This window comes from Kitasatospora sp. NPDC015121 (genome assembly GCF_055562955.1).
On sequence record NZ_JBVHEH010000034.1, the window covers coordinates 1 to 56,976 of the forward strand.

The following is a 56,976-nucleotide window of genomic DNA, read 5'->3' on the forward strand; positions in this document are numbered from 1 at the left end:
CCGATGGTACTGCAGGGGGGACCCTGTGGGAGAGTAGGACGCCGCCGAACAATCTTTCAGAGAAAGCCCCCTGACGGGATGTCAGGGGGCTTTCTCGCGTTTACGGGGAAGTGAGGGCCGGCGGCGGCGGGGGTGGAGCTAGGTCCACCCCAAAGACGGGTGGCACGGCCAATGTGCCGGCCAGGGGGCCGAGGGGAGACTGGGGGCGTTGCTGGGACGGCGTTCGACTTCTCGGGGAGTGGACTTTGACGACGACGGTGTGGTTCGGCGGTGGGGGTGCCGGGTCCGCGGTGGGTGAGCGGGCGCGGGCGGCGGTGCGCGCGGGCGGGCAGGGGGTGGTGATGGCGGTGGCGGCGGCCGCCGGGGTGCTGGTGCCGGTGGTGGCCGCGGTGTGTGCGGCGTTCATGGCGATGGCGTTCTTCGACGGCGGGCCGTTGGCGCCGTACGCGGCGGCGCCGTGTGCGGTGGTGGTGGGGGTGTCGGCGCTGTACTGGTTCGTGCGGCGGGGGGCGGGGTGGACGCGGCAGCGGGTGGAGCGGGGGGCCGGCGAGCGGTGGGGGGTGGTGTATTCGGCGCGCGAGCCGTTGGAGCAGGACGAGCGGGGGTTCTGGTGGACGGGGGTGTCGTACCACCGGCGGCGGGAGGTGGCGCGGTTGGTGCAGTTCGTGCGGTGGGCGGTGCGGGACCGCCAGGTGCAGCGGGAGGGGGCGTGGTTGCTGGCCAACCCGGTGGCGGTGGTCGTGCTGCTGGGGGTGCCGATGGCGATGGTGTGGGGCGGGCTGGTGTTCGCGCTCACGGCGACGGTGGATTCGCGGACCTTCTTCGGGGTGAACAGCGAGCCGGTGAGCCTGCTGTTCTCCGGGCTGATCGGTGCGGTGCTGGTGGCGGCGGGGCTGGCGGTGATGCCGTGGGCGGTGCGGGCGCACGGGGCGTTCGCGTGCCGGGTGCTGGGCGGCGGGCCGCAGCCGAGCCGGGCGCAGTTGACCGAGCGGGTGGCGCACCTGACGGAGACGCGGGCCGACGCGGTGGACGCGCAGGCGGCGGAGTTGCGGCGGATCGAGCGGGACCTGCACGACGGGGCGCAGGCGCGGCTGGTGTCGATCGGGCTGACGCTGGGGACGATCGAGCACCTGATGGCCGTCGACCAGGCCGCTGCCCGCGCGTTGCTGGCGGAGGCCCGGGAGGCTTCGGCGAAGGCCTTGCAGGAGCTGCGTGACCTGGTGCGGGGCATTCACCCGCCGGTGCTGGCGGAGCGCGGGTTGCCGGACGCGGTGCGCGAGTTGGCGCTGACGACGGTCGTGCCGACGGAGGTGACGGTGAGTCTGCCGGGGCGCCCGGAGGCGGCGTTGGAGACGGCGGTGTACTTCAGCGTGAGCGAGCTGCTGACGAACGCGGCGAAGCACGCGGGGGCCCGGCAGGTGTGGGTGGACGTGCTGCACCGGGCGGGCCGGCTGCGGGTGGTGGTGACGGACGACGGGCGCGGGGGTGCGCGGATGGAGGTGGACGGCGGGCTGCGGGGGATCGAGAAGCGATTGGGTACGTTCGACGGGACGATCTCGCTCGACAGTCCGGTGGGCGGGCCGACCACGATCACGATGGAGTTGCCGTGCGCGTTGTCCTCGCCGAGGACCTCTACCTCCTCCGCCAAGGTCTGACGAGGCTGTTGGAGGTCCACGGGTTCACCATCGCGGCGGCGGTGGAGACCGGGCCCGACCTGCTGGCGGCGCTGCTGTCGGAGCGGCCGGACGTCGCGGTGGTGGACGTCCGGCTGCCGCCGACGCTGACGGACGAGGGGCTGCAGGCGGCGCTGGCGGCGCGGCGGGAGATCCCTGGCCTGCCGGTGCTGGTGCTGTCGCAGCACGTCCAGCAGCTGTACGCGCGGGAGCTGCTGGCGGACGGGACGGGCGGCGTCGGGTACCTGTTGAAGGACCGGGTGTTCAACGCCGACCAGTTCGTGGACGCGGTGCGGCGGGTGGCGGCGGGCGGGACGGCGATGGATCCGGACGTGATCGGCCGGCTGCTGCAGCACAACGCGGGGTCGGAGCCGCTGCGGCGGCTGTCGCCGCGGGAGCGGGAGGTGCTGGGGCTGATGGCGGAGGGCTGTTCGAACTCGGCGATCGCGGCGCGGTTGACGGTCAGTGACGGGGCGGTGGCCAAGCACATCGCCAACATCTTCGGGAAGCTGGAGCTCGCGCCGACGGAGGACGGCAACCGGCGGGTGCTGGCGGTGCTGGCGTACCTGAACGGCGCGGTGGAGCACCCGGCGGGCGGGTGAAGGGCCGACGGGGGCCGCGGCGGCGGGGAAGCGGTGTGCGCGGTGGTGTGGACCAGTGGAGGTGCGGTGGCGGTACGGCCTGGCGACGGGTGGGAACGCCCGTACGAGTAGTATCCGGTGGGCCGAGTCTGTCGAACGGCGCACCGACCGGCACCGCGTCCTGACGCGGTGGCGTGGCGGGCGCGCCCCGGGGCGGGGACGTGTACTCGGCGGCTACAGGTCGTATACGGCAGCTGCCGAGTCCCAGGGGTTGATCAACGAATGGCACGTCCTTCCCTTACCCGCGCGCACCGGGCACTGCTGGGTGTGGTGGCCGTCGGCGCGTGCGTGATCTCGGGAATCGGTTTCGCGGGGTCGTACAACTCGGTGCGGGACCTGGCGCTGGAGAAGGGCTTCGGCGCCTTCGCCTACGCCTTCCCGATAGGCGTCGACGCGGGCATCGTGGTGCTGCTCTCGCTGGACCTGGTGCTGACCTGGCTGCGGATCCCGTTCCCGCTGCTGCGGCAGACGGCGTGGCTGCTGACCGCGGCGACGATCGCGTTCAACGCGGCGGCGTCCTGGGGCGACGCGCTGGGCATGGCGATGCACGCGGTGATCCCGGTGCTGTTCGTGGTGGTGGTCGAGGCCTCCCGGCACGCGGTGGGGCGGATCGCGGCGATCACCGCGGACCGGCACATGGAGTCGGTGCGGTTGATGCGCTGGGTGCTGTCGCCGGTGCCGACGTTCCGGCTGTGGCGGCGGATGAAGCTGTGGGAGCTACGCTCGTACGACGAGACGGTGCGCCTGGAGCAGAACCGGCTGGTGTACCGGGCGCAGCTGCGGTTCCGGTACGGGCGGGGCTGGCGGCGGTCGGCGCCGTTCCAGGCGCTGCTGCCGCTGAAGCTGGCGAAGTACGGCGTCCCGCTGGACCCGTCGGTGCTGGACCGGATCGACGGCCCGCTGGTGGTGTCGGGCGGCGCGCTGCCGGACGGTGAGGAGCAGGCGGCTCCGGTGGCGCGGGGCGGCCAGGTGACGCAGGTTCAGGCGGCCGCGCTGGACGCGGCCGGGCCGCAGGCGCAGCAGGTCCAGCCGCCGCAGGCGCAGCAGCAGCCGCAGCCGGCGGTGCCGCAGGTGTCGGCGGCGGTCGCGGTGCCGACGCTGGCGAAGCTGGCCGCGGTGCGGTTGCGCGACCAGCAGGACCCGGAGGCGGCGCAGGCCGCGCCGGTGATCGACCCGGCCGCGGAGGTGAACGTGTGGACGGCCCGCCCGGTGCGCTCGCACGTGGCGGCGGAGCAGGTGCACACGGCGCGGGTGCCGGGGCAGGCGTCGCCGTGGTTCAAGGCGCCGCGCCCGGAGGAGGCGCCCCGGCCGCAGTCGGGCTACCAGCCGCCGCAGGGCGAGGGGTACGAGGGTTACGAGGGGTACGAGGACTACCCGGAGCAGGCGGGCCGACCGGAGGAGTACCGTCCGGCGGCGAACGGGCGCGGTCCGGCCGGGCCGCAGCAGGACCAGGCGGTGCGGCGGCCTCAGGCGCGGCAGCAGGCGCCGGCCCGGGCGGTGGCGGAGCCGATCCTGGTATCCGGCCGACCGGTGCGGCTGGACGCGATGATGGACGCCGGGTTCGAGCCGGAGTCCGAGCCGCAGCCGTTCGAGGAGGACCTCCCGGCGCGCCGTGCGGCGGTGGGCGGGGCCGAGCGGCTGGACGCGAACGAGTGCTTCGACGCGCTGGTCAGCTACATGGAGGAGAACCAGCGGCAGCCCGACGAGCGCCGGTTCGCGGAGTACCTGAGCCAGCGCGGCGTCCCGGGTTCGCGCCCGGACGGCGGGGTCACGGTGAAGGACGTCGAGCGGGTCTGGCAGGACCTGCAGGAGCGCTACATGGAGTCCGGCCGGGGCGAGTGACCGGCGGGTCCGTTCGGAGACCCCTACGGAAAAGCGATGGCCGTCCGCCGGTTCCTCCGGCCGGACGGCCATTGACGGTCGTGCGGGGCCGCCACTACCTTCGCCTCAACAAATTGTTGAAGTCGTGCGGTGAGTGGAGGAGCCCCGGATGTCGCAGCCTGCCCAGGCCGATGCCGCCCAGCCCGTCTCGGTGCCCGTCTCGTTCTCGGACGCCGCACTGGCGGACGTCGAGGCGCTGCTGGCGCCGGTGGACGCCGAACTGACGCGCCGTTACCCGGGCGAGAGCGGCGCACGGCAGCCGGTGCACACCGTGTACGTGCCGGCCGACGCGTTCGGGGCGGACACCGTCCGGCAGTGGGGCGCGCAGGCGCTCGCCGCGTTCGACGAGCACGCCGGCACGCCCGGGCGGCTCGCCCAGGCGCTCGGGGTCGCGGACGACGCGCTGCTGGCCGACGTGCACGCCCGGGTGCGGGCCAAGCTGGAACGCGAACCGGTCGAGGACCTGCGGATCGACTTCGAGGACGGCTACGGACCGCGCCCCGACGCCGAGGAGGACGCCGAGGCGGTCCGGGCCGCCCGCCTGGTGGCCGCCGCGGTCGCCGACGGCAGCGCCCCGCCGTACGTCGGGATCCGGATCAAGTGCCTGGAGGCCCCCGTCCGGGCCCGCGGCATCCGCACCCTGCACCTGTTCCTCGCCACCCTGCTGGCCGAGGGCGGCCTGCCGGACGGCCTGGTGCTCACCCTGCCCAAGGTCACCCACCCCGCCCAGGTCACCGCGCTGGTGCGGCTGCTGGCGGACTTCGAGCGGCGGGCCGGGCTGCCCGCCGGGCGGATCGGGTTCGAGATCCAGATCGAGACCACCCAGGCGATCCTCGGCCCGGACGGCCGGGCCACCGTCGCGCTGCTGATCGGGGCCGCCGAGGGCCGCGCCACCGGCCTGCACTACGGCACCTTCGACTACAGCGCCGCCTGCGGGGTCTCCGCCGCCCACCAGAGCATGGACCACCCGGCGGCCGACCACGCCAAGGCCGTCATGCAGGCCGCCGCGGCCGGCACCGGCGTCCGGCTCTCCGACGGCTCTACCAACGTGGTCCCGACCGGCACCGCCGAGCAGGTGCACGCCGCCTGGCGGCTGCACCACGGCCTGGTCCGCCGCTCGCTGGCCCGCGCCTACTACCAGGGCTGGGACATGCACCCCGCCCACCTGCCCACCCGGTACGCCGCCGTGTACGCCTTCTACCGCGAGGGCCTGGCCGCCGCCTGCGCCCGGCTCGCCGCGTACGTCGCCAAGGCCGGTGGCGAGGTGATGGACGAGCCCGCCACCGCCCGCGCGCTCAGCGGCTACGTGCTGCGCGGCCTGGACTGCGGCGCCGTCGACCTCGCCGAGGTCACCGAGCGCACCGGCCTCGACCGCGCCCGGCTGGACGCCCTGGCCGGCCGCTGAGCGGGCGGTCCGGCCGCCGGGCATAGGCTGGGCGGCGAGGGCCGGCGCAGGACCGGCACAGGGCCGGGCCCCGGACCGGGACCGACGACCGACGACCGACAGCGGAGAGCACCAGCGCCATGGCGGAGCCGAGCCCCAAGCCGTACCTGACCGTCCGGGGCCCCGGCAGCCACGAGCTGGAGATCAAGAAGTCCCGGTTCATCTGCCACCTGGAACGGGCGGCCGACGAGGACGCGGCGCAGGCCTTCATCGCGGGCGTGCGCAAGCGCCACTGGGACGCCCGGCACAACTGCACCGCCTTCGTGGTCGGCGGCGAGCAGCCGCGCGAGCGCTCCAGCGACGACGGCGAGCCCGCCGGGACGGCCGGTGTGCCGATGCTGGAGGTGCTGCGCCGGCGCGGGGTGACCGACACCGTCGCCGTGGTGACCCGGTACTTCGGCGGGATCAAGCTGGGCGCGGGCGGCCTGGTCCGGGCGTACGGCGCGGCGGTGTCCGAGGCGCTGGACGAGGTCGGGCTGCTGGAGCGGCGGCCGGTCGCGCTGCTGTCGGTGGCCGTCGACCACACCCGGGCCGGGCGGCTGGAGAACGACCTGCGGGCGGCCGGGTACGCGGTGGCCGGGCTGGAGTACCTGGCCGACGGGGTGCGGATCGAGGTGGGCGTCCCCGAGCCGGCCACCGCGGAGTTCCACACCTGGCTGGCCGAGGCCACCGGCGGCTCGGCGCGGGCCCGGCCGGCCGGGCGGACGTTCGTCGAGGTCGACGTCTGAGGGGCGGGGCTCCGGGGAGGGGTCCGGGGGAGGGGCCCAGGAGGCGGAGGGGCCGGGATCTGACGTCCGCTCAACCGACCTCCGTCCGGCGTGCATCGAACGCGGAAGGGCGGGTAGCAGAGGCGGCGCCGGTGGTGTTCCGGTTGCCGCCGGATGACACCCGATCGAAGGAAGCGAGCCCGGATGCGGAACTTCCGCTCCTGATCGCTTCGTCTCCTAGTACAGGAACGACGATTCGCCAACGACTCCGGGAGGAGGACTCGCAGACCCCAGCACCGCACCACGGGAGGTTCCGCGCATGCCCACCGACCACGCCCAACCGCCGTACCGGCTGACGGCCGCGACACCCCGCCCGCACCACGAGACCACCGCCCTGGTCGACCAACTGCTCGCCGAGCGGCTCAAGGCCGAGGGCCACGAAGAGCCGGCGCCCCGCGAGCGGCACGCGCCGCCGGAGCGGCTGCGGCTCGGCGACCGGGTCCTGCTGGACCGCGACGACGGCCCACTGCCCGGCCCCGGCGCCCGCTACAGCCGCCGCAGACTGCGCACGCCCGCCGTGCACGGCACCGACCAACTGACCGTCGTCCTGGCCGCCGAGAGCGCCGAGGGGCCGACCCGGCTGCGGATCGAGGCCGAACACCTCCCCGCCGGCCCCACCGCCGTCCCGCCCGGCCGGGTACCCGTCCCCGAACTGGTCCGTTCGCTGCTGCCACTGCTCGACGCCGCCGACGGCCCGGTACCGCTCGCCGCCGCGCCTCGGCTGGTGACGCCCGCCGACCTGGACGGCCTGATCGACGAACTCTGCGACCCCGAGCGCAGGCTGCCCACCGTGGTGGCCAGCGTGCCGCCCGCCGTGCCGGTGGAGCAGTGGCAGCGCCGGGTGCTCGACCCGCTGCTGCGCCAACTGCCCGGCCTGGCCTCGCTGTACGTGCTCGGGCACGCCGCGCTGCCCCGGTTCAACCTGGCGCTGGAGTACCACAAGGTGTACGGGGGCGCGGTGCGCACCTTCCTGCCCGAGGCCGACCCGGCCTCGCGCGCCGACGCCGCCCGCCACCCCGTCCTGCCGCGCGGCCGGATCGACGAGAACCCGCGCCGGGCCGCCGCCCTGCTGGCCCGCGAACCGCGCCGGATCGCCGCCGACCTGTCGCTGCCCGCACCGCTGGCCGCCGTCCCCGAGCTGTGGCTGCCGCCCGAGGCCCGCAAGGCCCCCGCCGCGCCCCGGGCCGTCGTCGAACGCCCGCCCGCCCGGCTGGAACGCTGCCGGCTGCGGATCGAGCCCCCGCGGGAGGCCCGCCGCGCCCGGTGCGGCACCGGGCCGGGCAGCTTCGGCGAACTCGTCGACCGTTTCGGCGAGTTCACCCTGCTGGAGTTCACCGGCGACAGCAAGGAGACGCTCGCCCTGGACGGCCAGAGCGAGGCCGACGGCTGGGCCCGGCTGACCTGGGACGGCCTGACCGCGCTCCAGGAGTACGCGGCCGCGGCCGTCCGCGGCGAGGCCGGCGGCGACTTCAAGCAGTGGTGCGAGCACACCCCGCCCGGCTGCCGCCGCTTCCCGCCGCGCAAGGCCGTCCGCGGCGAGTCCCGCACCGTCGCCAGCCACGGCAAGTGGAAGCGCCAGCGGATGCTGCCCGTCCCGCCCGTCGTCGACTCCTCCTGCCGCGCGTTCATGGGAGCCCACCTGCGGATCGGCGGCGGCGGCACCGCCCCCCGGGTGCACTACCTGGACGACTGCTCCGGCAGCGGCCGGATCTACGTCGGCTACATCGGCCTCCACCTCACCAACACCCGCACCAACTGACCGCCCCGCGGGGGCCGGTGGCGCACCGGCCCCCGCCCGTCCCGGCCGACCCGACGTCAAGGGTCGGCCAAACCACCGAGGTTGGCTGACCCCGGAGCCCGCACGGGGGACAATGCTGCTCGGGCCCCGCCGAGGCGGCCCTCCGACGTGCGCCGGACGAGCAGGACGAGCAGGGGGAAGCACCGCCGATGCAGCAGCCAGCCGAGGGCAGCGCCGACGGCACCACCACGGTGCTCCAGCCCGGATTCCTCGCCACGCTCTTCCACGAACTGGGCGCCGACGAGGACGAGGAGGCGCACGCCGGGGAACCCGCCCCGGCCGCGCCCGTGATCCCGCCGCAGCCCGGACCGGCCGCCGACGAGGACGACGACCCGGTCACCGTGCACGGCCGGGCCGCCGCGCTCACCCACCACCGCACCCTCGCCGTCCGGGCCGACCACCAGCGCCTCGCCGACCTGCTGCGCCGGGCCGCCCAGCCGGTCTCCGCGATGGACTTCGAGAGCCAGCTGCGCAGCTACCAGCCCAGGCCCTTCCCGGACGACGCCGGGCCCGCCGCCGAACCCGAGCCCGCCTGGGCCGACTTCGCGCCGCCCGAGCCCGCCGACACCGACCCCGACCAGCCGCGCTCGCGCCGCCTGCTCGACTCCGCCTACCAGCGCGAACTCGCCCAGGCCCGACTGCGCCACCAGCGCGCGCTGCGCGAGTGGCGCACCCGGCAGGCCGAACGCGCCGACAGCGGCGCCGTCGCCGCCCGGCAGGCCCACGAGGAGGCCGAACGGGCCCGGGCCCGGGCCGTCCAGGAGTACAACGACAGCCTGGAGGAGTGCCGCCGCGCCTACCGGCTGGCCGAGCCCGCCGCCGTCGAGTCGCTGCTGGAACGCGCCCTGGCCGCCGCCGAGGGCGCCACCCGGGACCTGCCCGCCCCCTGCCGCGCCGTGTTCCGCGCCCTGACCCGCACCGCCGTCCTCGACCTCGACCTGCCGCCGCTGGACACCGTCCCCGCCCTCGACGGCTACCGGCTCACCGCCACCGGCGAGGTCGAACCCGTGCCCCGCCCCGCCGCCGACGTCCGCGCCGACTACCTGCGCCTCGCCGCCCGGCTCGCGCTGCGCGCCCTGCAGGCCGCCGACGCCGTCGACACCGACGAGGTACTGGCCGGCGTCGTCCTGAACGGCTGGCTGCGCGAACCCGGACAGCCCCCGCGCTGCCTGCTCAGCGTCGACGCCGACCGGGACGCGCTGGCCCGCACCCGACTCGTCCCCGACACCGACCACCTCGGCGACGAGGGCGCCGACGGCGGCGTCTACGCGGAGGCCGAACACGACGAGTCGCTGCTGCGGCTGCGCGCGCTGGCCGCCGCGATCACCCCCGACCCGTACGCGGGCGAGACCGTGCAGCCCTGGGGCAGCGCCTCCTCCGCGGTGCCCGCGCTGGGCGAGCTGGCGCCCGGCGAGTTCGCCCACCTGGTGCGCGCCGTCCTCACCGCCGGCGGCCTGCGCGACTGGAGCGTGCGGCTGCGCGGCCCGGCCGGCCTGGTCGCCACCGCCGAGGGCGACCCCGGCAGCGGACTGCCCGGCCGCTGGGTGGTCTGGGCCTCCCGCGCCACCGCCCCCGTCACCGCCGAGGAGATCGCCACCCTTGCCGAGGCCGTCCGCGAGGAGGGCGCCGACCGCGGCCTGCGGATGACCTGCGGCCGGTTCACCGACGAGGCGCTCGACCTCAGCGGCGAGGACCGCTACCAGCGCATCCACCTGATGGACGGCCCCGGCCTGCGCGAACTCGCCGCCACCCACCTGGCCCTGCCGCTGACCCTGTGAGACCCGGACGGCCCGTCCCCGGCAAGAGCGGCGTTCACCCGGCGGCGGACCGGACGGGCTGTCAGGCTGGGGGAGTGGAGAATCGATCACCCGGCCCCCGGGCCGACCGGCACGCGGCCGCGCAGACGACCCGGCGGACGGCTCGGCAGGCGACCCGGCAGGAGGTCGAACGCGAGCGCGAGCTGGCGATGGCCGAGATGTACGGCGAGTGCGGGCTGCTGCGCGAACTCGCCGAGGCCAGCGGCGTCCGCCTCGACGACACCGTCGACTCGCTGACCGCCCTCGACCAGCTCCTGCCGCGCTGGCGTGACGACCCGCAGGTCTCGCAGTGGCTGGGCACCGACGCCGGCCTGTACCTCGGCACCGTGATCCGCCGCCGGGTGCCCGGCTCCCGCTGGCGGCTCGCCGCCGACGGCCGCCCGCTGATGGTGCTCGACACCGGCTTCGAACTCGACGCCACCGCCATCGGCCGCGACTGGGCCGTGCAGGGCGCGCCGCAGCTCGCCGCCGTCTACCGGGCCGCCGGCGACGGCTGACCCGACCGGACCGGGCACCCCGGCCGTCACCCCGACGGGCCGCCCGGGCGGCGCGCCGCCGCCGCCCCCCGCAGGCTGGACGCAGGGCCCGGCACCGTCCGGCCCGGGCCGGACGGACTGGGTGTCCGTGGGCAGCGGTCAACGCAGCCGTCCGGCCCCTGCACCGCGCCGGGGAGGCCGACACTGACCGCCGTCCTGGTCGCCGCGGGCGCGTTCCTCATGACGCTGCTCGGCGGCTTCGTCGCCCAGCGCATCGGGGACCGCCGCCACCTCGTCCTCGGCCTCGCCGCCGGACTGATGCTCGGCGTGGTCGCCTTCGACCTGCTCCCCGAAGCGATCGAACAGGCCCCGCGGGACGTGCACGGCGTCCCCGCCGCGCTGCTCATGTTCGCCGCCGGGTTCCTCGCCATCCACGTCGTGGAGCGCGCCGTCGCCATCCACCGCGGCCACGAGGGCGAGTACGCCGCCCACAGCCACAGTCACGGCCACGCGCACGGCCCGGGCGAACGCACCCGCGAGCAGGGCGTCGGACTCGCGGCCGCCTCCGCGCTGGTCCTGCACAGCATGATGGACGGCTTCGCGATCGGCGCCGCCTTCCAGGCCGGGACGACCGTCGGCACCGTCGTCGCCATCGCCGTCGTCGCGCACGACTTCGCCGACGGCTTCAACACGTACACCCTCACCCGGCTGTACGGGAACAACCGGCGGCGGGCCGTCACCCTGCTGTTCGCCGACGCGCTCGCGCCCGTCACCGGAGCCGCTATCACGCTGCTGTTCACCATCCCGGAACAGCTGCTCGGGCTCTACCTCGGCTTCTTCGGCGGGTTCCTGATGTACCTGGCGACCGCCGACATCCTGCCCGAGGCGCACAGCCCGCACCCGTCGAAGGGCACGCTCGCCTGCACGCTGCTGGGGGTGGCGTTCATGTGGCTGGTGGTGGGGCTGGCGTGAGGCGGGGGTGCCTACGGCGGGGTGGGGGCGGACTGCGGGCTCGGGGGGTTCAGGGCGTTCCAGTGGTGGCGCAGGGCGGTGAGGGTGGCGGTGACGGCGGGGCGGCGGGAGGTCTGGGTGCGCCAGAGGGCGTGGATGCGGCGGGCGGGTTCGGGGGTGACGGGGCGGGCGGTGACGCCGGGCGGGAGGGGGCCCCGGCCGAGACGGGGGATCAGGCCCAGGCCCAGGCCGGCGCCGATCAGGGCGAGCTGGGTCTGGAACTCGCCGACCCAGTGGGCGACGTCCGGTTCCTCGCCGGTCTCCCGCATGGTGCGCAGCAGCCAGTCGTGGCAGATGTTGCCGGGCGGCACGCTGATCCAGCGCCGGCCGCGCAGCCGCTCCACCGGGACGGCGGCCAGCGCGGTCAACGGGTGGTCGACGGGCAGCAGCAGGTCGACCGGGTCGTCGCCGAGGTCGAGCCGGTCCAGCCCGTCCTGCACCGGCAGCGGGACGGTCGCCCAGTCCTGCACGACCGCCAGGTCGACCTCGCCCCGGGCCACCAGCTCGGCCGCCGGGTACGGGTCGCTCTCCAGCAGGCGGACGTCCAACTCCGGGCAACTCTGCCGCAGTTCGGCCAGGACGGCGGGCAGCAGGCCGCGTGCCGCGGTGGGGAAGGCGGCCACCAGCAGCCGTCCGACCGCCCGGCCGCGCTGCTCCTCCAGCGTCACCTCGGCCTGCTCGACCAGGGCCAGCACGCGCTGCGCGGTGTCCGCCAGCCGGTGCGCGGCGTCGGTCAGCTGGACGCCCCGGCCCTGCCGTTCGAGCAGGACGGTGCGGGTCTCGCGTTCGAGCTTGGCGATCTGCTGGGAGATCGCGGACGGGGTGAAGCCGAGGGCCGCGGCGGCCCCGCCGACCGAGCCGTGCACGGCGACCGCGTGCAGGGCGCGCAGGCGTCCCAGATCCATCATGCAGCAATGCTAAACCGTGGGGTTGAGGAATCATCGCTGGTGCTGAACGGTCGGCCCGGTGGATGCTCGGAGCATGCCCACTCCTCCGCGCCCGGGTGTCACCATGACACCGCGTCACGTCGCCCTCGCCGTACTGATCGCCGCCGTCTGGGGCCTGAACTTCGTCCTGATCGAGGTCGGGCTGCACGACTTCCCGCCGCTGCTGTTCTGCGCGCTGCGGTTCACCGTGGTCGCGCTGCCCGCCGTGTTCCTGGTCGGTCCGCCGCGGGTGGCGTGGCGGTGGGTGCTCGGGGTCGGGCTGACGCTCGGGGTGGTGAAGTTCGGACTGCTGTTCCTCGGCATGCACGCCGGGATGCCGGCCGGACTGTCCTCGCTGGTGCTCCAGGGCCAGGCCGGGTTCACCGCGCTGTTCGCCGCCGGGATGCTGCGCGAGCGGCCCGCCCCGCTGCGGGTCGCCGGGCTGGCGGTGGCCTTCGCGGGCATCGCGCTGGCCGCCGTCGACCGCGGCGCCGGCGGACCGGTCGGCGCGTTCGTGCTGGTGGTCTGCGCGGCGGCGGCCTGGGGCCTGTCCAACGTGCTGACCCGCAGGGCCGCCCCGCCGGACGCGCTGCGCTGGATGGTGTGGGTCTCCGCGGTGCCGCCGCTCCCGCTGCTCGCGCTGTCCCTGCTGGTCGAGGGCCCGGCCGCGGACTGGGCGGCGCTGCGCGGGATCAGCGCGGCGGGCGTCGGCGCGGTGCTGTACGTCGGCCTGGTCTCCACGCTGTTCGCGTTCGTCGCCTGGAGCCACCTGCTGCGCCGCTACGACGCCTCGGTGGTCGCCCCGTACTCGCTGCTGGTGCCGGTGTTCGGGATGTCCTCGGCGGCGCTGCTGCTCGGCGAGCGGTTCAGCCCGCTGGCGGGGGCGGCCACGGCGCTGGTGATCGCCGGGATCGGGCTCGGGGCGGTGCCCGCTACGGCGTGGGGCCGGCTCCGTAGGCTTCCTCGGCATGCCGCAGCGCCCGCAGCAGGGCGTCCTGCTCGGCAGGGCTGATCGGGCCGAAGTACTCCTGGGCGACCTCGTGCCGGACCCGGGAGATCCGCTCCAGCGCGCCGTGCCCGTCCTCGGTGAGCACCAGGCGCACCGCCCGGCGGTCGGCCGGGTCGGGGGTGCGGGCGACCAGGCCGGCCTCCTCCAGGGCGTCGACCACGGTGGTGGCCGAGCGCGGGGCGATGTGCAGCCGCTCGGCGAGCTCGCTCAGCCGCATGGTCTCGGCGCTCTCGCAGCCGGGCGCGTGCGCCAGCGTGCGCAGGGCCCGGCCCTGGGCGGGTGTGAGGCCGTAGGGCTCCAGCCGCTGCATGGTCCGCCGGCGGATCCGCTTCATCGCCCGGGTGAGCGCGTCGGCGAGTTCCGCTGCGGTGTCGGCGGGGCCGGGGGAGGTCATGGGCACAGGGTAGCGGGCGGCTCGCGGTCGGTACGGAGGGTGACCGATCTCGCCTCGATAACATGTTGAGCTTGGCTCAGCAATCCAGTAGCTTAGGGCCGCCTAAGTCGTCCGCGCCCCCGTTCCGAGGAGTCCGCCGTGGCCCGCTCCACCGCCCGCGTCAGCACCGACCGCCCCGCCCGCTACGCCAAGCAGCTCGCCGCCCACATGGGCCGCAAGGTCCCCGCCGAGTGGTCGGAGGAGACCGGCCGCGGCTCGCTCGTCTTCGGCGCCGGCCGGGCCGAGCTCGCCGCCGAGGAGGGCGCGCTGCTGCTCTCCGTCGAGGGCGCCGAGGAGAGCCTGGACCAGCTGGAGGACGTGGTCGGCCGCCACCTCGTCCGCTTCGGCACCCGGGACGAACTGGTCGTCGCCTGGCAGCGCGAGGGCGGGGCGGCCGGCACCGTCCAGCGCCTCGCCGGCGAGGAGGGCGGGGAGGGCTGAGGCGGGGAGGGCCGCCCGGACGGACGGCCCTCCCCGCGTCCGCTCAGTTCTGGCGCAGCGGGGGCATCGGCACCGGTACCGAGAAGGCCGTCGCGCCCGCGCCGACCCCGCCCTCGCAGCTGTTCGGCGGCGCGGTGGTGACCCCCCGGGTGGACGGCTTCTCGGCCGCCCAGAACATGAAGCCGAGCAGCCCGGCCGTGCTGCCCGCCCCCTTCGGCGCCGCGCCCTGCACCCAGCTCCCGGTGGCCTTCTGCACCGAGTTCGCGAAGTCGGTGCACTCCGGGCGGACCTGCGAGCCCTCCGCGATGTACAGGCCGCCGGTGAACTTCGCCGGCGCCAGCGGCGGGATCGCCGGGCTGTAGTTGGGCTTGCCGTCCAGGTGCTCCTGCCAGTTGGAGACCGCGGTGGAGGCGCTCGGCTGCTTGCTCGGCACCATCGCGTTGGCGTAGTCCAGCACCGGGTTCGTCGTGCTCAGCCAGTTCGCGGTGGCGTACTGGTCGATGCCGATCAGCCAGCGGTCGCCGGCCGCCACGTCGATGGTCAGCCGGGCGGTCGGGTCCGCGCCCGAGGCGTCGTACGGGTGGGCGGCCCGGTAGGCGGTCACGAAGGCCTGCAGGCCGGTCAGGTTCGGGCTGTTGCTGTTCTCGTAGTCGATCTCGATGCCGACGCCCAGCTTGCTCGCCAGCGCCGCCGCCTTCTGGCCCAGCAGCGTCCCGTTCCGGGCCAGCGCGGTGTCCCAGTCGCCGGTGTACGTGATGCCGCCGATGGAGAGCATCACCCGGATGCCGCGCGCGGTGAAGTAGTCCACCACCTGCTGGTTCATGCCCACCGGCACCCCGGCCGCGTTCCCCGCGTCGGTGGTGCCGTCCAGCAGCCGCAGCGGGTTGACGAAGCTCAGCACCACCACGTTCACCGAGGGGCGGCCGTCGCCCCGGTCCACCAGCCAGTGGTTGGCGGCGTCGAAGGCCGCCATGTCGCGGACCTTCGCCCAGGTGCAGGCGTCGTCGCTGCAGTGCCAGGCGCCGTACACCTGCATCGGGGAGGCGGCGGCCGAGGTGGCGGGGGTGGGCGCGGCCGCGGCCGTGGCCGGCAGCGCGGTCGCCGCCAGGGGCAGCAGCGCGGCCGCCACCGCCAAACGCGTCATGGGCATGACCATGGGCATGACTGGGGAACGCACATCCGCCTCCCGGCGATCGCGTGCTGATGGGTGGGGAACAGGGTGCGCGCGGGCCGCAGGGGCGTCAATGGTCTGGACCGAACTGCGGGCTGGTGCTCCGTCAGTTCCCGGGCGGGTCAGCCCGGTCGGCCTGGTCGGCCCGGCCGGGCAGCAGGTGCGGCAGCAGCCGGTGCAGCCCGAGCAGCAGCAGGCCCGCCAGGCACCAGCTCGCCACCACGTCCAGCAGCCAGTGGAAGTCGCTCCACACCAGGCCCGCCCCCACCCCCAGGCACACCAGCGCGGCCACCGCGCCCAGCCGCCGTCCGGCCGCCGCCGGCAGCACCCGGGCCAGCAGCAGCGCCGCCGTCCCGTACGCGATCGACGCGGTCGCCGTGTGCCCCGACGGGTACCAGCCCCACTGGTCGGCGGCCAGCGGCGCCCCGTACGGGCCGGGCCGGGCGAATCGGACCTTCGCGGGCACCACCAGCAGCGGCACCAGCACCGAGGCCGCCACCGCCACCGGCACCGGCACCCACCAGCGCGGTCGGCCGCCGCGCCGGGCCAGCCAGGCCGCCAGGCCCGCGCACCCCAGCAGCACCGGGACCGCGACCAGCCCGCCGCCCAGGTCGGACAGCGCCACGCCCAGGTGGTTCAGCAGCGGCGAGCCGATCGCGTGCCGGGCCCGCCACACCCCGTCCCGCACCGCCGTGTCGAGTCCCAGCAGCGGCCCGTCCACCGCCACCTGCCAGGAGACGACGGCCAGCACCACCGCCAGTGTCAGGGACAGGACAGCAAAAACCGGCCGCCCCGGAGCAGGGGGGAGAGCTCCGGGGCGGCCAAGGCGATCGCCGCGCCGTGCGGCCCGGGGGGTGTGGGCGGGACGGCCGGTCGATCGGTCAAGTGGGTCCGCCGGGGAGGCGGACGCGGTGGTGGGCAGTGCGCGCTGTTCTTCGCTGTCCATCTGTGATGACAGTACGTCAAAGCCGGGGGGCCACAGCGGAGGACCGGCCATCGTGCACAGCATCTTCACCACCGGCGGAACGAACTCCACCCGGACGGCGGACGGCCCGACGCGCGGGGGCCGGAGGGGATCCGCTCCGTCCGGCCCCCGCGCCGTTCACAGGGATCCGCGCTGGTCGGTGCCGGGCTCAGACGGCCGCGAAGGCCGACTCCAGGATGTCCAGGCCCTCGGTCAGCAGGTGCTCCGGGATCACCAGCGGCGGCAGGAAGCGCAGCACGTTGCCGTAGGTGCCGGCGGTCAGCACTACCAGGCCCTCGGCGTGGCAGGCCTTCGCGATCGCCGCGGTCGCCTCCGGGGCCGGCTCCTTGCCGCCCGGCTTCACCAGCTCGACCGCGATCATCGCGCCGCGGCCGCGGACCTCGCCGATGCGCACCCGGTCGGAGTCGGCGAACTTCTCCTGGAGCTCGCGCAGCCGGCCGAGCATGACCTCGCCGATCCGCCGCGCCTTGCCGTTCAGGTCTTCCGACCTCATGGTCTCGATCGCGCCCAGCGCGGCCGCGCAGGCCACCGGGTTGCCGCCGTAGGTGCCGCCCAGGCCGCCCGAGTGCGCGGCGTCCATGATCTCGGCCCGGCCGGTCACGGCCGCCAGCGGCAGACCGCCGGCGATGCCCTTCGCGGTGGTGATCAGGTCCGGGACGACGCCCTCGTCCTCGCACGCGAACCACTGGCCGGTGCGGCAGAAACCGGTCTGGATCTCGTCCGCCACGAACACGATCCCGTTCGCCTTCGCGAACTCCACGATCGCCGGCAGGAAGCCCTTGGCCGGCTCGATGAAGCCGCCCTCGCCCTGGATCGGCTCGATGATGATCGCCGCGACGTTCTCCGCGCCGATTTGCTTGGTGATGACCTCGATCGCCTGCGCGGCGGCCTCGGCGGCGCAGTTCTCCGCACCCGTCAGCCAGCGGTACGGGTACGCCACCGGGACGCGGTAGATCTCCGGCGCGAACGGGCCGAAGCCCTGCTTGTACGGCATGTTCTTCGCCGTCAGGCCCATGGTCAGGTTGGTGCGGCCGTGGTAGCCGTGGTCGAACACCACCACGGCGGTCCGCTTGGTGTAGGCGCGGGCGATCTTCACCGCGTTCTCCACCGCCTCGGCGCCCGAGTTGAACAGCGCGGTGCGCTTGTCGTGGTCGCCCGGGGTCAGCTCGTTCAGCTGCTCCGCCACCGCCACGTAGCCCTCGTACGGGGTCACCATGAAGCAGGTGTGGGTGAACGCGGCCAGCTGCTCGGTCGCCCTCGCCACCACGGCGGCCGCGCTGTTGCCCACGTTCGTCACGGCGATGCCCGAGCCGAAGTCGATCAGGCTGTTGCCGTCCACGTCCTCCAGCACGCCGCCGCCGGCGCGCGACACGTACACCGGCAGCGTGGTGCCCACGCCGGCCGGGACCGCGCCGAGCTTGCGAGACTGCAGCTCCTGCGACTTCGGGCCGGGGATCGCGGTGACCAGTCGGCGCTCCTGCGGGAGCGGCGTTGCAGCGCTCATCTGTCTTCTCCAAGTTCTTGACGCGGTACCCGCAGGCTACGACCGGCCGAGCGGCCCCGGCATGCGCCACTCGGTAGTGCCGGGACGACCCAATTGTCCGACGCGGCCAGTGGCCGAAGATCGGCTGCGCGCCCGCGCACTCCACTACATTGGCCCCCGGGTGTGTCGGTGGGACGGCGATGCGGGTATGGCACCGCCGGCAACGTAGGAGGGGCCCGAAGTGGAACTGAACGACGCGAGAACCCAGCACACCCACCCCCACCTCCCCCCACCGCGCGCGCCCTTCCACCTCCCCACCTGGGCCACCGCCCCGCGCCCCGAGGCCGCCCCCGGCATCTACCGGCAGCACCACACCCCGCACGACCCGAAGGCCGCCGAACAGGCCAGGACCCCGGCGGGGCCGCTGCTGCTGCGGGCGGCGCTGAACCTGCTGGTGGCGCTCTTCCTGTACCCGTACCTGGTCGAGGCCGAGGTGTTCCTGATCCAGGCCGTCGGCCTGGGGACCCAGCTCACCAGCGCGCTCGCCAACCCGATCGCCCTGCTGCTGGGGGTGATCGCCGCAGTCCTGGAGATCTGGGTCTTCGGTCGAATGGGCCGCTGGCGCGAGGTCGGCCGGCGGTTCCTGCTGCCGCTGGTCTCCCACACCGTCACCGACGTCGCCCCCACCACCCCCGAGGAGGCCCCCGTCGTCGACGTGTGGGCCGAGCTGCGGCCGGTCGGGGACGCGGTGCGGCGGCTGGAGGGGGAGCAGGTCGGGGACGTGGACTACGTGCGGCTGCACCAGGCGTGGCGGACGGTGGGGGGCGATCCGGTGGCGTGGCGGGAGTTCGCCGGGCAGTTGGCGGCGCGGGGGGCGGCGGCCTGCGCGCACCCGTCCGAGCAGCGGGACCTGCCGGGCGGGCGGGCGGCGCGGCACGACCTGCTGGTGCGCCAGGTGCGGCTGGGGACGGCGCAGGACGTGCCGAAGAACCCGGTCGAGCACCGCAACGCCGGTTTCGCGCTGGACCCGCGGGTGCTCGGCACCTCGCTGCTGGCGGTCGGCCCGGCCGGGACGGGCAAGACCTCGGCGCTGGCCCGCCCGGTCGCCGAGGCGCTGTGCCTGCAGGCGCTGGCGGGTGCGGCCTGCGCGGTGGTGGTCGGCGCGGCCGACGCCGACCTCGGGCCGGACGACTGGTACGACGTGGTGATCGCCCCCGGCGACCCGGACGCCCCGTACGGCCTGGACCTGTACGGTGCGGCGCCGCACTCGGACGAGGCGGCGGCCCGGCTGGCCGACGCGCTGCTGCCGGACGAGCTGGCGCCGCGGGCGGAGAGCGCCCGGGCCGCGATGCAGCAGGTGGTCGGGCCGTACCGGGCGGCGTACGGGCGGTACCCGGGGGTGCGGGCGCTGCGGGCGCTGCTGGCGGGTGACGCGGAGGGCTGGGCGGAGCTCGGCGAGCAGCTGCGGAAGTCGGGGCGGTGGACGGAGTTCGAGCCGGACCTGCGGCAGCGCGAGCGGACGCACGGCCGGGCCGACGACCCGGGCGCGCTGCTCGCCGACCGGCTGGCGCTGCTGGACCGGCCCGCGCTGGCGGCCGGGTTCTCCGGCGGGCCGGACGCCAAGCCGGCGTTCGCGATGCGCGCCCTGGAGCACCCGCTGCGGGTGCGGGTGAAGCTGCCCGAGCGCAGCCACCCGGAGGCCGCCCGGATCCTGTCGCGGCTGCTGCTGGGCCAGTTCACCCAGGCCGCCGCCGACCGCAAGGACCGCGAGCTGTTCGCCGGGATGGTGCTGGACGACGCCACCGCCGCCGTCGACGCGCAGGCGATCCGCGGCGTGCAGCGGCTGCGCGGCGCCAACGCGGGCGTGGTGCTGCTGCTGCGCACGCTGTCCGACTTGCCGGAGGGGCTGCGCGCGCCGCTGTTCGGCGCGGTCGGCAACCGGATGGCGTTCCCGGGCATCGCGCCCTGGGACGGCCGGCTGTTCTCCGAGGCCTGGGGCACCCACCTGGTCCGGGAGACCGCGGTGACGCACGTCCCGGACACCTCGGGCGGAGCGGTCCGCCGGGCCGGGCGGCTGCTGCGCAAGGCGCTGTCCGGGACGACCGCGCAGACCGAGTCGGTCACCACCCGGGACGTCGAGCGGCACCGCTGGTCGCCGTCCGACCTGGCGCACGCGCTGCCGTCCGGGCACGCGGTGGTCTCCCTGACCTCGGTGACGGGGGAGCAGGTGCCGCCGCTCCTGGTCGACCTGCGGCACTGAGCGGACCGGGCGGCGCGGCGGTCGGGGCCGGTCGGGGCGCGGCGGTCGGTCGCGGGGCGGTCAGCGTTGGGTCACGGAAGTTACGGACCGGCGGATTTCGGCGCTCCGGCTTGTCCGGAGCGTCCATAATGGGGGGAGAACCCTCACTCGCCCGGCCGCAACGGCGCGTCCAGGTCGAACCACCGAAGGTGCCATGCCCCCCACTCTCGCCTCCGTCGTCCGCACCAGCGCGCTGCACCTGACGGTGCTGGCCGGCGCGGACCACCTGGAACGCCCCGTCCGCTGGGTGCACACCAGTGAGCTGGACGACCCCACCCCGTTCCTCGAGGGCGGCGAGCTGCTCCTCACCACCGGCATCAAGCTGGGCCGGGGCGCGGCCGAACTGCAGGCCTACGTGCACCGGTTGGCCGACGCGGGCGTGGTGGGCCTGGGGCTCGGCGTCGGGCTCTCGCACAGCGAGGTGCCGCAGGCGCTGGTGGAGGCCGCCGCGCAGCGCGGGCTGCCGCTGCTGCGGGTGCCCGAGGCGACGCCGTTCATCGCGATCTCCAAGACCGTCTCGGCCGCGCTGGCCGCCGAGCAGTACGAGGCCGTCACCACCAGCTTCGAGGCGCAGGAGGAGCTGACCCGGGCCGCGCTCGGCAAGGACGGCACCACCGCGATCGTCCGCCGGCTGGCCGCCCGGCTGGGCGGCTGGGCCGCGCTGTACGACGGCTCCGGCGCGCTGTCCGCGGTCGCCCCCGACTGGGCCGCCCGCCGAGCCGGCCGGCTGGCCGCCGAGGTCGACCGGCTGCGCCGCCGCCCCGCCCCGTCCAGCGCCGCGCTGCAGGGCCGGGCCGGGACGATCGACACCGCCGACGAGGACTACGTGGTCGTCCAGTCGCTGGGCGCCGACCGCCGCCCGCGCGGCTTCCTGGCGGTCGGCACCGAGGACCGGATCACCCCGACCGAGCGGTACGTGCTGAACGCCGCCGTCGCCCTGCTCACCCTCACCCTGGAGCGCTCCCGCGAGCTGCGGCAGGCCGAGGAGCGGATGGGCGCGGCGCTGCTGCGGATGGTGCTGGCCGGCCAGGTCGGCACCGCCCGGCAGGTCGCCGCGGGGCTGTTCGGCGGCCTGCCCGAGGGCACCGTCCGGGTGCTGGTGGCCGCCGCAGGGCCGGGGCCGGAGGCCGCCGAGGCGCTGGGCGAGCTGGCCGACCGGGCGGAGAACGCCGGCGGCAAGGTCGGCGAGAAGCTGCTGGTGGCCCGCGAGGACGGCGCGCACGGGCCGCGGCTGACGGTGCTCGCGCTGGACAACGGCTCGGTGCACCGGGCCTGCCTGGGCGCCGTCGAGGAGCACGAGGGCCTGGCGCTGGGCGTCTCGGCCCCCACCGCGCTGGAGGACGCCGGCACCGCGCAGGCCCAGGCCGAGCGGGCCCTCGCGGTCGCCCAGCGCGGCGGCCGGCGCACCGTCGACCACGAGGAGGTCGGGGCCGGCTCGCTGCTGCCGCTGCTCGGCGAGGAGGCCGTCACCGCCTTCGCCGAGGGCCTGCTGCGCCCGCTGCGCGAGCACGACCGGACCGCCCGCGGCGACCTGGTCGCCTCGCTGCGCGCCTGGCTCTCCCGGCACGGCCAGTGGGACGCCGCCGCGGCCGACCTGGGCGTGCACCGGCACACGCTGCGCTACCGGATGCGGCGGGTCGAGGAGCTGCTGGGGCGCTCGCTGGACGACACCGACGTCCGGATGGAGCTGTGGCTGGCACTCAGGTCGGGCGAGGAGTGACCCGGCTGTCCTCCGCCGCGTACTAATCGGGCCTTGCGTTTCGTCCCGTCCGTCCAATCGGAAACCCGGACCGGGCCCCCTACCGTGAAGGCGACAAGTCTTCGAGGGAAGGGGCCGGTGCGACCGTGACCACCACTCATGAGTTCTGGCTGGCCGGGCGGCGGGCGAGCGGCGAGACGTCGTTCGAGGTGCGCCACCCGCACGACGGCGGCCTGGTGGCGAAGGTCAGCGTGCCGACCGACGCGCAGGTCGAGGAGGCGGTGGCGGCCGCCGCCGCCGCGGTGCCGGTGTTCGCCGCGACCCCGGCGCACCAGCGGGCCACCGCGCTGGACCACGTCGCCAAGCGGCTGGCCGAGCGCACCGAGGAGATCGCCCGGCTGATCACCGCCGAGAACGGCAAGCCGATCAAGTGGGCGCGCGGCGAGGTCGGCCGGGCCGTGTCGGTGTTCCGCTGGGCGGCCGAGGAGGCCCGCCGCACCAACGGCGAGACCATGCGGCTGGACACCGACCCGGGCGGCACCGGCCGGTACGCGATCGTGCGGCGCTTCCCGCGCGGCGCGGTGCTGGGCATCGCCCCGTTCAACTTCCCGCTGAACCTGGTGGCGCACAAGGTCGCCCCGGCGATCGCGGTGGGCGCGCCGATCATCCTCAAGCCCGCCCCGGCCACCCCGGTCTCCGCCCTGGTGCTGGGCGAGATCCTGGCCGAGACCGACCTGCCGGCCGGCTCCTGGAGCGTGCTGCCGGTGGAGAACGCCAAGATGCCGGCCCTGGTGCAGGACAAGCGCCTGCCGGTGATCTCGTTCACCGGTTCGGACAAGGTCGGCTACCAGATCATGGACTCGGTGCCGCGCAAGCACGTCACCCTGGAGCTCGGCGGCAACGCCGCGGCCGTGGTGCTGGCCGACTGGGACTCCGAGGCCGACCTCGACTGGGCGGCGAGCCGGATCGCGCTGTTCGCCAACTACCAGGGCGGCCAGTCCTGCATCTCGGTGCAGCGGGTGATCGCCGACGCCGCCGTCTACGACCGCCTGGTGGAGAAGGTCGTCGAGAAGGTCCGGGCGCAGGTCACCGGCGACCCGTCCGACGAGGCCACCGACGTCGGCCCGCTGGTGGACGAGAACGCCGCCAGGCGCGTCGAGTCCTGGGTCGAGGACGCGGTCGCCAAGGGCGCCAAGGTGCTCACCGGCGGCAGCCGGGACGGCGCCGCGTACGCCCCGACCGTGCTCGCCGAGCTGCCCGCGGACGCCATCCTGGCCACCGCCGAGGTGTTCGGCCCGGTGCTGTCGCTGCACCGGGTGGAGGGCACCGAGGAGGCGTTCGCCGCGGTCAACGACTCGGCGTTCGGCCTGCAGGCGGGCGTGTTCACGCACGACGTGCAGACCGCGTTCCGGGCCCACCGCGAGCTGGAGGTCGGCGGCGTGGTGATCGGCGACGCGCCGTCCTACCGGGCCGACCAGATGCCGTACGGCGGCGTGAAGGACTCCGGGGTGGGCCGCGAGGGCGTGCGCTACGCGATGGACGACTTCACCTTCGAGAAGGTGCTGGTCCTCACCGGTCTGGACCTCTGAGGACACCGCGCGGTGCCTCCGGACGCCCCGTCCGCCCGCCGCCCCGGCGGGTGGGCGGGGCGTCCGCGTCGGGGGCCGGGGCAGGGTCCGCGGCAGGACACAATGGGGGGCATGAACTCGCTCGCCCATCCGCAGTCGCGCTTCACTCCGGTCGTCCGGGACCAGGACGGCCCCCGGGAGCTGGTCGTCCTGGGTTCGACCGGTTCGATCGGGACCCAGGCCATCGACGTGGTGCTCCGCAACCCCGACCGGTTCCGGGTGGTCGCCCTGTCCGCGGCCGGCGGCCGGGTGGAGCTGCTCGCCGAGCAGGCGCTCGCGCTGGGCGTGCGCACCGTCGCGGTGGCCGACCCGGCCGCCGAGGCGCCGCTGCGCGCCGCGCTGGCCGCGAGGGCCGGCGGCGCCCCGCTGCCCGAGGTGCTGTCCGGCCCGGACGCGGCGACCGAACTGGCCGCCACCGAGTGCCACTCGGTGCTGAACGGCATCACCGGCTCGATCGGCCTGGCGCCGACGCTGGCCGCGCTGCGGGCCGGCCGGGTGCTGGTGCTGGCCAACAAGGAGTCGCTGATCGTCGGCGGCCCGCTGGTGAGGGCGGCGGCCCGGCCGGGCCAGATCGTGCCGGTGGACTCCGAGCACGCCGCGCTGTTCCAGGCGCTGGCCGGCGGCACCCGGGCCGAGGTCCGCAGGCTGGTGGTGACGGCCAGCGGCGGCCCGTTCCGCACCCGCACCCGCGAGCAGCTGGCCGGGGTCACCCCGGCCGAGGCGCTGGCCCACCCGACCTGGGCGATGGGCCCGGTGGTGACGATCAACTCGGCGACCCTGGTCAACAAGGGCCTGGAGGTGATCGAGGCGCACCTGCTGTACGACGTGCCCTTCGACCGGATCGAGGTCGTGGTCCATCCGCAGTCGGTCGTTCATTCGATGGTGGAGTTCACGGACGGCTCAACGCTCGCCCAGGCCAGCCCGCCGGACATGCGGATGCCGATCGCGCTCGGCCTCGGCTGGCCCGACCGGGTGCCCGACGCCGCCCCCGGCTGCGACTGGACCAAGGCCGCGACCTGGGAGTTCTTCCCGCTGGACGACGAGGCCTTCCCGGCCGTCGAGCTGGCCCGCGAGGTGGGTACGCTCGGCGGGACGGCCCCCGCGGTCTTCAACGCCGCGAACGAGGAATGTGTGGACGCTTTCCTGAAGGGCGCACTGCCCTTCACCGGAATCGTGGACACTGTGGCGAAGGTGGTCGCCGAACACGGCACCCCGGCGGCGGGAACCTCGCTCACGGTGGAGGACGTACTCCACGCGGAGCACTGGGCCCGCGCCCGGGCCCGGGAACTGGCGGCAGGTTAGGTACGACGGAGGCGACGCGGTGGACAAGCTGATGTGGGTGCTGGGCGTCCTGATCTTCGTGGTCGGGCTGCTCTTCTCGATCGCCTGGCACGAGCTCGGCCACCTGTCCACCGCCAAGCTGTTCGGTATCCGGGTGCCGCAGTACATGGTCGGCTTCGGCCGGACGATCTGGTCGACCAAGCGCGGCGAGACCGAGTACGGCCTCAAGGCGATCCCGTTCGGCGGCTACATCCGGATGATCGGCATGTTCCCGCCCGGCGCGGACGGCCGGATAACGCAGCGCTCCTCCTCGCCCTGGCGCAGCATGATCGAGGACGCCCGGGCCGCCTCCTACGAGGAGCTGCGGCCCGGCGACGAGACCCGGCTGTTCTACACCCGCAAGCCGTGGAAGCGCGTCATCGTGATGTTCGCCGGCCCGGGCATGAACCTGGTCCTGGCGATCGGCATGTTCCTCGCGCTGTTCATGGGCATCGGCGTCACCCGGTCCACCCCGACCGTCAACTCGGTCAGCGAGTGCGTCGTCCCGGTCGGCGAGAAGACCGACAGCTGCGCGCCCGGCGCCGAGAAGTCCCCGGCCAACGCGGCCGGGCTGCGGGCCGGCGACACCATCCTGGCCTTCGACGGGGTGCGGATCCACGACTACACCCAGCTGCAGGCCCTGATCCGGGACTCGGCCGGCAAGCACGTGGCGATCGAGGTCCGGCACAAGGACGGCACCCCCGGCACGCTGGCCGCCGACATCAAGACCAACACCCTCGCCGCGGTCGACGGGGACGGCGTCCCGATCAAGGACAAGACCGTCACCGCGGGCTTCCTCGGCTTCACCCCCGCCACCGGCGTCCACCACATGACGGTCGGCGAGAGCGTCGACGAGATGGGCCGGATGGCCGGCCACGGCGTGGAGTCGCTGACCCAGCTGCCCGGCAAGGTGCCCGGCCTGTGGCACGCCGTGGTGGACGGCACCCCGCGCGAGCAGGACTCCCCGGTCGGCATGGTCGGCGCGGCCCGGCTCGGCGGCGACGTGTTCGCGATGGACCTGCCGGCCACCCAGCAGCTGGCGTTCTTCGTCCAGATGCTCGCGTACATGAACTTCATGCTGTTCCTGTTCAACATGCTGCCGCTGCTGCCGCTCGACGGCGGCCACATCGCCGGCGCGCTCTGGGAGTCGGTGCGCCGCACCGCCGCCCGGGTGCTGCGCCGGCCCGACCCCGGCCCGTTCGACGTGGCCCGGCTGATGCCGCTGGCCTACGTGGTCGCCGGGATCTTCGTCTGCTTCACCGGCCTCGTGATGGCCGCCGACATCGTCAACCCGGTGCGGATCAACTAGCCGCGCCACCCCGCGGCCGGGTGTGCCCCGCCACCCGGCCGTGCCGTACCGTTGGACGCCGGGCCGCCCCCGCCACGCGGCGCGCGCCCCGGCATCACCGACCTCTCCAGAGGAAACACCGCACACATGACCGCGATCTCGCTCGGTATCCCCTCCCTGCCGCTCAAGCCGCTGGCCCAGCGCCGCCACTCGCGTCAGATCATGGTCGGCAACGTGCCGGTCGGCGGCGACGCGCCCGTCTCGGTGCAGTCGATGACCACCACGCTCACCTCCGACATCAACGCGACGCTGCAGCAGATCGCCCAGCTGACCGCCTCGGGCTGCCAGATCGTCCGGGTCGCCGTCCCCTCCCAGGACGACGCCGACGCGCTGCCGATCATCGCGAGGAAGTCGCAGATCCCGGTGATCGCCGACATCCACTTCCAGCCGAAGTACGTCTTCGCCGCGATCGACGCCGGCTGCGCCGCCGTCCGGGTCAACCCCGGCAACATCAAGGCCTTCGACGACAAGGTCGGCGAGATCGCCAAGGCCGCCAAGGACGCCGGCGTGCCGATCCGGATCGGCGTCAACGCCGGCTCGCTCGACAAGCGGCTGCTGGAGAAGTACGGCCGGGCCACCCCGGAGGCGCTGGTCGAGTCCGCGCTGTGGGAGTGCTCGCTGTTCGAGGAGCACGACTTCCGCGACATCAAGATCTCGGTCAAGCACAACGACCCGGTCGTGATGATCAACGCCTACCGGCAGCTCGCCGCCGCCTGCGACTACCCGCTGCACCTCGGCGTCACCGAGGCCGGCCCCGCCTTCCAGGGCACCATCAAGTCCGCGGTGGCGTTCGGCGCGCTGCTCGCCGAGGGCATCGGCGACACCATCCGGGTCTCGCTGTCCGCCCCGCCGGCCGAGGAGATCAAGGTCGGCATCCAGATCCTGGAGTCGCTGAACCTGCGCCAGCGCGGCCTGGAGATCGTCTCCTGCCCGTCCTGCGGCCGCGCCCAGGTCGACGTCTACAAGCTCGCCGAGGAGGTCACCGCCGGCCTGGAGGGCATGGAGGTGCCGCTGCGGGTCGCCGTCATGGGCTGCGTCGTCAACGGTCCCGGCGAGGCCCGCGAGGCCGACCTCGGCGTCGCCTCCGGCAACGGCAAGGGCCAGATCTTCGTCAAGGGCGAGGTGATCAAGACCGTGCCCGAGTCGAAGATCGTCGAGACCCTGATCGAGGAGGCCATGAAGCTGGCCGAGCAGATGCTGGAGGAGGGCGTCGCCTCCGGCGCCCCCGTCGTCGTGGCCGCCGAGTGACGGTCTGAAAACCCCAGGCGGGACCGCCCCAGGCAGGGCGGTCCCGCCTCGTTCGAGAGGTGCCCCCGTGCTCGACCGAGGTGTCATGCTGCCCGGCCCGTTCCAGGTCGCCCGGGCGCTCGCCGCGACCCGCGTGCTGGAGGCCCCCGACCTCGACGACGCGCTGGAGATCCTGCACCGCGACCCGGTCGCCAACGCCTTCGTCGCCACCCGGGTCGAAGCCGTCGGCCTCGACCCCTGGCGGCTCGGCGGCGAGATGTGGGGCTGGCACGACGCCGACGGCCGGCTCGACGCGCTCTGCTACGCCGGCGCCAACCTGGTCCCCGTCAACGCCGGGCCGCAGGCCGTCCGCGCCTTCGCCGAACGCGCCCGCCGGCAGGGCCGCCGCTGCTCCTCCATCGTCGGCCCCGCCGAGGCCACCGCGATGCTCTGGGCGCTGCTGGAACGCTCCTGGGGCCCGGCCCGCGACGTCCGCGCCCACCAGCCGCTGATGGCCACCGCCACGCCCGTCACCGAGGTCGAGCCCGACCCGCTGGTGCGCCGGGTCGGCCGGGCCGAGATCGAGGCGCTGATGCCCGCCTGCGTCGCCATGTTCACCGAGGAGGTCGGCATCTCCCCGCTGGCCGGCGACGGCGGACTGCTCTACCAGGCCCGGGTCGCCGAACTGGTCACCACCGGACGGTCGTTCGCCCGCTTCGACGCGGACGGCCGGGTCGTCTTCAAGGCCGAGATCGGCGCCGTCACCGCCGGCGCCTGCCAGATCCAGGGCGTCTGGGTCGCCCCCGAGCACCGCGGCCGGCGGCTCTCCGAGACCGGCATGGCCGCCGTCGTCAACACCGCCCTCGCCGAGGTCGCCCCGGTCGTCTCGCTGTACGTCAACGACTTCAACGTCCGCGCCCGCGCCGCCTACCGCCGGGTCGGCTTCCGCGAGGTCGGCGCGTTCATGAGCGTGCTGTTCTGACGCCCGCTCAGGGCCGGGACGGCTCCCGCAGCGGCAGGTGCGCGCCCATCACCGCGTACGGGCGCTCGGTGTTCGGGAAGCGCACCGCGGCCGCCAGGTCCCGGTAGCCGAGCGCGCGGTAGAGCCGGCGGGCCGGGGTCTCCGCGTCGATCGCCGACAGGATCGACCGGTCGAGGCCGGAGCGCTCGCACAGCGAGCGGATCAGCCGGGTGCCCACGCCCAGGCCCTGGAACTCCGGCAGCACGTGCAGCTCGGTCACCGCGAACACCCCGTCCAGCCAGTGCTCGTGGCCGCCCGCCGCCAGGTACGGCTCGATCACCGTCGACCACCAGTGGTCCCGCCGGTTCGGCATCCCGTACCCGAAACCGACCAGCCGCCCCTGCGCCATCGCGCCCAGCGCCACCACCCCCGGCTGCAGCGCGTGCCGCCCCACGATCGGCAGCCGCACCGCGACCTCGTGCGGCCCGAGGCCGAAGGCGACCGCCTGGACCTCCAGGGCGGCGGGCGCCCACGCCGCCAGGTCGATGGCCTCGATCGTCACCCCGGTGAGCTGCTCCATGAAGCGGGACGTTACTACCTGCCGTCCCGGGCGTCCGACCGCCCCGGTCTCACAGCCAGGACGCGAACTCCAGAAGGAGCTCGGCCCGCCCGCCGTCCCCCGCCGCGAACGCCCCCAGCGCGCCGTCCACCGCCCGCAGCAGCGTCCACGCCCGGACCCGGTCGGCGGGCAGCTCCACCGCCTCCGCGAGCTGCGCCAGCCGCCGCCGGGCCGCCCCGCGCGGGCCCGGCGAGGCCGCCAGGGTGTCGATCCGGTCCAGCACCAGCCGGGCCAGGTCGTACGCCCGATCGCCGACCAGCGGGCGCGGCGCCACCGCGAGCCACGGCGAACGGTCCGCCGCCAGCACCCGGCCGTGGTGGAAGTCCCCGTGCAGCAGCCAGTCGCCGCCGTCCCCGGCGAGGGCCGGCACCTCCAGGGCCTCGTCCACCAGCGGGGCGGCGTCGGCCGCCGCGGGCAGCGCCCGGCGCTCGGCGAGCCGGGACGCGGCCGCGGCGGCGCGGTCCGCCACCGACTCGAACGGGTGTCCGGCGGGGGCCGGCACCCAGAGCCGGCGCAGCAGGCTGGTGGCCTCCAGCATCGCCTTCGCCTCCGCCAGCGAACGCAGCGGGATCTCCCCGTGCAGGCGCTCCAGCAGCAGCGCGCCGCCGTCCGCCGCGACCGCCTCGTCCAGCAGCAGCACCGCGCCCCGGCCCGCCCAGGCCCGCAGCGCGGCGGCCTCGTTGGACGGGCGGGCGAGTTTCACGACGACCGGCGCCAGGTCGTCCGCCCGGTGCGCGAACACCACCAGGCTGCCGCGGCCGCCCGGCTCCGCGACGCGCTCCGCGACCAGGCCCCAGTCGGCCAGCCGCGCCGCGAGGTCCCGCGGCAGTCCCGCGAGCCACGCCCGGGCGGCGGGGGTGCCGGTCGCGCGGACCGACTCGGCGAGGCGGGCGGGGACGCTGAGCTGCGCGGGTTGTGCCGACATGCCGTCATTATCGGGCAGGCGGGGGCGGGGACGGGGGCTGCGGAGGGGCCGTCACTGGTCGGCGATGCCCGGGAGGGCGGGGAGGTCGGCGCCCCAGTGGGCGGCGCGGAGGGCGGCGTCGCGCAGGGCGAGGGCGGCGGGGGCGCGGTAGGCGGGGGTGGCGGCCAGGTCGGCGTAGGCGGCGGTCAGCTGGGTCTCCAGGTAGGCGGCCAGCTGGGTGGCGGTCGGGGCGTCCTTGACCGGGAAGGGGAGGCGGTAGCCGGCGGCCGCGGCGGTGGGGGAGGCGCCGGCGGCGGTGAGGACGCGCTGCCAGCCGTCCCGGCGGGCCTGGTGCGCGGCGTACGTGCCGCGGGCGTCCTCGCGCTGCGGGCCGACCGGGAGGAACGCGCCGACCACGCCGTAGCCGTAGACGGCCGCGTGCTCGGCGGCGAGGGCGGCCTGCAGGGCGGCGGTGTCGGCGGCCGGGACGGCCGGGCCGGAGGAGGAAGGGGAGGGGGAGGGGGAGGGGCTCTCGGTGGTGGTGGCGGGGGTGGCGGCGGGGGTGGTGGCGCCGAGGGCGGCCGCGTGGGCGGTGTCGGAGGCGGCGATCGAGGCCAGCGTCCGGGCCAGTTCGGGGGAGGCGTCGGCGAGGTCGGCCAGGCGCAGCGCGGCGGTGCGCTGTTCGGCGTCGGCCAGGGCGGCGGTCGTGGCGGTGGTGGACGGAGAGGGCGCGGAGGGCGCGGAGGGCGGGGCGGGGGTGGACGCGGAGGAGGAGGGCAGGGCGCCGGCGAGTGCCTCCCGGTGCCGGGCGACGTCCTCCCGCAGGTCGGCGAGCTGCTGGGCGGCGGTGGCGGGGGCGGCGGCCAGCGCGGCGTCGTAGTCGGCGAGCAGGGTGTCGGTGGCGGCGAGCTGGCGCAGGCGCAGCGGCCGGTCGGCGTCGGCGGCGGCGGCGCCCCGGTCGGGCTCCGGCGGGTGCCCGCCGGTGCAGCCGGCGAGGAGCAGGAGCCCGGTGAGCGCTCCGAGGGCCAGTGCGGACCGCCGTGTGGGCGCGGGCATCGGGGCTCCAGCCGGTCGGTGGGGACCCTGTGCCCCCGTCGGGAGAATCTTTACCTGACCCGCACACCATCCGTACGGGGCTTCGGACGGTATCCGACCGCTGTGAGGTTCCTCGCAGGGGGTGCGGGCGGACGGGTCGGAATCGGCGGTTCGGGGGTTGACCCGATAGGCTTCGCGGTGAGTTAGCACCTTCGACAACAGCAGACGCGGCCGAGGAGTCACCCGGATGAGCACCACCCCCACCGACCGGCTGCGCGCGTTGTTGGAGCCGCTGGCAGCCGAGGCCGGGCTCGACCTGGAAGAGGTCAAGGTGACCCAGGCCGGCAGCCGCCGCCAGGTGCAGATCGACGTGGACGCCGACGGCGGCGTCGACCTCGACGCGATCGCCGAGTTCTCCCGCCTGGTGAGCCAGGCGCTGGACGAGTCCGGCCTGATGGGCGAGGCCGCGTACCTGCTGGAGGTCGGTTCCCCGGGGGCCGAGCGGCCGCTGAGCGAGCCCCGGCACTGGCGCCGGGCGACCGGCCGGCTGGCGGCGGTGAAGCTGGTGGACGGCGCGGAGCTGACCGCGCGGGTGCTGGAGAGCGACGAGGACGGCGCGCTGGTCGAGGTGCAGCCGGTCAAGGGGCGCGGCCGCCCCAAGGAGCGCCGACTGGAGTTCGCGGAGATCGCGCGGGCCCGGGTGCAGGTCGAGTTCAACCGCAAGGACGAGGAACTGCTCGACGCCGCCGCCGACATCGCGGACGTGGACGAAGAGGAAGAGGAGGCGTAGTCGTGGACATCGACATGAGTGCCCTGCGCGGGCTGGTCACCGAGAAGGGCGTGCCGTTCGACCTGCTGGTCGAGTCGATCGAGTCGGCCCTCCTCATCGCGTACCACCGCACCGAGGGCTCGCGCCGCCGGGCGCGGGTGGAGCTGAACCGCAAGACCGGGCACGTGACGGTCTGGGCGCTGGAGGACGCGTCCGAGCTGGAGGAGGGCGTCGAGCCGAAGGAGTTCGACGACACCCCGTCGGGCTTCGGCCGGATCGCCGCGTCGACCGCCAAGCAGGTCATCCTGCAGCGGCTGCGCGACGCCGCGGACGACCAGACCTTCGGCGAGTACGCGGGCAAGGAGGGCGACATCGTCACCGGTGTCGTCCAGCAGGGCAACGACCCGAAGAGCGTGCTGGTCGACATCGGCAAGCTGGAGGCCATCCTGCCGCCGCAGGAGCAGGTCCCGGGCGAGGACTACCGGCACGGCACCCGCCTGAAGTGCTACGTGGTGGGCGTGCGGCGCGGTGTGCGCGGCCCGTCGGTGACGCTGTCGCGCACGCACCCGAGCCTGGTGAAGCGGCTGTTCGCGCTGGAGGTGCCGGAGATCGCGGACGGCTCGGTGGAGATCGCCGCGATCGCCCGCGAGGCCGGCCACCGCACCAAGATCGCGGTCTGGTCGCGCCGCCAGGGCCTGAACGCCAAGGGCGCCTGCATCGGTCCGAACGGCATGCGGGTGCGCGGCGTGATGGCCGAGCTGCACGGTGAGAAGATCGACATCGTCGACTGGTCGGAGGACCCGGCCGAGATGGTCGCCGCCGCGCTGTCGCCCGCCCGGGTGACGAAGGTGGAGATCGTCGACCTGGCGCAGCGGTCCGCCCGGGTGATCGTGCCGGACTACCAGCTGTCGCTGGCGATCGGCAAGGAGGGCCAGAACGCCCGCCTGGCCGCGCGGCTGACCGGCTGGCGGATCGACATCCGCCCGGACACCGAGGCCCCGGCTCAGGAATCCTCGGACCGGTAGCAACGTTGTCATGTGCCCCCGGTGAATCTACTCGGCGGCGGCGAGTCCCTTCGGAGGGGTAGACTTGAACGTGTCTGGCCGGACGCATGTCCGGGCATGCCCTGAACGCACCTGCGTGGGCTGCCGCAAGCGCGCGGCCAAGCACGAGCTGCTGCGTGTCGTGGCGGGCGAGGGCGAATGCGTCCCCGACCCCCGCGGCACACTGCCGGGGCGGGGCGCGTATCTGCACCCCGACCCGAACTGCCTCGACCTCGCGGTCCGCCGCCGGGCGTTCCCCCGGGCCCTCAAGGCCCAGGGCGCGCTCGACCCCGGCGCCCTGCGGGAGCACGTCGGGGCGGCAGCGAGCCAGGCCGATCGGCAGTCGGCCCACTGACGGGCCTCGCGCCCGGCAACACGCACCAGCGCACGGCACGCGGTCACGCCGCCGTGCGCCCCAGTCAGGTACCTCGCGAGATGGAAGTAGGTCGAGATTGCGATGAGCACTCGATGAGTACGCGATGAGTACGCCCATGAAGTAACGGCAGTCCGGCGGACGAATACCCCGGACGCATAGACAGGAGCGAAGTGGCTAAGGTCCGGGTATACGAACTCGCCAAGGAGCTCGGTTTGGAGAGCAAGGCCGTCATGGCCAAGCTCACCGAGCTGGGCGAGTTCGTGCGTTCGGCGTCCTCGACGATCGAGGCGCCGGTCGTGCGAAAGCTGACTGACGCTTTGGGAGCGACCCCGCCGTCCGGCGGCGCGTCCTCCGCGAAGCCTGGCCCGCGGAAGCCCGCGGCGCCCCAGCCGACCGGCGGTGCCGGTTCGGCCGCACCCAAGCCGGGTGCCCCCACCCCCGGCCCGCGTCCCACCGTGACGCCGGGCCCCCGTCCCACCCCCGCCGCCCCCGCGCCCGCCGCGGGTCCGGCCGCGCCGAAGCCGGCCGGCCAGGCCCCGTCCCCGGGTCCGCGTCCGGCGGCGCCCGCCCCGGCCGCTCCGGCGCCGGCGGCGGAGTTCTCCTCCCCGGCCCCGGCCGGCGAGGCCCCGGCGCGTCCGGCCGCCCCGCGGCCGGCCCCGGCCAACCCCGCGGCCCGTCCGGGCCCGCGTCCGGCCGGTCCGCGTCCGGGCAACAACCCCTTCACCTCGGGCGGCGCGTCGGGCATGGCCCGTCCGTCCGCCCCGCGTCCGGGCGGTGCCCCGGGTGCGGGTGAGCGCGGCCCCCGTCCGGGTGGCGAGCGCGGTCCCCGTCCGGCCGGTGCGCCGGGTGCCGGTGAGCGCGGTCCCCGTCCCGGCGGCGAGCGCGGTCCTCGTCCCGGTGGCGCTCCGGGTGCCGGTGCGCCGCGTCCGGGCGGTGCCCCGGCCGGTGAGCGCGGTCCCCGTCCCGGTGGCGCCCCGCGTCCCGGTGGTCCGGGTGCCGGTGCGCCGCGTCCCGACGGCATGCCGCGTCCGGCCGCTCCGCGGCCCGGTGCGCCGAGCCCGTCCGGGATGCCCCGTCCCAACCCCGGCATGATGCCGCAGCGTCCGGGCCCGCGCCCGGGTCCGGGTGCCGGCGCGCGTCCGGGTGGCCCCGGCGCCCGTCCGGGTGCTCCGGGCGGTGCCCGTCCCGGCTTCCAGGGCCGTCCGGCCGGTCCGGGCTCGCGTCCGGCCGGTGGCGGCTTCGGCGGTCCCCGTCCGGGTGGCGGCGCCGGTGGCGGCGGCGGCTTCGGCGGTGCCCGTCCGGGTGGCGGCGGCTTCGGCGGTCGTCCCGGTGGCCCGGGTGCCCGTGGCGGCACGCAGGGCGCGTTCGGTCGCGGCCCCGGTGGCCGTCCGGCGCGCGGCCGGAAGTCGAAGCGCGCGAAGCGCCAGGAGTACGAGGCCATGCAGGCCCCGTCCGTCGGCGGCGTGATGCTGCCGCGCGGCAACGGCTCGACCGTTCGCCTCTCGCGCGGCGCTTCGCTGACGGACTTCGCGGAGAAGATCAACGCCAACCCGGCGGCGCTCGTCTCGGTGATGTTCAACCTCGGTGAGATGGTCACCGCCACCCAGTCGGTCTCCGACGCCACGCTGCAGCTGCTGGCCGACGAGATGGGCTTCGTGCTGGAGATCGTCAGCCGGGACGACGAGGACCGCGAGCTGCTGGAGTCGTTCGACATCGACTTCGGCGTCGACGAGGGCGACGAGGAGCAGCTGGCTCCGCGTCCGCCGGTGGTCACCGTCATGGGTCACGTCGACCACGGCAAGACCCGCCTGCTCGACGCGATCCGCAAGACCAACGTGGTCGCGGGCGAGGCCGGCGGCATCACCCAGCACATCGGTGCGTACCAGGTGGTCACCGAGGTGAACGGCGAGCAGCGCCCGATCACCTTCCTCGACACCCCGGGTCACGAGGCGTTCTCCGCCATGCGTGCCCGTGGTGCCAAGTCCACCGACATCGCGATCCTGGTGGTCGCGGCCAACGACGGCGTCATGCCGCAGACGGTCGAGGCGTTGAACCACGCCAAGGCCGCCGGCGTGCCGATCGTGGTCGCGGTCAACAAGATCGACGTCGAGGGCGCGGACCCGACCAAGGTCCGCGGCCAGCTCACCGAGTTCGGCCTGGTGGCCGAGGAGTACGGCGGCGACACCATGTTCGTCGACATCTCCGCCCGCCAGGGCCTCAACATCGAGGAGCTGCTGGAGGCCGTGGTCCTGACCGCGGACGCCTCCCTCGACCTGCGCGCCAACCCGGAGCAGGACGCCCAGGGCATCGCGATCGAGGCCCACCTGGACAAGGGCCGCGGCGCCATGGCGACGCTGCTCGTCCAGCGCGGCACCCTGCGGGTCGGCGACTCGATCGTGGTCGGCGACTCCTACGGCCGCGTCCGCGCGATGCTGGACGAGAACGGCAACAGCCTCACCGAGGCCGGCCCGTCCCGTCCGGTGCTGCTGCTCGGTCTGACCTCGGTGCCCCGCGCCGGCGACAGCTTCATCGTCGTCGACGAGGACCGCACCGCCCGCCAGATCGCCGAGAAGCGCGCCGCCCGCGACCGCAACGCCTCGATGGCCCAGCGCCGCGTCCGCGTGTCGCTGGAGGGCTTCGAGGCCGCGCTGGCCGCCGGCAACATCGAGAAGCTCAACCTCATCATCAAGGGTGACGTCTCCGGTTCCGTCGAAGCCCTCGAGGACGCCCTCGTCAAGCTGGACGTGGGCGAGGAGGTCGAGCTCCGGGTCCTGCACCGCGGTGTGGGTGCCATCACCGAGTCCGACGTGGACCTGGCGATGGGCTCGGACGCCATCATCATCGGCTTCAACGTGCGCGCCGAGGGGCGTGCCCGTACCGCGGCCGAGCGCGAGGGCGTCGACATCCGGTACTACTCGGTCATCTACCAGGCGATCGAGGAGATCGAGGCCGCGCTCAAGGGCCTGCTCAAGCCCGAGTACGAGGAGGTGCGCCTCGGCTCCGCGGAGATCCGCGAGGTGTTCCGCTCCTCCAAGTTCGGCAACATCGCCGGTGTGCTCGTCCGCGAGGGCATCATCCGCCGCAACACCAAGGCGCGCCTGCTGCGCGACGGCAAGGTCGTGGCGGAGAACCTCAACATCGAGGGCCTGCGCCGCTTCAAGGACGACGCCACCGAGGTCCGCGAGGGCTTCGAGGCGGGTGTCACCCTGGGCTCGTTCAACGACATCAAGATCGAGGATGTCATCGAGACCTACGAGATGCGCGAGAAGCCGCGCTCGTAGCAGGTGCCCGACCGGGGCCGGTCGACGGGTGCGTTAACCCGTCGACCGGCCCCGGCCGCACTTGTTAGGGTCGGGGCCAGTCGGAAACCCTTCGAGGCTCCCAGGCCGGCCCAGGCCTGTCCCCCATGTACGTAGGAACACTCACCTTCGACCTGCTCCTCGGCGACGTGCACTCGCTGAAGGGGAAGCGGTCGATCGTGCGACCCATCGTGGCCGAACTGCAGCGCAAGTACGGCGTGTGCGCGGCCGAGGTGGGCAACCAGGACCTGCACCGCAGGGCCGAGATCGGCTGTGCGGTGGTGTCCGGCGACGCCGGGTACGTCAGCGAGGTCCTGGACAGCTGTGAGCGGCTCGTCGCCGGCCGCCCCGAGGTGGTCCTGCTCTCCGCACGGAGGCGGTACCACCACGACGACGACGAATGACCTGCGGGAGTCACCACCGTCACACCCGCACAGGACCGAGAGCGCCCACAAGGCTGGGCGCGGGCGGGTACGTTGGGAAGAGGGCCCCACCGGGTGAGGTCATGACCCGGGGTACGCGCCTACTGCACGAGGAGGCAACGTGACCGACACCGCTAGGGCGCGCAAGCTCGCCGACCGCATCCAGGTGGTCGTGGCGGAGACCCTGCAGCGCCGGATCAAGGACCCCCGTCTGGGGTACGTCACCATCACCGACGCCCGGGTCACCGGGGACCTGCGCGAGGCCACCGTCTTCTACACCGTCTACGGTGACGAGACCGAGCGCGAGTCCAGCGCGGCCGCGCTGGAGAGCGCCAAGGGCATCCTGCGCTCCGAGGTCGGCAAGCAGACCGGGGTCCGGCACACGCCGACCCTGACCTTCGTCGCCGACGCCCTGCCGGACAACGCCCGGAACATCGACGACCTGCTGGACAAGGCCCGGCTCTCCGACGCCGCCGTCCGCACCGCCGCCGCCGGGGCCGCGTACGCCGGCGAGGCCGACCCGTACAAGTCGGCCCGCGACGACGACGAGGACGAGTGACCACGGCCGGGGAGCCGGCCGGGTCCGGCGCCGCGAGGGCGGTCTCCACTGTCGAGGTGGAGACCGTCCTCGCGGCGCTTCCGGGCCCTCGCAGCGGGTCACTGGCCGGATCCGGGGCGGAGCCGGAGACCGCCAGCGGGCGGTTCGAGGAGGAGTGGCGGCGCGCCCTCGAACTGATCGCGGGCGGCGACGAGATCGACCTGGTCTGCCACATCTGCCCGGACGGCGACGCGCTGGGCTCGGCGCTGGCCGTCGGGCTGGCGCTGCGCGGCCTGGGCAAGCGGGTGCGGGTGTCGTTCGGCGACGACCCGCAGGTGATCCCCGAGTCGCTGTCCTTCCTGCCCGGGCAGGAGCTGATCGTCCCGGCCGCGGCGGTGCCCGCCGAGCCCGCGCTGGTGCTGGCCTTCGACGCCGCCTCCGAGGAGCGGCTCGGCCTGCTGCGCGGCAAGGCCCTGGCGGCCGGCGCGCTGGTGGTGTTCGACCACCACTCCTCCAACCCCGGCTTCGGCACCGTCCGGCTGATCGACCCGACCGCGCCCGCCACCGCCGTCCTCGCCGACGAGCTGCTGCGGCGGCTGCGGGTGCCGCTCGACCAGTCCATCGCGGCCTGCCTGTACACCGGCATCGCCACCGACACCGGTTCGTTCAAGTACCGGGCCACCACGCCCGCCACCCACGAGATGGCCGGCCGGATGCTGGCCACCGGCATCCGGCACGACCTCATCTCCCGCCAGCTGTGGGACACCACCTCCTTCGGGTACCTCAAGGTGCTCGCCGGGGCGCTGGAACGGGCCGCGTTCGAGCCCGAGGAGGCCGGCGGGCACGGGCTGGTGTGGACCTGGGTGCCCTACCAGGACCTGGCGCTGTTCGGCGTCACCGTCGAGGAGATCGAGGGCCTGATCGACGTGCTGCGCAAGCCCGCCGAGGCGGACGTCGCGCTGGTGCTCAAGCAGGACCCGGACGGCACGCTGCGCGGCTCCTGCCGCTCGCGCGGCGCCGTCGACGTGGCGGCCGCCTGCGCGCGGCTCGGCGGCGGCGGGCACGTGTACGCGGCCGGGTTCAGCGCCCGGGAGGCCGTGGAGAGCACCGTGCGGCGCTTCCGGACGGCGCTGGCCGAGGTCGCGGTACGGGCCGGGGCGGATCCGGCGGGCCCCGGCGCGCGCTAGGCTCGTGCGGTTCGGCGGCCGGGCCGGGGGCCGGGTCGCGGGAACGCGCGCAGGGGCTGCGCGCAGGACTGCGAAATGATGATGAGCGATGAAGCGTAAAGGGACGGGCCCCGACGGGCTGGTCATCGTGGACAAGCCGGAGGGCATCACCTCGCACGGCGTGGTCGCCAAGCTGCGCTGGCTGGCCGGGACCCGGAAGGTCGGGCACGCCGGCACCCTCGACCCGATGGCCACCGGCGTCCTGGTGATCGGCGTCGAGCGGGCCACCCGGCTGCTCGGGCACCTGATGCTCACCGCCAAGACCTACGAGGCGACGATCCGGCTCGGGCAGACCACGGTCACCGACGACCGGGAGGGCGAGGTCACCGCCTCCGTCCCGGCCGACGCCGTGGCGCCCGAGGCCGTCGACGCCGAGGTCGCCAGGCTCACCGGCGAGATCATGCAGGTGCCGTCCAAGGTCAGCGCGATCAAGATCGACGGCAAGCGCTCGTACGCGCGGGTCCGCGAGGGCGAGGAGTTCGAGCTCGCCGCCCGGCCGACCACGGTGCACGCGTTCACCGTGCACGGGCGGCGGACGGCCGTCGCCGAGGACGGCACGCCGGTGCTCGACCTCGACGTCACCGTCGAGTGCTCCTCCGGGACGTACATCCGGGCGCTGGCCCGGGACCTCGGCGCCGCGCTCGGCGTCGGCGGGCACCTGACCGCGCTGCGGCGCACCAGGGTCGGGCCGTACGCGGTCGAGTCGGCGCGGACCCTGGAGCAGCTGGAGGAGAAGCTGGAGGTGCTGCCGATCGCCGAGGCCGCGGCCGCCGCCTTCCCGCGGTGGGACGTCGACGCCGACCAGGCCCGGCTGCTCTCCAACGGCGTGCGGCTGGACGCGCCCGGGCTCGGCGCGGACGGGCCGGTCGCGGTCTTCGACCCGGACGGGCGGTTCCTGGCGCTGATCGAGGAGCACGGCGGCAAGGCCAAGCCGGTCGCGGTGTTCGTCGGCTGAGACAGGCGTCGCCGGAGCGCTCAGCGCAGCGGCAGCCGCCAGTCGTTGCTGCGCAGGAAGCGGCCCGAGCACTGCGGGTACTCGAAGGCGCACGGGCCCGCGCAGTCGAAGCCCAGGCGGGCGCAGAGCGCGTTGGACGGGGCGTTGTCGACGGCCGGGAAGGCGTGCAGCACGCCGGGCGCCGCCGGGTCGGCCGCCACCAGGGCGCGCAGGGCGGCCAGCATCGCCCGGCCGGCCGCGACGGCCACGCCCCGGCCCTGGAACTCCGGCAGCACGTTCCAGCCGGTCTCGTGCACCTGCGCGCCCCGCCACTCGCGCCGGTGGTGGGCGATCGACCCGGCCTGCTCGCCGTCGGCCAGCACGGCGTACATCCGGCCGCCCAGGGACGGGAGTCCGAGGTAGCGGTGGTGGCGCAGGAGCACCTGCTCCTCCGTCTCCGGGCCGCCGACGTGCCGGCGCATCAGCGGGGTGTTGATGCGGCGCAGCAGGTCGAGGTGGGTGTCGTTCCAGGGTTCCAGGCGCACGTCCATGCCCGGCAGGGTGGCCGGGGCCGGGGCGGTGCGCCAGTGGTTTTCCGGCCGGCGCCCGCCCGGCAGGGGGTGCGACGGGCGGGACCCCGCCTCAGCAGGGGGGTGCGACGGGCGGGGCGAGCGGGGCGTCGCCGGGGGCGGGGGCGAGGCCGCGCAGCAGGTGGTCGAGCACGTCGTCGAGAACCTGGTCGAGGGCCGGGCCGGTGAGGACCCCGGCGGCGGCGCGGGCGGCGACGCCGTGGACGGCGGTGAAGAGCACCTCGAAGACGCGTTCCGGGCTGCCCGGGCGGACCAGCCCCGCCTCCTGGCCCCGGACGATCACCTGGTGCGCCTCGGCCTCCAACGGCTGCCAGGCGGTGCGCAGTTCGTCGGTGACGGCCGGGTCGTGCTTGCGGATGAAGGTCAGTTCGAGCATGGCCGGGCGCTCGGCGGCGAAGTCCACGTAGGCGCCGGCGAAGGCGCGGATCCGGGCGTCGAACCCGGGGCCGGCCGCGGCCAGCCGGGCCCGGGCGGCGGCGGAGATCCGCTGGATGCCGGTCAGCGCCAGGGCGTCGAGCAGGGCCTGCTTGTCGCGGAAGTGGCGGCTGGGCGCGGCGTGGCTGACCTCCAGCGCACGGGCGAGTTCGCGCAGCGAGAGGGCGTCCGGGCCGTGCTCCTGGAGGGCCAGCTCGGCCCGGGCCAGCAGTGCGGCGCGGAGGTCTCCGTGGTGGTAGCGGCCCGTTCGCATGGGCTCATGATAGGCGACGGCGCTCACATGTAGGCGTTGACCACTTTGTGGTCAGCGACTACATTCGAGTGCGCCGCCACCACCACCGTCAGGAGCACGTGATGGACCTCGCCCGCCGCGCCGCCGTGATCACCGGAGCCTCCACCGGCATCGGCGCCGCCTTCGCCCGCGCCCTCGCCGCCCGCGGCGCCCGCCCCGTCCTGGTCGCCCGCAGCGAGGACCGGCTCGCCGCGCTCGCCGCCGAACTCGACGCCGCCCACGGCGTCCGCCCCGTCGTCCTGCCCCGGGACCTGGCCGCGCCCGGCGCCGCCGCCGCCCTCGAACGACAGCTGGAGGAACGGGGGCTGGCGGCCGACCTGCTGGTCAACAACGCCGGCTTCGGCACCCACGGACGGCTCGGCGCCGCCGACCCGGAACGGATCGCCGAACAGGTCAGGCTCAACTGCCTCGCCGTCACCGAGCTGACCACCCGGCTGCTGCCCGGCATGCTGGAGCGCCGGCGCGGCGCGATCGTCAACCTCGCCAGCACCGCCGCCTTCCAGCCGCTGCCCGGGATGGCCGTCTACGGCGCCACCAAGGCCTACGTGCTCTCCTTCACCGAGGCGCTCGCCCACGAACTGCGCGGCACCGGCGTGCGGGCGCTGGCGATCTGCCCCGGCGCCACCGCGACCCCGTTCTTCGAGGTGATGGGCGGCGAGGTCACCGGCCCCGGCGGCAAGCGCACCCCCGAACAGGTCGTCGACACCGCGCTGCGCGCCCTCGCCAAGGGCCGGGCCAGCCGGGTGGACGGGCTGCTCAACCGGCTCACCGCCGCCTCGCCCCGGCTGCTGCCGCGCCGCGCGGTGCCGGCCGTCGCGGCCCGGTTCACCCGGGTGCGGGAAGTCGGCTGACGGCGGCCCGCCCCGGGACGTCCCGGCCAAGTGCACCGGCAAAGCCCGGAGTTGGGGCCCCGGCGACGGCGGACGGGAGCGGGGCGGGTTGCCCGGGACGGGATGCGCGCCGGGCGGACGGGCAGGGGGCGCGCGGAGTGAACGGGTGTGGTGAGAGGGGCGTACGAGGTGCCGCGGGGCTGGTGGGGGGCAGGCTGACCGCGGCGTGTACGGCGGCCGTACCCCGGTCCCGCACGGGGCCGGCGACGGCCCGGCGGGAGGACTGGCGGGATGGGCGAGGGTGCGGGCGCCGGCTTCGCGGGGGATCCGGCGCAGGCGCTGCTGCGGATCCGGGACCAGCGGGGCCGGCTGTGCGGGCTCGGCTTCGTCGCCGACCGGGACGGCACGGTGGTCACCGCGCACGAGGTGGTGGCCGGAGTCCCCCGGCTGGTGCTGCACACCCCCGGCGGGCAGTCCCGGGTGCTCGGCCCGGAGAGCGTCGACCTGCTGCCCGACCGCGGCCTTGCCCTGCTGCGCACCGCCGCCGTCGGCGGCGTCCCCGGGCCCGCGCTGCCGATCGGGCGCGGCCCCGTCGACGGCCCCGTCGCGGTGCCGCACCAGCGCTGGGAGGACGGCGCGCCCGCGCTCGCCCGGGGCGGACCGCTCGGCCGGGAACGCGGCCGGTGCGGCGACGGCGCGATCGTGCGGACCGTCCCCGGCGTCCTGGTGCTCGACCTGCCGGTCACCCCGCTCGCCGGGGCGCCCGTCCTCGACCCCGGCACCGGCGCGGTGCTCGCCGTGATCGCCCCCCGGGTGCGCGCCGTCGCCGGGAGCGGGGTCGCCGCCGTCCCGCTCACCTCCGACGGCGCGCCCCCCGCCGACACCCCGCTCGGCCGGCTGCTCGGGCGCAACGCCGCCGACGCCCCCGCGTACGGACGGGCGCTCAACCTCGGCGGGGTGCTGCGGCTCGCCCGGACCCAACTGGACGGCGCCGCCGCCGGCCCCGGCCGGATCGCCGCACTCGCCGCCGACCGGGTCGACCGCCCCGACGGCCTCAGCGGCGAGGAACCGCAGGACACCCTCACCGTGCTGCTCGGCGAGACCGGCAGCGGCCGCAGCACCGAACTCGCCGCCCTGGCCGTCCGCCGCGCCCACGCCGCCCGGCCGCTGCCCACGCTCTGGCTGCGCGGCGCCGACCTGGCCGTCGGCGACCGCACCCTCGGCGACCCGCTGCGCCGCCGACTCGCCACCGCCGCCCGCGAGTTGGGCGTACCGGAAGTCGAACCGGACGAGCTGGCCGCGCTCTGCGCCGACGCCGGACGGCCCCTGCTGGTGGTGCTCGACGCCCCCGAGGAGGCGCCGCTCGCGCTCTCCGCGCGCTGGCTCACCGCCTGCCTCGACTGGCTGCGCGCCCACCGGGCCCGGGCCCTGGTCGCCTGCCGGCCCGACGGCTGGGGGCAGCTCGGCCCCTGGCGGGCCGCCGCCCGCGCGCTCTGGCTCGGCCCGCTCACCGCCGACGCCGCCGCCCGGGCCGGCCGGCGCTACGGGCTGCCCGACGGCTTCCTCGGCCCGGCCGAGCACGGCCACCCGCTGGCGCTGCGACTGGCCGGCGAACTGCGCGGCGCGGGCGCGCGCGGACCGGTCGGCAGCCGGGCCGAACTCTTCGACGGCTGGCTCGACCTGGCCTGCCTCACCGTCGCCCGCCGGATCGCCCTCACCCCCGGCGGCCCGCGCCGCCACCGCCGCGGCACGCCGCCCGCCCCCGGCGAGGACGCCCGGCAGGTCCGACGGCTCGCCGCCGTGGTCGCCGGACGGCTGCACGAGGCCGCCCGGCTGATGCTCGGCGCGGGCGACGGGGCGCTGACCGCCGAGGAGTTCGCCCGGCTGTTCCCCGATGCCGGCGGCTGGGCGCGGGCCGTCCGGGAGGAGCGGGTGCTGGTGCCGGCGGGCGCCGGCTACCGGGCCGGGCACGAGGAGTGGGGGGAGTGGCTGCAGAGCCTGCACCTGGACCTGGACGCGGCCCTGCGGCTGGTGCTGGCGGAGCCCGCCGGGGACGGGGACAGGGCCGGGGGCGGCGTCGGCGCGGGAGATCCGGGCAGGGACGGCCGGGACCGGGCGGGGCGGGCGGACCGGAGCGGCACCGGCCCGCCCACCGGGGTCGGGCGGAGCCGGATCGGGGTGGTGGTGGGGGCGCTGCGGCGGGTGGGGGAGGTGCGCGGGGCGGCGGTGCTGGACGGGTGGCTGCGGCGGGTGCGGGCCGCGCTGGAGCGTTCGGAGCGCGGCGGGGAGGCGGACTGGTGGGCCGGCCGGCTGCTCCCGGCCGGCCTGGCGGCCAGCCCCGACCCGTCCGCGCACCGGGAGTTGCTGGAGCTGCTGGCCGAACGCGCCGGGCGCGACGAGCGGTTCGGGGCCGCGTTCTGGGCCGGCCTGCCGCTGCCGCCGGCCGAACGGGTCGCGCTGCTGGGCCGGCTGGCCCAGGCCCCGGGCCGGGCGGAGGTGGCCCGGGCCGCCGCCGCCGAGCTGCTGACCGCCGACCCGCGCGGCGTGCTGCCGCTGCTGTGCGCCTGGTACGGGCTGCCCGGCGCGGGCCCCGCCGAGCTGGCCGACGAGCTGCTGTACGCCCACCGGGCGCTGGCCCTGGACGAGTTGACCGAAGCGCTGGTCGCCACCGCCCACCCGCGGGCGGACGCGCTGCTGGGCCGGCTGGCCGAGCGGGAGCCGTCCGCGCTGTGCCGGGCCGTCGACCGGTGGAGCCACGACCCGCGCCCCGAGCGGCACGTCGCGGCGGCCGTCCACGCGCTGCGCACCGCCCCGCACGCGGGCGGCTCGGGCGCCCGGCTGCTCCGGCTGGCGGCCCGCACGCTGCTCGCCCGGGAGGACGAACCCGCCCTGCACGGCGCCGCGTTGGCGCTGCTCGTGCGGGACCCGGACGGCCGGGCCGAGCACCTGCCGGCCGCGCTGGCCGCGTACCGGGCGGGCGACCCGTTCCTCACCGCCGAGGTGCTGGCCGGGCTGCTGCCGGAGCACCCCGGCGAGGTGCTGGCGGCGGTGCGCGAGCGGCTGCGGGTGCCGGGGGCCCGGGTCGGCGACGGCCTGCGGGTGCTGGACGGGGCGGCCGACCCGGCGGTGGCCCGGAGCGGGCTGCTGCTCGCCGTCGAACTGCTGCGCGAGGGCCCGGAGCGGGCCGCGGAGGTCGCCCGGCACCTGGACGCGCTGCTGGACGCCGGGCGGGACGGCCGCCCGCTGCTGGACGCCGTGCTGGCCGCCGGGCCGCCGGTGCGGGCGGTGTTCGCGCCGGTGCTGGCCGCGCCCGGCGACGGCCGGGCCGCCCTGCTGGACGCGCTGCTGGCCGCCGAGCGGGACGAGCTGGTGCTGGCGGCGGTGGTGGAGGCGCTGGCGGCCCGGCACGCCGGGCACCCGCCGCGGCGGGTGCGCGAGGTGCTGGCGGCGGTCGCCGCGCGCTGGCCCGGCGCGGACGCCGCCCTGGTGCGCTGTGCGGGCCGCTGGGCGGGTTTCGCCCGGCTGCTGGCGTCCTGGCCCGAGGAGGCCCCGGCGCCGCCGCAGGGGCCCCGGCTGGCCCTGCTGCGGGCCCTCGCCGCGTCCGGCCGGGACCCGCAGTACGCCGCCGCCGAGGCCGAGCGGCAGGTCGACCGTCCCGGCGGCCGTCTGTCGGGTCACACCAAGGGCCTTCCGGTACCTGGGCAGGGCCGGTCGCATGGCACGCTATAGGGGTTCGGTTTCGGTCTTTCGAGTGCACGGCCCGTGCACACCGTAGGAACAAGGAGCGGTCAGGTGCAGCGCTGGCACGGCCTGGAGGAGATCCCCGGGGACTGGGGGCGCAGCGTCGTCACCATCGGATCGTTCGACGGGGTCCACCGCGGACACCAGTTGATCATCAACCGGGTGGTGGAGCTGGCCGGGGAGCTGGGGGCGAGGTCGGTGGTGGTCACCTTCGACCCGCACCCCAGCGAGGTGGTCCGGCCCGGCACCCACCCGCCGCTGCTCGCGCCGCAGCCGCGCCGGGCCGAGCTGGTCGAGCAGCTGGGGGTGGACGCCGTCCTGGTGCTGCCGTTCACCGCCGAGTTCTCCAAGGAGTCGCCGGAGTACTTCGTCCGCTCGGTGCTGGTCGACGCGCTGCACGCGAAGGCGGTCGTCGAGGGCCCCAACTTCCGCTTCGGGCACCGCGCGGCGGGCGACGTCGGGCTGCTGGCCGAGCTCGGCCGGGCGGACGACTTCACCGTCGAGGTGGTCGACCTGCAGGTGCGCGGCGCGGCGGGCGACGGCGAGCCGTTCTCGTCCAGCCTGTGCCGCCGACTGGTCGCGGCCGGCGACATGGCCGGCGTCGCCGAGATCCTCGGCCGCCCGCACCGGGTCGAGGGCGAGGTCGTCCGCGGCGCCCAGCGCGGCCGCGAACTCGGCTACCCCACCGCCAACGTGGACACCGTCGCGCACTCGGCGATCCCCGCCGACGGCGTGTACGCGGGCTGGCTGACCGCCGACGGCGAGACCATGCCCGCCGCGATCTCGGTCGGCACCAACCCGACCTTCGACGGCACCGCCCGCACCGTCGAGGCGTACGCCATCGACCGGGTCGGCCTCGACCTGTACGGCCAGCACGTCGCCGTCGACTTCCTGGCCTGGCTGCGCGGCATGGAGAAGTTCGACTCGATCGACGCCCTGCTGGAGCGGATGGCCGAGGACGTCAAGCGCGCCCGGGACCTCACCGAGCGCCCCTGAACACGCCGGAGCCCCCGCCCGGACGCTCTGCCCGGCGGGGGCTCCGGCACGTTCAGCCCTGGTGCGGCGGCGGGTAGCCGTAGCCCGGGGGCGGCGCCTCGTGCGGCGGCGGGTAGCCGTAGCCGGGCTGCGGGGCCTGCGGCGGGTACGGCTGCTGGTAGGGCTGGTTCGGCTGCGGCGGCTGCTGCCACGGCTGCCCCTGCTGCGGGTAGCCGCCCTGCTGGGGGTACGGCTGCTGCTGCGGGTAGCCGCCCTGCGGCGGGTACGGCTGCTGCTGTTGCTGCTGCCAGCCGGCCTGCTGCTGGGAGCGGGCGATGTCCTCGCCGACCAGCGCCGCCAGCTCGAAGTAGGCGTCGCGCACCTTCGGCCGCATCATCTGCAGGTTGACCTCGGCGCCGGCCGCCAGGCTCTCGTCGAACGGCACCACCACGACGCCGCGGCAGCGGGTCTGGAAGTGCGCCACGATGTCCTCGACCTTGATCATCTTGCTGGTCTCGCGGACCCCGGAGACCACCGTGATCGAACGCTGCACCAGGTCCGCGTAGCCGTGCGCGCTCAGCCAGTCCAGGGTGGTCGAGGCGCTGGACGCGCCGTCCACGCTGGGCGTGGCCACCACGATCAGCTGGTCCGCGAGGTCCAGCACGCCGCGCATCGCCGAGTACAGCAGACCGGTGCCGGAGTCGGTCAGGATGATCGGGTAGTGCTGCCCGAGCACCTGGATGACCTGGCGGTAGTCCGAGTCGTCGAAGGTGGTGGAGACCGCCGGGTCCACGTCGTTGGCGACGATCTCCAGGCCCGAGTTCGGGTCCTGCGAGGTGTACTGGCGGATGTCCATGTAGTTGCGGATGCTCGGGATCGCCGTCACCAGGTCGCGGATGGTCGCCCCGGTCTGCCGCTTGATCCGGCGGCCCAGGGTGCCCGCGTCCGGGTTGGCGTCGATCGCGATGACCTTGTCCTGCCGCTCGCTGGCCAGCGTCGCGCCCAGCGAGGTGGTGGTCGTGGTCTTGCCGACACCGCCCTTGAGGCTGATCACCGCGATCCGGTAGCAGGTCGTCACCGGGTGCCGGATCAGCTCCAGCTTCTGCTGCTTGCCGGCCTGCGCCGACTTGCCGCCGAACTGGAACCGCGACTGCTTCTGCGCCTTCGGCTGGCCGCGCAGCAGCCGGTCCGAGGACAGCTCCACCGCGGCCGTGTACCCCAGCGCCGCACCGTGCGCGGACTGCTGCGCGGCCGGCTGCTGGAACTGCGCCGGCGCCTGCGGGGCACCGCCCGGGCCGTGCTGCGGCTGCTGGTACTGCGGCTGCCCGCCCGCCGTCTGGCCCGACTGCGGCCACCCGCCCGCCCGCGGGTCGGCCGGCGGCTGCTGCGGGTTCTGCGGGTTCTGCCACTGCTGCGGCTGCTGCGGCTGCTGCGGCGGGTACGGCTGCTGCTGCACCGGCGGCTGCGGCACCTGCGGCGGGTACGGCTGGCCCTGCCACTGCTGCTGGGGGTCCGGCTGCTGCTGGTACTGCGGCTGCGGCGGGTACGGCTGCTGCTGCACCGGCGGCTGCTGGACGGGCGGCTGCTGCTGGACGGGGGGCTGCTGGACGGGGGGCTGCGGCTGCGGGGCCTGCTGCTCGGCCACCGGCGGCTGCGGCTGCGGCGGCTGCTGCACCGGCACCTGCAGGACCGGCGCCTGCTGGACCGGCGGCTGCGGGACCTGAGGCGGCTCCGGCTGCTGCTGGACGGGGGGCTGCGGCTGCGGGGCCTGCTGCTCGGCCACCGGCGGCTGCGGAGCCTGCGGCGCCTCCGGCACCTGCTGCACCGGCGGCTGCTGCTGGACGAGCTGCTGCTGAACGGGCGCCTGCGGCTGCTGCTGGACGGGGGGCTGCGGCTGGACGGGCGGCACCTGCTGGAGCGGCGGCTGCTGCTGCGGAGGCGCCTGCTGCTGCGCCGGTGGCGGCTGCGGCACCTGCTGCTGGACGGGCGCCTGCGGCTGCACGGGCGGCTGTGGCTGCGCCTGCGGCACCGCGGCCGGAGCGCCCGGCGCGGCGCTCTGGGTGTACCAGGACGGAGCGGTGTAGTCCGGGGCGTCGGACCAGTCATCGTCGTCCTCGGCCGCGTTGTCGCCGACGTAGACGCCGTCCCGATCGCTGCTCACTGGGGCTCCCTCGTTCTCGCCGAAGCTGCTTCGGCGGTTGCCGTCGGGCAACAAGACTAGGCCGTGCAGGTGCCCGCGTTGAAGGCGGTGCCGCACCTGACGGCGGATCCGACCGGCCCGCCGGCCGGCCCGCCCGGGGGCGCGGACGGCGTCCCCCGGGGCGGCCCGGCCGGCCGGCTACCGGTCAGTCCATGCGGCGCGGGCCGCCCAGCACCTGGGTCTCGGCCTCGCCCTGGTTGGTCATCACGTACTGGCGCCGCATCCGGGTCGCCCACAGCGTCACGTTGTCCGGCAGCGTCGGCAGCGCGCTGACGTCGCCAGGGGAGAGCGACAGCAGCCGGCCCAGCAGCTCGGCCTCCTGCGGCGAGACCCGCTGCAGGCCGACCAGGTCGGCCGCGTTCAGCACCCGGCTCGCGTTCGGGCCCAGGTACGGCAGCACGGTCAGCGTGGTCTGCCACGGCGCCGCCGACAGCCGGCTGCGGTTGGGCCGGGCGCCCAGGTCGCGCACCACCAGCACGGGGGAGGCCACCGACGCGCCCTGCGCGCCCAGCCGCCCCACCTGGTGGATCGTCACGCACGGCTGCCCGCCGCCGGCCGCCTGCGCCATCGGCGCCCACGCCTGCGGACGGCCGGTCTCCACCGCGATCCGGGCCCCGGTCGCGGCCGCGCGCAGCGCGATCAGCTGCGCCGTCCACATGCCGCCGACCAGCACCACCTCGAACGCGGACGGGCGGAACAGGCCGATCACCGCGGGCTGCTGCTGGTGGTCCAGGCCGATCACCACGCCGTCGTCGCCGACCGGGAAGGCCAGCGCCGACAGGTCCTCGACCGTCAGCACGTGCTTCTCCCGGCGCGGACCGCGCAGGCCGAAACCGGGGCGCACCCGCACCGGGCGCTGCTCGACCGGCTGCGGGGCCTGGCCGGAGTAGGTCTGGTAGGCCATCAGGACGTCCCTCCCAGGGGCAGCGTGGCGAGCAGGCCGGGGGCGTGCTCCAGGTCGAGGCGGGTCAGCGAGGCGCCGCTGTGCTGCGCCCGGGACTCCGCCTGGCGGCCCATCTGGTCGAGCCTGGCCTCGTTGTGCTCGGTCAGCCGCAGGTGGCCGCTGAGCGCCACCGAACCGCCCATCGCCCGGGTCGCGGTGACCGAGAAGGTCGAGGCGAACGCGGGGGTGCCGGTCAGCTGGTTGACCAGGTCGGGCGCGGTCACCCGGCCGCCGCCCATGCCCGGGCGGGACAGCACCGGCCACTTGGAGATCCAGTACGTGGCGTGCCAGCGGTCGTCGATCCGGCAGTACTTCGCCGACTCCTGGGTCCGGCGCACGCCGACCCCGCCGCCGCCGGAGCCCTGCCGGCCCGCGACCGCGACCGGGTTGGCGCACACCGAGATGGCCAGCGCGGCGATCAGCTCGCGCTCGTCCAGCACGGTCGCGGTGAAGCCGGCGCTGTTCAGCCGGCCGGCCAGCTGGTCGGTGACCCGCTGCAGGGTCTTGCGGGCGCCCTCCTCGCCGCCGCCGCGGGCCAGCACCGCGGTGGCCGCGCGCTCCGGGTCGAGCTTGAGCGCGACCCAGGTCAGCCGCAGCGCCGGGGTGCTCACCCCGCCGGGGGTCTGCTGGTAGGCGCGGGCGGCCAGCGAGTGCTCGGGCAGGTGCGGCGCGGGCGCCGGCTGGGTGTGCTGGACCAGCTGCACCGACTCCAGCGCGATGTCGTCGACCTGCAGGACCGAGCAGATCAGGTCCAGCGGCACCGAGGAGGCGGCCCGGCCCGGACGCAGCGGCTGGTCCTTGGACTGCACCAGCAGCACCGAGGTGAAGAAGGTGCCGTCGCCGACCATGCCGGTCTCGCGGCGCAGCGGACGGCCGTCGCCGAGGTCGGTCTCGATCGCGTGGGTCGAGGTCCTCAGGGCCGGGTCGAGCTCCATCACCGGTGCGATCGCCGGGTCGGTGCCGGGCGGCGGGACGTTGTACTTCGCGTCCCGGCGGCGGGACTTGTACGTCGAGCGGACGCCCACCGCCTCGCCGGTGGTGCGGCCGCCCAGGCGCAGCAGCGCGATCACGACCAGGACCAGCGCGGGCACCGCGAAGACGCCCGCCATCATCGTGTTGATCGACCAGCCGACCGCGACCAGGGCGGCGGCGACCTCCAGCTGGACGATCTGCTTGAGTTCGAGGCGGCGGCCCAGCAGCCCGGGCCTGGGCAGCAGCCGCAGGCCGACCGGGCCGAGCGGGGCCGGCGGCGCGGACGGTGCGGTGCGGGCCCGGCGTCCGCCCGGGGCGTCCGGCCTCCGGCCGTGCGAGGTGGAGCGTCGTCGTGCTGGAGCGGACTGGCTTGGCATCCCCCGAATTGCCCTCTCTGCTTCAGATGTTCAGATGTCCCGTCAGATCCCCCGGCGGGCCCGGCGAGCGCGGGCCGGGGACCGGCGCGGCGGCCCGGCTGGCGGACCGTCGGAGCCTACCCGTTACCGTACTCACCGTCTGCCGCCGATCGTAGAGGGGTGGCCGAGCGGCCCGCCCGCCGGGTGGCAGACTCATCCGACGGCACAAGCGCGTTGACGGCCCGCGGAGGCGGGCCACACAGGGGAGACGGGGACGAGCATGGCATCACGCCGGGACGAGCTGAACGCCTACACCTTCGCCCGGAAGCGGACGGTGGGGGCCTTCCTGCAGCCGGGCGGCGGCGGCAACGACGAGGACGCGCCGCGCCCGCTGCGCGCCGTGCTGCCGAGTTTCGTGGTCGCCGCGGTGATCGTCGCGGGCTTCGGCATGTGGGGCGTCCTCAAGCCGGCGGCGCCGCCGAACTGGGACAACGGGAAGTACATCATCCAGGGCAAGTCCTCGACGACCCGCTACGTGATCCTGAACGACGGGCCCAACAAGGAGCCCACCCTGCACCAGGTGCTGAACATGTCCTCGGCCCGGCTGGTGCTGCCGGAGAACGCCACCGTGCAGACCGTCGCCGACGACGTGCTGGACAGGTACCCGAGGCGCGGCGCCACCATCGGCATCCCGTACGCGCCCGACAAGCTGCCCTCGTCCGGGGACGCCAAGGACCCGAAGAAGTGGTCGGTCTGCGACAAGATGGGCGCCGACAACCGGCAGTCCACGGTCGGCCAGTCGGTGTTCGTCGCGGCCGGGGCGGACGCCAAGGCGCTGGCCGCGCCGGACAAGCTGCTGAGCGACAGCCAGATGCTGCTGGTCCAGGAGCCCCCGGTGGACGGCAAGACCGACAACGGCTCGCTGTACATGGTCGACTCCAAGGGCCTGAAGCACGCGCTCGGCCAGTGGGGCATCGACCCGGCCGAGCGCGAGAGCCTGGTGTCGGCGCTCACCAGCCCCGGCACCAAGCCGCAGCAGGTCACCAAGGAGTGGCTGGCCACGCTGGCGAACGGCGTCCCGGTGAAGTTCCCCCGGATCGACACCTTCCTGACCACCGGCAGGTCCGCCGCCTCCCAGCTGGACCTGACCAACGCGGAGCAGAAGAAGGTCGGCCGGCTGCTGAAGTTCCAGGACGCCTACTACGCGGTCGGCGTCCAGAAGCTCTACCGGATCACCCAGTTCCAGGCCGAGCTGATGCGCACCGACCCGCTGCTGCAGGACGCGTACAGCAAGACCGGCGCGCCGGTGATCGAGGAGGTCGGCGCCGGCGACGTCAGCAAGCTCCAGTCGAGCATCACCGAGCAGCTGATGACCGACGCCAAGGACTGGCCGACCAAGAAGCAGCAGGCGGTCAACGTCGGCGACAAGGGCGGCCGCACGGTGGTCTGCTCGACCTTCGAGGGGGCCGGCGACAAGGGCCAGATCAGGCGCTCGGTCTGGGCCGGCACCGAGTACCCGGCGCAGGTCACCTCGGGCTCGGTCAGCGCCCACGTGACGCCCGGCCACGGCCTGCTGTACCGCGCGGTGGAGGGCGAGACGCTCGGCGCCGACGGCCAGGCGTCCTCCGGCAGCGACTTCCTGATCACCGACTCGGGCCTGCGCTACTCGCTGCCCGCCAACGGCGACGGCGGCACCGCCGGCACGGCCAGCGCGGCGCCCGAACCGGGCAAGTCGACCACCAACGAGGCCCAGGCGCGGCTCGGCTACAAGGACATCCTGCCGCCCCCGGTGCCGCTGGCCTGGTCGAAGCTGGTCCCGGCCGGACCGGTGCTGAACACCAACTCCGCGCTCCAGGCCCAGAACGCCTGACGAACGGTCAGCCCGGGGGCGGGAGTTCAGTGTCATGGTCTGGTAACTACCCGCTACCCGGTGTTGGGCGCACAGCAGTTGGCCGTTACAGTGCTTCTGAGCACCACACCGGTGGTGCCCGTACGGATGTTCGCCACAGGGGCGTCCGGACGTAGTCTGTCTCATGGGGGACGGTGGATCATGGCAGGTCAGTTCACGACGACCGCGGAGGAAATGACCGCCTTCGCGAACCGCATCAACGAGGTCAACCAGCAGGTGCAGGGCGAGATCGGCCGCCTCAACACCCTGGTCGGCGAGATCGCCTCGGGCTGGAAGGGCGCGGCCGCGTCCGCGTACCAGCAGATGCAGTCGCAGTTCAACGACGACGCCAACAAGCTCAACCAGATCCTCGACGAGATCCGGCAGGCCATCGAGGCCACCACCAAGGCGTACTCGATGACTGAAGAAGAGCAGCGCGCCGCGGTCGGTGGCATCGGCTGAGGCCGGTAACCAACACCACCACACAGCGCCTTTGTCGGTTCGAAGGCGTGCCGTGATTCCATCGAAGGGGAGAGATCAATGTCCGGCATTCTCGTCAATTTCCAGACCATCCAGAACGCCAGCTCCGAGGTCCGCCAGACCGCGGCCCGCATCCAGTCCCAGCTGGACGACCTGAAGTCCGGCGTGCAGCGCATCGCCGCCAGCTGGGAAGGCGCGGCCCAGCAGGGCTACCAGGCCCGCCAGGCCCAGTGGGACGCCAAGGCCGCCGACCTCCAGCAGGTGCTGAGCCGGATCGCCGCCGCGCTGGACAACGCCGCGCAGAGCTACCAGCAGACCGAGAACCAGAACAGCGCCATCTGGGGCAACTGACCGCCGGCCGACGGTTCACGGGGGATCGGCACGGCAAGTGCTTGACACGGGCGGGCGTCCTTCGAGGGCGCCCGCCCTCCGTGCGTCGCAGGGGGCGGCGCGCGGCCTACACGGGTGGAACGCAGTGAGGGGTGGAGCAGAGGTGTCGTCAGGATCGTTGCGCCGGGCCGGTGCGGTGCTGCTGGTGCTCGGAGTGGTCGGTTCGACCGCGGCGGGCCCGGCCTGGGCCGCTCCCGCCCCGACGGGCGGCGCCACCCGGGGAGCGGTGCTGGAGCTCGACGCGTCGGGCGACTGCAACTTCCCGATACAGCAGGACGTCGAGTCCAAGCCGTGGGCGCTGCAGCGGGTGTTCCTCAACGAGCTGTGGAACGTCGACGGCCAGCAGGCCGCCAAGCAGGCCGGCAAGCAGGCCGACCTGCCGAACCAGACCGGGGCCGGCGTCACGGTCGCCGTCATCGACACCGGCGTGGACGCCGCCAACCCGCAGCTGGCCGGCAAGGTGGTGGCCGGCCGGGACTTCCTCGGCGAGAACGTCGGCAAGGACCAGCAGCGCCCCGAGGGCAACAGCCTGACCGACAAGGTCGGCCACGGCACCAAGGTGGCGGGCATCATCGCGGCCGCCGAGAAGCCGGGCATCGGCTTCGTCGGCCTGGCCAAGGACGCCACCATCCTGTCGATCCGGCAGAACGACGCGGAGGGCCACGGCAGCGTCCTCACGCTGGCCCACGCGATCGACGAGGCGCTCAGCAAGGGCGCCAAGGTCATCAACATCTCGCAGGACGTCCGGGTCGAGGCCGACGCCGCCAAGCCGGCCGGCGAGGAGCGCTTCCAGGACGAGAAGGAGCTGACCGCCGCGCTGGAGCGGGCCGAGAAGGCCAAGGTCGTGGTGGTCGCCTCCTCCGGCAACGACGGCGCCGAGGGCCCCACCTACCCGGCCTACTACGACTCGGTGCTCGCCGTGGGCGCCTCCGACCGCAACAACGAGCGGGCCGCCTTCTCGCAGTACGGCGACTTCGTCGACGTGGCCGCGCCCGGCGTCGACATGCTCTCCACCGTCCCCGGCCACGGCCAGTGCACCGACAACGGCACCAGCTTCTCCGCGCCGTACGTCTCGGGCGTGGCGGCGGTCCTCAAGGGCATGCACGGGGACTGGACGGCCCAGCAGATCCGGACCGTGATCGAGCAGACCGCGCAGCGCACCGAGCACGGCCGCAACAAGTACATCGGCTGGGGCGTGGTCGACCCGGTGAAGGCCGTCGAGTACACCACCGTGCCCGGCCCGTCCGAGTCGCCGCACCCGGACGCGCCGACCAAGCTGGACGCCCTCCCGCTGGTCGCGCAGCCGCTCGGCCTGGAGGAGACCCAGGCCGACCGGGACCGCCGCACCGGCACCTTCGTGCTGGGCATCGGCGGCCTGGTGGTGGCCGGCCTGGCGGGCGGCGCGGTCGTCGCCCGGGACATGAACCGGCGCCGCCGCGAGGGCTGAGCGGCGGCACTCCCGGAACGGGGGCCGGACCCGGGAACGGGCCCGGCCCCCGTCCCGGTCCTGGGGTGGACCGGGGCGGGGGCCGGAGGGGAGGAGCGGTCCGCGGGGGTCAGACCCGCTCGTCCTCGGGGAGGGTGATCACCCAGCGGGTCTCCGGGCGGGGGCGGAGGTAGAGGGCCCAGTAGAGGCCGGCCGCGACGGTGATGCCGAGCGTCCACAGCAGGGCCGTCGTGTCGAGCTTGGTCAGGGTGTACGCCAGGGCGACGATCACCAGGACCGGCAGCGCGGGCCACAGCGGCTGGCGCCAGGCCGGGGCGTCCTTGTGGTGGCCCCGGCGGGAGAACAGCGCGCCGATCGCGACCAGCAGGTAGAGCGCGGCGACCGCGACGCCGGTGATGTTGGTCAGCAGGTCCTGGCCGACGAAGCAGAGCGCGGCGCCGGGGACGCCGACCGCCAGGGTGGAGATCCACGGGGCGCTGAACTTGTTGAGCGTGCCGAAGGCCTTGTTGACCGGCTCGGGCCAGGCCTTGTCGCGGCCGGAGGCGAACAGCACCCGGGAGTTCTGGATGACCATCACGATGCCGGCGTTGACGATCGCCAGCGCGATGCACAGGCTGATGAAGGTGCCGACGCCGCTGTTGCTCCAGCCGATCACCAGCGCGGAGATGTCGCCCTCGGTCAGCGCCTTCAGGTCGGGGGCGCCCATGGTGATCGCGGCGACCGGGACCAGGATGATCGCGGTGGACAGGCCCAGCGTCCACAGCACGGTGCGGGCGACGTTCTTGCGCGGGTTCTCCAGTTCCTCGGAGAGGTAGATGGCGGTGGAGAAGCCCTGGGTGACGAACAGCGCGGTGCCCATCGCGGCCAGGATCGCCGCGAAGCCCACCGAGGAGGTGCCGGAGTCGGTGGCGAGCGTGCCGTGCAGCAGGCTGTCGACGCCGCGCTCGGAGTGGCCGAAGCCGAGGACGGCGACCACGGCGCAGGCGACGACCTCCAGCACCAGGAAGACGCCGGTGATCCAGGCGTTGGCCCGCAGGTCCAGCAGGCCGGCCACGGTGGCCGCGAGCATCACCGCGGCGCCCGCCCACTTGGGGTCGAGGTGGATGATCGGTTCCAGGTAGTCGGCGGTGCCCATGGCGATCAGCGAAGGCACGATCATCACCACGATCAGCGACTGGATGAACACCAGCCAGCCGGTGAACTTGCCCGCCAGCGTGCCGACCATGGCGTACTCGCCGCCCGCCGAGGGCACCAGGGTGCCGAGCTCGGAGTAGCAGAACGCCACCGCGACGCAGATGACCGTCCCGATCAGGATCGACATCAGGGTGAAGGTGCCCAGCGAGTTGAAGAGCTCCGGCACGATCACGAAGAGTGAGGAGGCCGGGGTCACGCAGGACAGCGTGAGCAGCGTGCCGCCCACGACGCCGAGCGACCGGGCGAGCTTCTTGGGGCTGCCCGCGGTGTCCCCCGCGGCGGGGGCGGCTACCTGCGGGGGGAGCGTGTCGGTCATGGGGGCATCCGATCCACTGAGCGGCGGTGTGGGGGTGGGAGCGGTATCGCCTCCGAAGCACGGTCTCGCGGTCTGGGTTCTGCTTCGCTCCCGGGTCGCCAGGTTGCCTGGGTGGATTGGTCCCGTCAACGCGCGATCGGCTGCGGATTCCGTTGTCATAAGCGCCTCCCGCCTGCGGAACCCAGCTCCGGAGCGGGTGGGACGCATGTTTCCGTGGTGTCAACTCCGGTGAACAACGCTTGAATCGAAGGTGAAGTGAGCTGGGTTACGCCCGATTCCAAGGCGCTTCCGGGTGCCGCGCTGCTGGGCCGAAAACCGCCTCCG

The 56,976-nt window shown here is 75.1% G+C and carries 48 protein-coding genes; 34 read left to right on the plus strand and 14 right to left on the minus strand.

Features of this window, described 5'->3' with window-relative positions; genetic code table 11:
- Positions 1–245 precede the first annotated feature (245 nt).
- The 9 genes from ACZ3J7_RS34675 to ACZ3J7_RS34715 all read left to right on the plus strand — a co-directional run bounded on the left by ACZ3J7_RS34675 (position 246) and on the right by ACZ3J7_RS34715 (position 11,469).
- A complete protein-coding gene (locus tag ACZ3J7_RS34675; RefSeq protein WP_465627382.1) occupies positions 246–1,655 on the plus strand; it encodes a sensor histidine kinase in 1,410 nt (469 codons plus the stop codon).
- Positions 1,607–2,275 carry a response regulator transcription factor gene (locus tag ACZ3J7_RS34680; protein ID WP_465627383.1) on the plus strand — a complete coding sequence of 223 codons (669 nt, stop codon included), beginning with the start codon at positions 1,607–1,609 and terminating at the stop codon, positions 2,273–2,275. The genes ACZ3J7_RS34675 and ACZ3J7_RS34680 overlap by 49 nt, the downstream gene beginning before the upstream one ends.
- 261 nt (positions 2,276–2,536) lie before the next feature.
- Positions 2,537–4,156, plus strand: coding sequence for a DUF2637 domain-containing protein (locus ACZ3J7_RS34685; protein ID WP_465627384.1), 1,620 nt, complete (start codon positions 2,537–2,539; stop codon positions 4,154–4,156).
- A gap of 148 nt (positions 4,157–4,304) precedes the next feature.
- Complete coding sequence (locus ACZ3J7_RS34690) at positions 4,305–5,600, plus strand: DUF6986 family protein (protein WP_465627385.1); 1,296 nt, start codon at positions 4,305–4,307, stop codon at positions 5,598–5,600.
- Between the two features lie 119 nt (positions 5,601–5,719).
- Positions 5,720–6,367, plus strand: coding sequence for a YigZ family protein (locus ACZ3J7_RS34695; protein WP_465627386.1), 648 nt, complete (start codon positions 5,720–5,722; stop codon positions 6,365–6,367).
- A 298-nt stretch (positions 6,368–6,665) separates the two neighbouring features.
- A complete protein-coding gene (locus ACZ3J7_RS34700; protein WP_465627387.1) occupies positions 6,666–8,165 on the plus strand; it encodes a hypothetical protein in 1,500 nt (499 codons plus the stop codon).
- 188 nt (positions 8,166–8,353) lie between these two features.
- On the plus strand, positions 8,354–9,982 hold the full coding sequence (locus ACZ3J7_RS34705) for a restriction endonuclease (RefSeq protein WP_465627388.1): 1,629 nt from the start codon (positions 8,354–8,356) through the stop codon (positions 9,980–9,982).
- Positions 9,983–10,056: 74 nt separating this feature from the next.
- Positions 10,057–10,518, plus strand: coding sequence for a DUF6278 family protein (locus ACZ3J7_RS34710; RefSeq protein WP_465627389.1), 462 nt, complete (start codon positions 10,057–10,059; stop codon positions 10,516–10,518).
- Between the two features lie 219 nt (positions 10,519–10,737).
- Complete coding sequence (locus ACZ3J7_RS34715) at positions 10,738–11,469, plus strand: ZIP family metal transporter (RefSeq protein ID WP_465627390.1); 732 nt, start codon at positions 10,738–10,740, stop codon at positions 11,467–11,469.
- A gap of 11 nt (positions 11,470–11,480) precedes the next feature.
- On the opposite strand, the gene ACZ3J7_RS34720 is transcribed toward ACZ3J7_RS34715, so the two are convergent.
- On the minus strand, positions 11,481–12,416 hold the full coding sequence (locus tag ACZ3J7_RS34720; protein ID WP_465627391.1) for a LysR family transcriptional regulator: 936 nt from the start codon (positions 12,414–12,416) through the stop codon (positions 11,481–11,483).
- Between the two features lie 103 nt (positions 12,417–12,519).
- Between ACZ3J7_RS34720 and ACZ3J7_RS34725 the strand changes: the two genes are divergently transcribed.
- Positions 12,520–13,446, plus strand: coding sequence for an EamA family transporter (locus ACZ3J7_RS34725; protein ID WP_465627392.1), 927 nt, complete (start codon positions 12,520–12,522; stop codon positions 13,444–13,446).
- Here ACZ3J7_RS34725 and ACZ3J7_RS34730 read toward each other — a convergent pair.
- Positions 13,367–13,837, minus strand: a complete 471-nt coding sequence (locus tag ACZ3J7_RS34730; RefSeq protein WP_465627393.1) for a MarR family winged helix-turn-helix transcriptional regulator — start codon at positions 13,835–13,837, stop codon at positions 13,367–13,369. The two genes, ACZ3J7_RS34725 and ACZ3J7_RS34730, sit on opposite strands and share 80 nt — an antisense overlap.
- A gap of 138 nt (positions 13,838–13,975) precedes the next feature.
- Between ACZ3J7_RS34730 and ACZ3J7_RS34735 the strand changes: the two genes are divergently transcribed.
- Entirely contained in the window at positions 13,976–14,317 is a 342-nt protein-coding gene (locus ACZ3J7_RS34735) for a DUF2218 domain-containing protein (RefSeq protein ID WP_465627394.1), read from the plus strand.
- Between the two features lie 43 nt (positions 14,318–14,360).
- Here ACZ3J7_RS34735 and ACZ3J7_RS34740 read toward each other — a convergent pair whose 3' ends face one another.
- From ACZ3J7_RS34740 to gabT, 3 genes are all read right to left on the minus strand, one after another.
- Positions 14,361–15,461 carry a glycoside hydrolase family 18 protein gene (locus ACZ3J7_RS34740; protein ID WP_465627395.1) on the minus strand — a complete coding sequence of 367 codons (1,101 nt, stop codon included), beginning with the start codon at positions 15,459–15,461 and terminating at the stop codon, positions 14,361–14,363.
- 133 nt (positions 15,462–15,594) lie between these two features.
- The gene (locus ACZ3J7_RS34745) at positions 15,595–16,239 is read right to left on the minus strand and encodes a phosphatase PAP2 family protein (RefSeq protein ID WP_465627396.1); all 645 of its coding nucleotides are present in this window, start codon (positions 16,237–16,239) and stop codon (positions 15,595–15,597) included.
- Between the two features lie 382 nt (positions 16,240–16,621).
- On the minus strand, positions 16,622–17,977 hold the full coding sequence (gabT, locus tag ACZ3J7_RS34750; protein WP_465627397.1) for a 4-aminobutyrate--2-oxoglutarate transaminase: 1,356 nt from the start codon (positions 17,975–17,977) through the stop codon (positions 16,622–16,624).
- 220 nt (positions 17,978–18,197) lie between these two features.
- Here gabT and ACZ3J7_RS34755 point away from each other — a divergent pair, with 220 nt between their 5' ends.
- The 7 genes from ACZ3J7_RS34755 (at position 18,198) to ACZ3J7_RS34785 (ending at position 28,459) form a co-directional block, all read left to right on the plus strand.
- On the plus strand, positions 18,198–20,216 hold the full coding sequence (locus tag ACZ3J7_RS34755; protein ID WP_465627398.1) for an ATP-binding protein: 2,019 nt from the start codon (positions 18,198–18,200) through the stop codon (positions 20,214–20,216).
- Between the two features lie 193 nt (positions 20,217–20,409).
- Positions 20,410–21,975, plus strand: coding sequence for a PucR family transcriptional regulator (locus ACZ3J7_RS34760; protein WP_465627399.1), 1,566 nt, complete (start codon positions 20,410–20,412; stop codon positions 21,973–21,975).
- 125 nt (positions 21,976–22,100) lie between these two features.
- Positions 22,101–23,543, plus strand: coding sequence for an aldehyde dehydrogenase family protein (locus ACZ3J7_RS34765; protein ID WP_465627400.1), 1,443 nt, complete (start codon positions 22,101–22,103; stop codon positions 23,541–23,543).
- 111 nt (positions 23,544–23,654) lie between these two features.
- Complete coding sequence (dxr, locus tag ACZ3J7_RS34770; RefSeq protein ID WP_465627401.1) at positions 23,655–24,884, plus strand: 1-deoxy-D-xylulose-5-phosphate reductoisomerase; 1,230 nt, start codon at positions 23,655–23,657, stop codon at positions 24,882–24,884.
- Between the two features lie 19 nt (positions 24,885–24,903).
- Positions 24,904–26,211, plus strand: coding sequence for a M50 family metallopeptidase (locus ACZ3J7_RS34775; RefSeq protein ID WP_465627402.1), 1,308 nt, complete (start codon positions 24,904–24,906; stop codon positions 26,209–26,211).
- 126 nt (positions 26,212–26,337) lie between these two features.
- Entirely contained in the window at positions 26,338–27,498 is a 1,161-nt protein-coding gene (gene ispG, locus ACZ3J7_RS34780; RefSeq protein WP_465627403.1) for a flavodoxin-dependent (E)-4-hydroxy-3-methylbut-2-enyl-diphosphate synthase, read from the plus strand.
- A gap of 85 nt (positions 27,499–27,583) precedes the next feature.
- Positions 27,584–28,459 carry a GNAT family N-acetyltransferase gene (locus tag ACZ3J7_RS34785; RefSeq protein ID WP_465627437.1) on the plus strand — a complete coding sequence of 292 codons (876 nt, stop codon included), beginning with the start codon at positions 27,584–27,586 and terminating at the stop codon, positions 28,457–28,459.
- A gap of 7 nt (positions 28,460–28,466) precedes the next feature.
- On the opposite strand, the gene ACZ3J7_RS34790 is transcribed toward ACZ3J7_RS34785, so the two are convergent.
- Genes ACZ3J7_RS34790 through ACZ3J7_RS34800 form a run of 3 tightly spaced genes read right to left on the minus strand, consistent with a single transcriptional unit; the run spans position 28,467 to position 31,017 of the window.
- Entirely contained in the window at positions 28,467–29,018 is a 552-nt protein-coding gene (locus ACZ3J7_RS34790) for a GNAT family N-acetyltransferase (RefSeq protein ID WP_465627404.1), read from the minus strand.
- A gap of 49 nt (positions 29,019–29,067) precedes the next feature.
- Entirely contained in the window at positions 29,068–29,982 is a 915-nt protein-coding gene (locus ACZ3J7_RS34795; protein ID WP_465627405.1) for an aminoglycoside phosphotransferase family protein, read from the minus strand.
- 51 nt (positions 29,983–30,033) lie between these two features.
- Entirely contained in the window at positions 30,034–31,017 is a 984-nt protein-coding gene (locus tag ACZ3J7_RS34800; protein WP_465627406.1) for a ferritin-like domain-containing protein, read from the minus strand.
- Positions 31,018–31,243: 226 nt separating this feature from the next.
- Here ACZ3J7_RS34800 and rimP point away from each other — a divergent pair, with 226 nt between their 5' ends.
- From rimP to truB, 8 genes are all read left to right on the plus strand, one after another.
- Positions 31,244–31,786: a ribosome maturation factor RimP gene (gene rimP, locus ACZ3J7_RS34805; RefSeq protein ID WP_465627407.1), complete on the plus strand. Its 543-nt coding sequence runs from the start codon at positions 31,244–31,246 to the stop codon at positions 31,784–31,786.
- Positions 31,787–31,788: 2 nt separating this feature from the next.
- A complete protein-coding gene (nusA, locus tag ACZ3J7_RS34810) occupies positions 31,789–32,790 on the plus strand; it encodes a transcription termination factor NusA (RefSeq protein WP_465627408.1) in 1,002 nt (333 codons plus the stop codon).
- Positions 32,791–32,860: 70 nt separating this feature from the next.
- Positions 32,861–33,163, plus strand: a complete 303-nt coding sequence (locus ACZ3J7_RS34815; RefSeq protein ID WP_014138379.1) for a YlxR family protein — start codon at positions 32,861–32,863, stop codon at positions 33,161–33,163.
- A gap of 191 nt (positions 33,164–33,354) precedes the next feature.
- Positions 33,355–36,465: a translation initiation factor IF-2 gene (gene infB / locus ACZ3J7_RS34820; RefSeq protein WP_465627409.1), complete on the plus strand. Its 3,111-nt coding sequence runs from the start codon at positions 33,355–33,357 to the stop codon at positions 36,463–36,465.
- Positions 36,466–36,590: 125 nt separating this feature from the next.
- On the plus strand, positions 36,591–36,887 hold the full coding sequence (locus tag ACZ3J7_RS34825) for a DUF503 domain-containing protein (protein ID WP_465627410.1): 297 nt from the start codon (positions 36,591–36,593) through the stop codon (positions 36,885–36,887).
- A gap of 139 nt (positions 36,888–37,026) precedes the next feature.
- Positions 37,027–37,464 (plus strand): 30S ribosome-binding factor RbfA, encoded by a 438-nt coding sequence (gene rbfA, locus ACZ3J7_RS34830; protein WP_465627411.1) that lies wholly within the window; start codon positions 37,027–37,029, stop codon positions 37,462–37,464.
- Positions 37,461–38,630, plus strand: a complete 1,170-nt coding sequence (locus ACZ3J7_RS34835; RefSeq protein WP_465627412.1) for a DHH family phosphoesterase — start codon at positions 37,461–37,463, stop codon at positions 38,628–38,630. The genes rbfA and ACZ3J7_RS34835 overlap by 4 nt, the downstream gene beginning before the upstream one ends.
- Positions 38,631–38,718: 88 nt before the next feature.
- Positions 38,719–39,624, plus strand: a complete 906-nt coding sequence (truB, locus tag ACZ3J7_RS34840) for a tRNA pseudouridine(55) synthase TruB (RefSeq protein WP_465627413.1) — start codon at positions 38,719–38,721, stop codon at positions 39,622–39,624.
- 20 nt (positions 39,625–39,644) lie between these two features.
- Here truB and ACZ3J7_RS34845 read toward each other — a convergent pair whose 3' ends face one another.
- Together ACZ3J7_RS34845 and ACZ3J7_RS34850 are read right to left on the minus strand one after the other, a co-directional pair.
- Positions 39,645–40,154 (minus strand): GNAT family N-acetyltransferase, encoded by a 510-nt coding sequence (locus ACZ3J7_RS34845; RefSeq protein WP_465627414.1) that lies wholly within the window; start codon positions 40,152–40,154, stop codon positions 39,645–39,647.
- Between the two features lie 91 nt (positions 40,155–40,245).
- The gene (locus ACZ3J7_RS34850; protein WP_465627415.1) at positions 40,246–40,881 is read right to left on the minus strand and encodes a TetR/AcrR family transcriptional regulator; all 636 of its coding nucleotides are present in this window, start codon (positions 40,879–40,881) and stop codon (positions 40,246–40,248) included.
- A gap of 101 nt (positions 40,882–40,982) precedes the next feature.
- Between ACZ3J7_RS34850 and ACZ3J7_RS34855 the strand changes: the two genes are divergently transcribed.
- The 3 genes from ACZ3J7_RS34855 to ACZ3J7_RS34865 all read left to right on the plus strand — a co-directional run bounded on the left by ACZ3J7_RS34855 (position 40,983) and on the right by ACZ3J7_RS34865 (position 46,487).
- On the plus strand, positions 40,983–41,771 hold the full coding sequence (locus ACZ3J7_RS34855; RefSeq protein ID WP_465627416.1) for an SDR family NAD(P)-dependent oxidoreductase: 789 nt from the start codon (positions 40,983–40,985) through the stop codon (positions 41,769–41,771).
- 270 nt (positions 41,772–42,041) lie between these two features.
- A complete protein-coding gene (locus tag ACZ3J7_RS34860; RefSeq protein ID WP_465627417.1) occupies positions 42,042–45,479 on the plus strand; it encodes a serine protease in 3,438 nt (1,145 codons plus the stop codon).
- Positions 45,480–45,542: 63 nt separating this feature from the next.
- Complete coding sequence (locus ACZ3J7_RS34865; protein ID WP_465627418.1) at positions 45,543–46,487, plus strand: bifunctional riboflavin kinase/FAD synthetase; 945 nt, start codon at positions 45,543–45,545, stop codon at positions 46,485–46,487.
- A gap of 52 nt (positions 46,488–46,539) precedes the next feature.
- On the opposite strand, the gene ACZ3J7_RS34870 is transcribed toward ACZ3J7_RS34865, so the two are convergent.
- Positions 46,540–47,670, minus strand: a complete 1,131-nt coding sequence (locus tag ACZ3J7_RS34870) for a MinD/ParA family ATP-binding protein (RefSeq protein WP_465627419.1) — start codon at positions 47,668–47,670, stop codon at positions 46,540–46,542.
- Positions 47,671–47,697: 27 nt separating this feature from the next.
- On the opposite strand from ACZ3J7_RS34870, the gene ACZ3J7_RS34875 reads away from it, so the two are divergent.
- Complete coding sequence (locus ACZ3J7_RS34875) at positions 47,698–48,687, plus strand: hypothetical protein (RefSeq protein ID WP_465627420.1); 990 nt, start codon at positions 47,698–47,700, stop codon at positions 48,685–48,687.
- A 124-nt stretch (positions 48,688–48,811) separates the two neighbouring features.
- On the opposite strand, the gene ACZ3J7_RS34880 is transcribed toward ACZ3J7_RS34875, so the two are convergent.
- Together ACZ3J7_RS34880 and eccE are read right to left on the minus strand one after the other, a co-directional pair.
- Positions 48,812–49,570: a hypothetical protein gene (locus ACZ3J7_RS34880; RefSeq protein ID WP_014138391.1), complete on the minus strand. Its 759-nt coding sequence runs from the start codon at positions 49,568–49,570 to the stop codon at positions 48,812–48,814.
- The gene (gene eccE, locus ACZ3J7_RS34885) at positions 49,570–50,958 is read right to left on the minus strand and encodes a type VII secretion protein EccE (RefSeq protein WP_465627421.1); all 1,389 of its coding nucleotides are present in this window, start codon (positions 50,956–50,958) and stop codon (positions 49,570–49,572) included. Before eccE ends, ACZ3J7_RS34880 begins: the two co-directional genes overlap by 1 nt.
- A gap of 259 nt (positions 50,959–51,217) precedes the next feature.
- Here eccE and eccB point away from each other — a divergent pair, with 259 nt between their 5' ends.
- From eccB to mycP, 4 genes are all read left to right on the plus strand, one after another.
- A complete protein-coding gene (gene eccB, locus ACZ3J7_RS34890) occupies positions 51,218–52,807 on the plus strand; it encodes a type VII secretion protein EccB (RefSeq protein WP_465627422.1) in 1,590 nt (529 codons plus the stop codon).
- A 180-nt stretch (positions 52,808–52,987) separates the two neighbouring features.
- Positions 52,988–53,287, plus strand: a complete 300-nt coding sequence (locus ACZ3J7_RS34895; protein WP_465627423.1) for a WXG100 family type VII secretion target — start codon at positions 52,988–52,990, stop codon at positions 53,285–53,287.
- 78 nt (positions 53,288–53,365) lie between these two features.
- Positions 53,366–53,656, plus strand: coding sequence for a WXG100 family type VII secretion target (locus ACZ3J7_RS34900; RefSeq protein ID WP_465627424.1), 291 nt, complete (start codon positions 53,366–53,368; stop codon positions 53,654–53,656).
- A 142-nt stretch (positions 53,657–53,798) separates the two neighbouring features.
- The gene (mycP, locus tag ACZ3J7_RS34905) at positions 53,799–55,142 is read left to right on the plus strand and encodes a type VII secretion-associated serine protease mycosin (protein WP_465627425.1); all 1,344 of its coding nucleotides are present in this window, start codon (positions 53,799–53,801) and stop codon (positions 55,140–55,142) included.
- A gap of 109 nt (positions 55,143–55,251) precedes the next feature.
- Here mycP and ACZ3J7_RS34910 read toward each other — a convergent pair whose 3' ends face one another.
- Positions 55,252–56,652, minus strand: a complete 1,401-nt coding sequence (locus tag ACZ3J7_RS34910) for an APC family permease (RefSeq protein WP_465627426.1) — start codon at positions 56,650–56,652, stop codon at positions 55,252–55,254.
- Positions 56,653–56,976: the final 324 nt, after the last annotated feature.

Bases quoted from the DNA above. Each gene is read 5' to 3' on its own strand.
- ACZ3J7_RS34790 (WP_465627404.1), bottom strand. From the start codon at position 29,018: ATGGAGCAGCTCACCGGGGTGACGATCGAGGCCATCGACCTGGCGGCG.
- gabT (WP_465627397.1), bottom strand. From the start codon at position 17,977: ATGAGCGCTGCAACGCCGCTCCCGCAGGAGCGCCGACTGGTCACCGCG.
- ACZ3J7_RS34685 (WP_465627384.1), top strand. From the start codon at position 2,537: ATGGCACGTCCTTCCCTTACCCGCGCGCACCGGGCACTGCTGGGTGTG.
- ACZ3J7_RS34705 (WP_465627388.1), top strand. From the start codon at position 8,354: ATGCAGCAGCCAGCCGAGGGCAGCGCCGACGGCACCACCACGGTGCTC.
- ispG (WP_465627403.1), top strand. From the start codon at position 26,338: ATGACCGCGATCTCGCTCGGTATCCCCTCCCTGCCGCTCAAGCCGCTG.
- ACZ3J7_RS34760 (WP_465627399.1), top strand. From the start codon at position 20,410: ATGCCCCCCACTCTCGCCTCCGTCGTCCGCACCAGCGCGCTGCACCTG.
- ACZ3J7_RS34725 (WP_465627392.1), top strand. From the start codon at position 12,520: ATGACACCGCGTCACGTCGCCCTCGCCGTACTGATCGCCGCCGTCTGG.
- ACZ3J7_RS34740 (WP_465627395.1), bottom strand. From the start codon at position 15,461: ATGACGCGTTTGGCGGTGGCGGCCGCGCTGCTGCCCCTGGCGGCGACC.
- ACZ3J7_RS34800 (WP_465627406.1), bottom strand. From the start codon at position 31,017: ATGCCCGCGCCCACACGGCGGTCCGCACTGGCCCTCGGAGCGCTCACC.
- ACZ3J7_RS34715 (WP_465627390.1), top strand. From the start codon at position 10,738: ATGACGCTGCTCGGCGGCTTCGTCGCCCAGCGCATCGGGGACCGCCGC.
- ACZ3J7_RS34700 (WP_465627387.1), top strand. From the start codon at position 6,666: ATGCCCACCGACCACGCCCAACCGCCGTACCGGCTGACGGCCGCGACA.
- ACZ3J7_RS34785 (WP_465627437.1), top strand. From the start codon at position 27,584: ATGCTGCCCGGCCCGTTCCAGGTCGCCCGGGCGCTCGCCGCGACCCGC.
- ACZ3J7_RS34695 (WP_465627386.1), top strand. From the start codon at position 5,720: ATGGCGGAGCCGAGCCCCAAGCCGTACCTGACCGTCCGGGGCCCCGGC.
- rimP (WP_465627407.1), top strand. From the start codon at position 31,244: ATGAGCACCACCCCCACCGACCGGCTGCGCGCGTTGTTGGAGCCGCTG.
- ACZ3J7_RS34850 (WP_465627415.1), bottom strand. From the start codon at position 40,881: ATGCGAACGGGCCGCTACCACCACGGAGACCTCCGCGCCGCACTGCTG.
- ACZ3J7_RS34825 (WP_465627410.1), top strand. From the start codon at position 36,591: ATGTACGTAGGAACACTCACCTTCGACCTGCTCCTCGGCGACGTGCAC.
- ACZ3J7_RS34855 (WP_465627416.1), top strand. From the start codon at position 40,983: ATGGACCTCGCCCGCCGCGCCGCCGTGATCACCGGAGCCTCCACCGGC.
- ACZ3J7_RS34690 (WP_465627385.1), top strand. From the start codon at position 4,305: ATGTCGCAGCCTGCCCAGGCCGATGCCGCCCAGCCCGTCTCGGTGCCC.
- ACZ3J7_RS34900 (WP_465627424.1), top strand. From the start codon at position 53,366: ATGTCCGGCATTCTCGTCAATTTCCAGACCATCCAGAACGCCAGCTCC.
- ACZ3J7_RS34880 (WP_014138391.1), bottom strand. From the start codon at position 49,570: ATGGCCTACCAGACCTACTCCGGCCAGGCCCCGCAGCCGGTCGAGCAG.
- eccB (WP_465627422.1), top strand. From the start codon at position 51,218: ATGGCATCACGCCGGGACGAGCTGAACGCCTACACCTTCGCCCGGAAG.
- ACZ3J7_RS34730 (WP_465627393.1), bottom strand. From the start codon at position 13,837: ATGACCTCCCCCGGCCCCGCCGACACCGCAGCGGAACTCGCCGACGCG.
- dxr (WP_465627401.1), top strand. From the start codon at position 23,655: ATGAACTCGCTCGCCCATCCGCAGTCGCGCTTCACTCCGGTCGTCCGG.
- ACZ3J7_RS34910 (WP_465627426.1), bottom strand. From the start codon at position 56,652: ATGACCGACACGCTCCCCCCGCAGGTAGCCGCCCCCGCCGCGGGGGAC.
- eccE (WP_465627421.1), bottom strand. From the start codon at position 50,958: ATGCCAAGCCAGTCCGCTCCAGCACGACGACGCTCCACCTCGCACGGC.
- ACZ3J7_RS34895 (WP_465627423.1), top strand. From the start codon at position 52,988: ATGGCAGGTCAGTTCACGACGACCGCGGAGGAAATGACCGCCTTCGCG.
- ACZ3J7_RS34860 (WP_465627417.1), top strand. From the start codon at position 42,042: ATGGGCGAGGGTGCGGGCGCCGGCTTCGCGGGGGATCCGGCGCAGGCG.
- truB (WP_465627413.1), top strand. From the start codon at position 38,719: ATGAAGCGTAAAGGGACGGGCCCCGACGGGCTGGTCATCGTGGACAAG.
- ACZ3J7_RS34845 (WP_465627414.1), bottom strand. From the start codon at position 40,154: ATGGACGTGCGCCTGGAACCCTGGAACGACACCCACCTCGACCTGCTG.
- ACZ3J7_RS34795 (WP_465627405.1), bottom strand. From the start codon at position 29,982: ATGTCGGCACAACCCGCGCAGCTCAGCGTCCCCGCCCGCCTCGCCGAG.
- ACZ3J7_RS34720 (WP_465627391.1), bottom strand. From the start codon at position 12,416: ATGATGGATCTGGGACGCCTGCGCGCCCTGCACGCGGTCGCCGTGCAC.